The sequence below is a fragment of the Arthrobacter sp. 754 genome, from assembly GCF_040548695.1.
GTDB lineage: Bacteria > Actinomycetota > Actinomycetes > Actinomycetales > Micrococcaceae > Arthrobacter.
This window is the reverse complement of record NZ_JBEPSC010000007.1, coordinates 164,752-222,224: the sequence shown is the minus strand read 5'-3', so window position 1 is coordinate 222,224 and position 57,473 is coordinate 164,752. Positions and strand designations below refer to the sequence as shown.

The window sequence follows — 57,473 nt, the reverse complement described above, 5'->3', positions numbered from 1 at the left end:
AGACACAGCAAACTGAAATATTGCTCCAGATCTCCGGCGTCGCAGCTTCGAAGCTCCTCAAGGGCGCGCTCGCTACAAACCTGATGAACAAGGCATTGGTTCTGCTTAGCTAGCGACAGGTAACCTTTGCTCAAGTAGGGTAAACGTAGGGCAGCTGGAAGGAAGCCGTCCACCCACCGCCGTAGTACACGGACACACAGCGCGACGTTGGAGCCACCAGACGTAACCTGTTTAGATGCCTCGTTTTGCGCTTGATATTGAGTCCGTGCCCCGTCCCGTCCGCGCCCAGGAGCTGCTGGATGCGGTGAACCACCGGGTGGTCATTGCCGATGGGGCGATGGGTACCATGCTGCAGGGCCGTGAACTCTCGCTGGAGGACGACTTCCTGGGGCTGGAGGGCTGCAACGAGATCCTCAACGCCACACGGCCGGATGTCCTCGCGGACATCCATGACGCCTACTTCGCGGTGGGCATCGATGCTGTCGAGACCAACACCTTCGGCGCGAACTGGTCCAACCTTTCCGACTACGGCATCGACGACCGGATCGAAGAGCTCGCCCGGAAGGGTGCCGAGATCGCCCGCGACCGCGCCGAAGCGGCAGAAAAAACAGACGGGCGCATGCGCTGGGTCCTGGGCTCCATGGGGCCGGGCACCAAGCTCCCCAGCCTCGGGCACACCACCTACGACTACCTCAAGCAGACCTTCGCACTGCAGGCCGAGGGCCTCATCGACGGGGGAGCGGACGCCTTCCTCATCGAAACCAGCCAGGACCTGCTGCAGACCAAAGCCGCGGTCAACGGCTGCAAGCAGGCCATCATGTCCCGCGGCATCCGGCTCCCCATCTTCGTGGAGGTAACGGTCGAAACCACCGGAACCATGCTGATGGGATCCGAAATCGGCGCCGCGCTCACCGCGCTCGAGCCGCTCGGCGTCGACGCCATCGGCCTGAACTGCGCCACCGGGCCGGACGAGATGAGCGAGCACCTGCGCCACCTGGCCAAGCAGTCCTCCGTCGCCATCGCCTGCATGCCCAACGCCGGCCTGCCCATCCTTGGCCCCAACGGCGCACACTACCCGCTCACACCCACCGAACTCGCCACCGCGCACGAACAGTTCATCCGCGAATTCGGCCTGGGCCTGGTGGGCGGCTGCTGCGGTACGACGCCGGAGCACATGGCCGCCGTCGTCGAACGTCTTGCACCCTTCCGCACTGCCGACGCCGTCGCCACCGGCGGGCGGGGCGCCGACGGCTCCCGCGTCCCCACCGAGCGTGAAGCCGGCATCGCCTCCCTCTACCAGCACGTGAACTTCGACCAGGAATCCGCGTACCTCGCCATTGGCGAGCGCACCAACGCCAACGGTTCGAAGGCGTTCCGCCAGGCGATGCTCGAAGAGCGCTGGGACGACTGCGTGGACATCGCCCGCGGGCAGATCCGGGTCGGTGCGCACCTGCTCGACGTCTGCATTGACTACGTGGGGCGCGACGGCGTGGCCGACATGAAGGAGATCGTCTCCCGTTTCGCATCGGCCTCCACGCTCCCGCTCGTCATGGACTCCACCGAACCGCAGGTGCTGCAGGCTGGGCTCGAGCACATCGGCGGACGCCCGGTGATCAACTCCGTCAACTACGAGGACGGCGACGGCCCGGAGAGCCGCTTCGGGCGCATCATGCCGCTCGTGAAGGAACACGGCACCGCCGTGATCGCCCTGACCATCGACGAACACGGCCAGGCGCGCACCACCGAGGGCAAGGTGGCCATCGCCTCGCGCCTCATCGATTCCCTGGTGGCCGATTGGGGGATGCGCGTGGAGGACATCATCGTCGACGCCCTGACCTTCCCCATCGCCACCGGCCAGGAGGAAACCCGCCGGGACGGCATCGAAACCATCGAGGCCATCCGCCAGATCACCGCGAAGTACCCGGGCATCCACACCACCCTCGGCGTGTCCAACGTGTCCTTCGGCCTGAACCCGGCAGCGCGCATGGTCCTGAACTCGGTGTTCCTGCACGAGGCCGTGGAGGCCGGCCTGTCCAGCGGCATCATTGACGCCGCCAAGATCGTGCCGCTCGCTACCCTGCCGGAGGATCAGCGCAAGGTTGCCCTGGACCTCGTCTGGGACCGCCGCGAATACGACGCCGACGGCAACATCACCTACGACCCCCTGAACGTCATGCTGGACCTGTTCGCCGGCGTCGACACCGCAGCGCTGAAGGACCAGCGCGCGGCCGAACTTGCGGCGCTGCCCACCGGCGAACGCCTGGCGCGGCGCATCATCGACGGCGAAGGCAAGGGCCTTGAAGAGGACCTCGACCTGGCACGGTCCGAGGGCATGAAACCGCTCGGCATCATCAACGACTACCTGCTCGAGGGCATGAAGGTGGTGGGTGAGCGCTTCGGAGCCGGCGAGATGCAGCTGCCGTTCGTGCTGCAGTCCGCCGAGGTGATGAAGGCCGCCGTGGCCCTGCTCGAGCCGCACATGGAGAAATCGGACTCCTCGGGCAAGGGCACCATGATCATCGCCACCGTGCGCGGCGATGTGCACGACATCGGCAAGAACCTGGTGGACATCATCCTCACCAACAACGGCTACAAGGTGATCAACCTCGGCATCAAGCAGCCGATCGCCGACATCATCGCCGCAGCCGAGGAACACAACGCGGACGTGATCGGCATGTCCGGCCTGCTCGTGAAGTCCACCGTGGTGATGAAGGAGAACCTCGCTGAGCTCCAGTCCCGCGGCCTGGCTAAGAAGTGGCCGATCATCCTCGGCGGTGCAGCCCTGACCCGCGCCTACGTCGAAAGCGATCTCGCGGGACAGTTCGACGGCGAGGTGCGCTACGCGAAGGATGCCTTCGAGGGCCTGTCCCTTATGGAGCCGCTGGTGGCAGTGTCCCGCGGCGCCGACCCCGCAGAGGTGGGCCTGCCCGCGCTGAAGAAGCGGATCCACCGCAAGGGCTCATCCCTCACCCTGACCGAGCCGGAGGCAATGCCCGGGCGTTCCGACGTCGTATCCGACAACGTCGTGCCGTCGCCGCCGTTCTGGGGCACCCGCATCGTGCGCGGCGTGGCACTCCACGACTTCGCGGCGTTCCTCGACGAGCGCGCCACCTTCATGGGGCAGTGGGGGCTCAAGCCCGGCCGCGGCGAGGACGGCGCCTCCTATGAGGAACTGGTGGAACGCGAGGGCCGGCCGCGCCTGCGCTACTGGATGGACCGCATCCTCGGCGAGGGAATGCTGGACGCGTCGGTCGCGTACGGTTACTTCCCGGTGGTCTCCGAGGGTGAACAGGTGGTGGTGCTGCACCACGGTACGGATTCCGACGGCGTCCTCGGCACCCCGGGCCTGCTCGCCCCCGACGGTGGTTCAGACGGTCCGATCGGCACCGAGCGGCTGCGTTTCGACTTCCCGCGCCAGCGCCGCGACCGTCATCTGTGCCTCGCCGACTTCGTCCGCTCCCGTGAAGCGGGGCAGATCGACGTCCTGCCGGTGCAGCTGGTCACCGCCGGCGGCAACGTGGATGAAGTGACGGCCAAGCTCTTCGCCGGCAACCACTACCGCGACTACTACGAGCTCAACGGCCTGGTCATGCAGCTCACCGAGGCCCTCGCGGAGTTCTGGCATGCACGCATCCGCTCGGAGCTGGGTTTCGCGGCCGAGGAGCCGAAGGACAAAGCCGGCCTGTTCAAGCTCGAGTACCGCGGTGCACGGTTCTCGCTCGGCTACCCCGCGTGCCCGGACATGGAGGACCGCCGCAAGGTGGTGGAGCTGCTGAAGCCCGAAAGGATGGGCGTGGTCCTCAGCGATGAGCTGATGCTGCACCCCGAGCAGTCCACCGATGCGTTCGTGTTCCACCACCCGGAGGCGAAGTACTTCAAGGTGTGAGCTGGGGTCCGGAACGGCCTTAACGCGCCTCCCAGGACGCGGAAGGCTAGGGCCTCAGGGCGCGCGAAAACTGTGCGACGACTTGATCGATGCCGCGAGGTCCGAGTGGAAGAAGGCCAACACCTCCGCAGCACGAGCCGCGTTGTTGGAGGATGTCGCGACAGCACCCGCGAAGACCGTGCTGATCGCGCAGTCGGCCGGGAGAACGCCGAGGATGCACACGCCGGGTTGCCCCACCAGTTCGCTGAGCTGCTGCAGGCCGAGATCGGCCTCGCCCGTGGCGAGCAGGCTCGCCACGGGCACGCCTGGACGGGCCTGCACAAGCCGGTCGCCGACCTCATCGGTCATGCCCCAGCGGTCGATCATTCGCAACAGCTCGGTGCCGCTCGGTCCGGTGGAGTATCCGATGCGGGACGCCGCACGCAGGGCCGTGCGAAGCTCATCGGCATTCGCAAAGGCCGTGCCTTCGGAACACGTGGCTGGATCGGCGGTGCGTGCGGGCACGCCCACGGCGACCTCCGACAGTACGATCGGGGCGATGGATGCCGGATCCACGTGCCCCTCGGCAGCGAGGCGTTGGAGAGCGTCCTCGGCGAGGAACACAAGGTCGAACGGTTCGACGGCGGTCACCCGCTGGACGGCGTCCACTCCGCCGACGGATTCGAGCTGCAGAAGCGGTAGACCCGCCGCGGCGGCAGCTTCAGCGAGGTCGGCGAGAACATGGCGGGTGGCCATCGACGAGATCCCCCTCATGCGGCATCTTCGAAAGTCTCGGCGTCAACTTCGGCGGCCGCTGCTGGTGCATATCGCGCGCCAGAGATGGTGTCCGTGCCAATCAGCTGGCCGGCCCGCGCCAGCAGCGCGCCGTCGACAACGATGTCGGCCGCCGCCATGTTCTCCCGCAGGTGCGCGACTTTCGTTGTTCCAGGGATCGGCAGAACGTGATCGCCGCGGGAGAGCAGCCAGGCCAGTGCTAGCTGTGCTGGGGTGCAACCGGCCTCCGCAGCCAGCTCCCGCCAGGAGGCCAGCAACGCCGCATTGGCACCCCAGTGCTCGGGCTGGAAGCGCGGCATGCCGCGGCGGATGTCGTTCTGGGACAGCTCACCCGGGTCCTTGATTGCATCGGCGAGGAAGCCCCTTGCGACCGGCGAAAATGCAACAAGAGTCACGCCGTCCTCGCGGGTGGCGTCGAGCATGCCAAGCTCGGCATTGCGACTCCACAGTGAGTACTCGTTCTGCACGGCCGCGATAGGGGTGATTGCCTGCGCCTCTCGCAGCCGCGCGACCGACACCTCGGACAGGCCGATTGCGCCGATCTTGCCTGCGGCGACCATCTCGGCCAGCGCGCCGACGCTATCGCCGATCGGCACCTTCTTGTCCCACCGGTGAAGGTAGTACAGGTCGATGTAATCGACGCCAAGGCGGCTCAGCGAAGCATCGACCTGTGCGCGCAGCGTGTCGGGGCGTCCATCGATGACTTTCACGCCGTCGACGGACGCCATCCCGCACTTGCTCGCCAGGAAGACCTCGTCGCGGCGCCCCGCGATCGCGGCACCTACAAGCTCTTCGTTGCGGCCGCCGCCGTACAGTGTTGCCGTGTCGAGCATCCCGATGCCTTCATCGAGAGCTGCGCGCAGCATAGCCAGCCCCTCGTCACGCGACGGGGGGACGCCGTACGCGTGGCTCAGCGACATACAGCCCAGACCGGTGGTGGGTAGCCTCACGCCAGCTGCTTCTCAAGCGAGCCGAGCACGCGGTAGCAGTCGATCACCTGGCGAAGCGACGAGTTCGGCTCGCGTCCCTCGCGGATAGCCGAGATGAATTCACGGTCCTGCAGCTCGATACCGTTCATGCTGACGGCGACATGCGACACGTCTATCGGCTCCTCACGGCCGTTATAGAGATCGTCGTAACGCGCGATGTAGGTCTCGGTGTCACCGATATAGCGGAAGAACGTGCCGAACGGCCCGTTGTTGTTGAACGACAGCGACAGCGTACAGATCGCGCCCGACTCGCTCTTGAGCTGGATCGACATGTCCATCGCGATGCCGAGTTCGGGGTGGATCGGGCCCTGGACCGCGTTCGCCTGAACGATCTTGCCTGCCTGGTAGGCGAACAAGTCGACGGTGTGCGCGGCATGATGCCACAGCAGGTGGTCGGTCCAGGACCGGGCCTCGCCCTTCGCGTTCGTGTTGGTGCGGCGGAAGAAGTACGTCTGCACGTCCATTTGCTGCACGTTGAACTCGCCCGACGCGATCCGGTTATGTACCAACTGGTGCGAGGGGTTGAAGCGGCGGGTGTGACCGACCATTGCGACGCGATTGGATGATTCAGCCGCCTCGAGCGCTGCCTCGGCGTCCGCGACCGAATCGGCCAGCGGAATCTCGACCTGCACGTGCTTGCCGGCGGCGAGCACCGCCTGGGTCTGAGACGCGTGGAGCCCCGTGGGCGTCGCAAGGATCACCGCGTCGACGTCGTCGCGCTCGAGTACGGCGTCCAGGCCGACAACGGCGTTCTCGACGCCGTATTTTTCGGCAACTGCCTGGGTCGGTTCGGGCCGCGTGCCGCTGACGACGGTTACCTCGGCATCGGGGATGTTCATCAGGCCGTCGAGATGTTTCATGCCGAAGGCGCCTGCGGCGCCGACGACGGCCACACGGATCTTGTCAGTCATGGGGGCTCCTTAGTCGCGGATACGGTCAGTCGGTCGGGTTTGTGAGAACAAGGTGGCCGACGGCGGTGTTCGACGCAGGCACGTGGTAAAAGCGGTGGTTCACCTCGGGGCTCTCGCCTTCGAACTGATCATCCATCGCACCGCGCGCTATGAGCCAGTCGACCAGCTCGATGCCCTCGGAGCCGGCCTCGTCGACGTACTCCATGTGCTGCCATTCTGTCAGGCCTACGGGGTCGGCGATGAGGTGGTCCAGGAATGCGTTGTCCCACTCCTCGTTAATGAGGCCGGCTCGCGGGCCCTGCAGCTGGTGGCTCATGCCGCCGGTACCCCAGATTTGCACGTTGAGCGGCTCACCGTCCCACTTGTCCAGCGCACGGCGGAGCGCACGCCCGAGTTCGTAGCAGCGACGTCCGGACGGCACCGGGTACTGCACAACGTTTACGGCGAGGGGGATGACCCTGACGGGCCATTCCTCGACATCGCCATACACGAGTGATAGCGGCACCGTGAGGCCGTGGTCCACGACCATCTCGTTGACGAGGGTGAGGTCGAAGTCATCCTGGATCACGGACTGGGCGATGTGTGCGGCCAGCTCGGGATGGCCTTTGACGTCGGGCACAGGGCGGGGGCCATAGCCCTCGTCCGCGACCGGGTAGTCCGCGCCGGTGCCCAGCACGAAGGTGGGGATGATCGACGAGTCGAACGCGGTGGCGTGGTCGTTGTAGACCAGGATCACGACGTCGGGGGTGTTCTCCTTGGCCCACTTGCGGGTCCACTCGTAGCCGCTGAACACCTTCTTCCAGTAAGGCTCCTCGGTCTTGCCATGATCCATCGCAGCGCCGATCGCAGGCACGTGCGAGGTGAACAACGCAGACGTGTACTTTGCCGGCGCGTCGGGGCGCATGACCTCGGACTTCTCGGTCGGCGCGGGAGGGGCCCATCCGTCGAGATCCTTCAGCCGCACGCCCTCGGGGCGACGGCCACCGCCGATCATCATGTCGCGGTAGGCGGCCTCGCTCATGCCGGTCATCGAGCCAGCCATCTGCTGGAAGCTCAGGCCGTGCGTGGCGCCGATCTTGCTGAGGAAGTAGATGTTGCCGCCCTCGGCCATCATGGCGTTCAGGTCCATGTCGATCACCGCCTGGTGCTGGGCGGGGCTCAGCGGCCACTCGTCGAGATAGGCCTCGCGGTCGGCGAGGTAGCGCTCACGGTTCTCGGGCTTCATCAGCGACATCGAAAACTGGTTGAGGTGGTAACCCTTGCGGGCCATCTCGGCGTCGAAAATGATGGTGCCGGGTACGTCTTTGTACGGCTTGTCGAGTGTCATGTCATACTCCTTCGGGCCAGTAGAGGCGGGTGGGATTGTCTACGAGCAGCTTGTGCTGCAGTTCGGGGGTCGGTGCGATGTGCGGGATGAAGTCGACCAGGAGCCCGTCGTCGGGCATGTGATCCTTCAGGTTCGGGTGCGGCCAATCGGTGCCCCAGAGCACGCGATCGGGGAACTCCTCGACGACGCGACGCGCAAAGGGCACGACATCGGTGTACGCATTTTGCTCGCCGTCGAGCGCGCGCGGGCCGCTGCTCGAGAGTCGCTCGGGGCAGGAAACCTTGGTCCAGACGTTCGGGTTTTCCCGCATGAAGCGCAGGAACAGCTCGAACTCGGGACCGTCCGGGTCTTTGGTCACGTCGGGGCGACCCATGTGGTCGACGACGAGGTCGGTGGGGATCGCCGAGAAGAACTCGTACAGCTCGGGCAGATCCTCGGCCTCGAAGTAGATGACCACGTGCCAGCCGAGCGGGGCGATCTTCGCGACAATCTCGTCGAGCGAGTCGGTCGGCACCCGGTCCACCAGACGCTTTACGAAGTTGAAGCGCACGCCCCGGACGCCGGCGGCGTGCAACTCGGCGAGCTCCTCACCGGTCACGTCGCGGCGAACCGTGGCGACACCGCGGGCGCGACCCTCGCTGCGCTGCAGCGCGTCAACGAGGGCGCGGTTGTCGGCACCGTGGCAGGTGGCCTGCACGATCACGTTGCGTTCGAAGCCGAGGCGGTCGCGCAGCGCAAACAGCTGCTCAGCCGAGGCGTCGCACGGAGTGTACTTGCGCTCCGGCGCGTACGGGAACTGCTCACCCGGTCCGAAGACGTGGCAGTGCGCGTCGACCGCGCCTGCGGGCACGCGGAACGTCGGAGTCGAGGGCCCGTCGTACCAGTCGAGCCATCCGGGCGACTTCTCGAAGCCGCCGCTGGTGTCGCCGTGCGCCATGGTGCTCATGCCTCCACGTACTCGAGGCCGGCCTTGGCCAGCGGCTCGCGCATGTTGTAGATGTCGAGCCCCAGCACGCCCTCGCGGAACTGCTGACGCTTGGCCTCCTCGTTATCCTCGCGCTTCTGGCTCGCGTCTGCCACCGCTCCGACAAGCTCTCGCGGGACAACCACGACGCCGTCGACATCGGCCACGACCACGTCGCCAGGGTTCACCACGGCGTTCGCGACCACTACGGGGATGTTCACTGATCCGAGGGTCGCCTTGACGGTGCCTTTCGAGTTGATCGCGCGAGAGAAGACCGGGAAGCCCAGCTTCTCGAGGTCGGCGACGTCGCGCACGCCGCCGTCGATGACGAGGCCCTTGCAACCGCGTGCGGTAAGCGAGGTCGCGAGCAGCTCACCGAAGAAGCCGTCTTCACTCTCGGTGGTGCAGCCGGCGACGATCACATCGCCTTCCTGCACCTGCTCGGCGGCGACGTGGAACATCCAGTTGTCACCGGGCTGAAGCAGCACCGTTACGGCCGGGCCACAGAGCTTAGCGCCGGTGTAGGCCGGCCTGATGTAGGGGCGCAGGAGCCCGACCCGCCCCATCGCCTCGTGGATAGTGGCGACGCCGAACTGCGAAAGCCGTTTGACGTCCGTGGGATCCGGACGTTCGATGTTGGTGCGGACGATGCCGAGGTTGTTCAGTCGCATTTGATGGTCCTCTCAGAGTCCGCGCGCAGTAAGGGCGCGGCCAAGACGTGGGTAGACACGGCGGGCGTTGGCTTCGAACACCTGCGCGCGCTGCGCATCGTTCAGGTTCGTGGTGGCGTCGACGTACCGCTTGGTGTCGTCGAAGTAGTGTCCGCTGCGCGGGTCGACGTCGCGCACTGCGCCGATCATCTCGCTCGCGAAGAGGATGTTCTCGGTCGGGACGACCTTGGTGAGAAGGTCGATGCCCGGCTGGTGGTACACGCAGGTGTCGAAGAACACGTTGTTCAGCAGGTGCTCCTCGATTTCGGGCTTGCCCAGCGCCATTGCGAGCCCGCGGAAGCGCCCCCAGTGGTAGGGAACGGCGCCGCCGCCGTGAGGGATGACGAGCTTCAACTCGGGGAAGTCGCGGAACAGGTCGCCCTGAAGTAGTTGCATGAACGCGGTGGTGTCGGCGTTGAGGTAATGCGCTCCGGTCGTGTGGAAGGCCGGGTTGCAGGACGTGCTGACGTGCACCATCGCCGGGATCTCGTATTCGACGAGTTTCTCGTATATCGGGTACCACGAGCGATCGGTCAGCGGCGGGGACGTCCAGTTGCCGCCGGACGGGTCGGGGTTGAGGTTTACGGTGACGGCGCCGAGTTCCTCGACGGCGCGAGTAAGCTCGGCAACGCTCGTCGCGGGGTCCGCACCGGGGGACTGAGGGAGCATCGCCCCCACCAGGAAGCGGTCGGGGTAAAGTTCGCTGACGCGGGCGCACAGGTCGTTGCAGATCCGGGCCCAGGTCTCGCTAACAGCGAGGTCTCCGATGTGGTGCGCCATGAACGAGGCACGAGGGCTGAATACGGTGACGTCGCTGCCGCGCTCGTTCATGAGCTTGAGCTGGTTGGCCTCGATGGTCTCACGGATGTCGTCATCGCTGATGCGCAGGGTCGCAGGGTCAGGAGCGTCCGCGCGTCCTTCAGTGAATGCGATCTGCAGATCACGCCAGGCTCCGAGCTGTGTTGGAGCTGTGGTGTAGTGGCCGTGGATGTCGATAATCACGAGTGTCGTCCTTGTCACTGAGTGTAAGCGGGGCGAGGGCAGCTGCACTTCGTTGGATCAGTGCTTCCCCAAACTGACTTTAGGGGTGTTTACCACTGCGGTCCAATAGATATGCAAAGACAAAGACATAGATAGAATCTATGGCATGACGTTCACCGACCTCAACCAGCTTCGGACATTCGTCACGCTCTACGAGCTGCGCAGCGTCACGGGCGCCGCCAGGCGCCTACACGTGACACAGCCCACGGTCAGCTATTCCCTGAAGCGGCTCAGGGATCGGTTCGGCGACGAGCTGTTCCGTCGCGAAGGGAACGACATGGTGCCGACCGCGAAGGCGACGCAGCTTTTTGGGCCCCTACACAACGCCTTGGCACAGATAGACGCGACCGTCATGGGATCGGACGTGTTCGAACCGACCGGATTCAGCGGCGAACTCGTCCTCGGACTCACCTCGATCGGCGAGCAGACGTTCCTCCCACCGATCATGACCGCCCTCGGGCGGGTCGGCGCCGATCCGCGAATACAGGTAGAACGGCTCGATTCGGACGAGGTCGAGAGCGCGCTGATCCGCGGCACCATCGATCTGGCACTTACCGTGTCGCGGATCGCCACACCGCGGCTGTGGAGGACGCACGTGCGTTCGGTCGAATACGTGGCTCTGTCGTCCGGGTCGCATCCACTGCCCGCGACCGGGCCTGACATGTTCGAGGGGAGGCGCTTTGTGCGGGTCTCCGCCCGTGGCGGGCACGTCTATCCTGTGCAGGCGCTGACCGAACACGACTTGATGTCCCAGGTCGTGCTGACCATGGAGGAATACGGCACCGTGCCCGCCGTGCTCGAGGCGACGGATCTGGTCGTCCTGCTGCCTCGACATGTAGCGGGGGTGTTCTGCGGCTGGTTCCCCCGCCTTCGCATCGCCGAGCTGCCCTGGCCCGGGCAGAGCACACCGGTGGAGTTGTACACGCGGCGCGAGGCCAGCCTCTCGCAGGCGCAGCGATGGTTCCGCTCGCTGGTGCTTGACGCGGTTGCGGCGGATGAATACAAGTCGTAGTCATAAGCGTCTGCTCGCGTCTCAAAATCGGACAGGCCCAGACGGAGCGCTAGCGTTTCGTCCTGTTCCAGCTGGCCTTACCCGGAGTTAACGGGCTACGCACATGGATGGACCATGACGAGTGCGGGTGGATCGTCAGAATCGCGTGCTCCCACCAGGCGCGGGCTTCGTTTGAGAGCTTCGGTAGAACCGCATCCTTGTCGGCGTAGTCCTCCGGACGGGGACGGAGCGCCTTCCAGACCAGCTGCACCTCGGGCGCCCCGGTCGGAATGCCGTCGACGTCGATCACTGCACGATCCCACGGCAGTTGCAGCCGGGGATCTCGTCGATAAACCCAGACGCTATCCGTGCCGTCCTCGACGTCGATCTGCAGTACCCATGCGCCCGTTGCGTCATCATGGATGCGGATCGGCTGCAGATCGGCATCCATATCAGCCTCTGCCCAAGGTAGAACGCCGTCGCCCGACGGAGCCCACGCGCTAAACGGCGCTGGTAAGGCCTGCACCACTCGGGGCAGGTCGGCGATCGTCGTGCTGACATCGATATTGTGGTGCTCGCGAGTGCTAGTGCCGAGCCAGTGGTCGAGCGCCACGCCTCCGGACAACCACCAACGCGCCGATGACGGCCCGAGGAGCTCCGCCACGACTCGCAGGGGCAGGGGTTCCCAGCGCGTCGCGAGGGTGGGTGTGGATGAGGCCATGGCTCAAGGCTACCCGTCGGCGGCGGTGGTTTGTCGAAATGGCAGGGACATCGAAGAAACCTGCGGGAGCAAGCGATCCAACAACAATTTCAGGCTCCAGCGTCATCGGTATCGACAAGGCCCGGGCGCGTTTGAGCTGGTTCGTCAATTCGCTCGCCGAGCACTAGATTGCCCTAAGTTCCTCCAGACTAGTGGCTGTAATGGCTGCGGCGGCCGCGTGCCGGGCTGCTTTCCAGCCGAAGGTCATTCCGGAGGCGACCTGCACGCCTGCGCCGGGGTATTCCGAGCCCATGACGGATGCGGCGTCGTTTCCCGCGGCGTAGAGTCCGGGCACCGGTTTGCCTCCGGTATCAAGTGCCTGCCCGTTCCCGTCGGTGAGCACCCCGTAGGCGGTTGCCAGCGGTGTGGGCACCACGGCCATGGCATAAAACGGGGCCTTCAGCAGCGGCCCGATGTTCGGGTTCGGCCCATGGTCGGGGTCCCCGGCCACCTGGCCAAAGAGCAGCTCGCCCTTGTGGAAGTCCTCATCCACGCCGGTGGCGGCAAAGCCGTTGTAGCGCTGGACGGTCGCTTCCAAGCCCGCGGCGTCCACGCCGATTTGCGCCGCCAAGCCGGCAAGGGTGTCTGCCTGGTACAGGTAACCGTCCCTGATGTAGCGCTGCAGTGCGGCACGCGGCAGGTGGGGCATCGTGATCATGCCCAGCCCGTACTTTGCCAGGGTCCGCGAGTCCACCACCAGCCAGGCCGGCACCGCGCCGGCGTCCGGGGAGGCGAACATGGCCCGCACGAAACGGTGGTAAGAACAGGATTCGTCCACGAAGCGCAAGCCGTTGGAGTCCACGGCGATTACGCCGGGACGCGCACGGTCCCAGATGTGCGGGAAGACCACACGGGAGCCGTCGGCGCGCTTTCCGATGGAGCTGGGGAACCACAGTGCGTTTTCCCCGTTGTCCCGGCCCAGGGCGGCACCGGCCGCCGTGGCCAGGGACAGTGTGTCTCCGGCGGACCCTTCCGCGGCGCGCGAGTAGAGCGGGGTGGGGGAAGGCAGCAGCTTCTCGCGCATTTCGGGGCTTTGGGCGAAGCCGCCGGCGGCGAGCACCACGCCCTGGCGGGAATGGATGCGTAGGTGCTTGCCGTTGTGCAAGACCACGGCACCGATTACGCGGTCCGCTTCCTTGAGCAGTTCGGTGGTTTGCGCACCGAATAGAATTTTGGCGCCGCGCTTGCGCGATTCGTGGAACATCCGGGCCACCAGCCCGTTGCCCATCACCAGGCGCGTGCCTCGCGGACGAGTTAGCCGGTCAAGTGCCCAGCGCAGGCCGAGTCGTGCAGCCAGAGCCACGGCCTTGCCACGCTCAGCCAGAGAGCCGTTGTAGAGCTTGAGCAAGGCGGACACGTCCGCGCGGCGCAACATCAGAGAGCCGCCCATGAGGGCGAACTCGGGTACCGGCGGACGGACGCGGCGGAAGTCGGCCTTGCCCAGCAGGCGCCCGTCGAAGGGGTCCGGTTCCAAGGCGCGTCCGGTCTTGCCGGTCTCGGGCAGTTCGGAGTGGTAGTCAACCACGGCAGGGGAGCGACGGAACGTGACGCCGAGGTCGTGCATCGCGTCCAGCATTTTCGGCGCGGCGTCCAGGTAGGCGAGCCAGCCTTCACGCGGGGCCTTGCCGCCCACCACGGCATCCAGATAGCGTGCGGCACGGTCGTAATCGTCCAGGATTCCGTCTTCACGCTGGAATCGATTATTGGGCACCCAACAAGTGCCGGCCGAGTAAGCGGTGGTACCCCCGAGTAATTCGGTTTTTTCCAAGGCCAGGACTTGCGAGCCCTGGGCGGCTGCGGTCAACGTTGCTGAGAGCCCCGCTGCTCCGGTGCCGAGCACCAAGAGGTCAACTTCGTGATCCCACTGTTCTGCCGGGGACGTTTGCATGTTTCTCCTTCGCGCACAACATTGTGTGCGTCACTGGCTGTCTGTCCTCCTCATTATGGGCGTCAGACAATGTAGCGTCCATGACTAATTAGATTATTCATTATGTAGCAAACAAGCATAGTCGCTGCCTGGTGCAGAGCTCCGGCGCGCCGTTCAGGGAACGGGTACATTCAGAACCATGACTGAGATCCGCTGGCTGGAAGCGTTCGTTGCGGTGGCCGAAGAACTGCACTTCGGCCGCGCTGCGCAGCGCCTGCACACTTCACAGTCCCCACTGAGCCAAACCATTCGGAAGCTCGAGGCGGATCTGGGGAAGCAGCTCTTTGAACGCAACACCAGAAGTGTGGCGCTCACGCCGGCGGGCTATGCCCTGCTGCCGCGCGCGTACCGCGTACTTCAGGAGATGCGGCTGGCGCGCGAGGCGGCCCAGGCCGAGGTCGAGGGCGTCCGGGGCAGCATCAGAATCGGGTTCTCCGGAGCCGTGAACCACCTGACCCTCCCGCCCCTCACACGGGCGGTGCGACGGCGGTATCCCGACATCAAAATGGACCTCACCAGCAGGGTGCGCACGGCGGACGGACTGGCCAGTGTCGCAAACGGAACGCTTGACCTTGCCTTTGTGGGGCTTCCAGAATCCCCGGTCCCCTCGGTTAGGACCCGACTCGTGGCCAGCGAGGCAATCGGGGCAGTGCTCCCGCTGGATCATCCGCTGGCGAAGGAAAAGTCGATTCCACTGCGCGCAATGGCTGCCGATGACTTCATCTCCCCGCCCACGGACGGCTCCTCCTCGATGACTGAGGTGATGCTCGCATCCTGCATGGCAGCAGGATTCCGTCCACGCATTGTCCAGGAACTGTCGGACCCGTACATGGTGCTGACCTTTGTGGCCGCCGGTGTTGGCGTCACGCTGATGAGCAGCGGCATAGCAGGCATCATTCCCTCCGGGGCTACCTACGTGGCCCTTGATGACCCGCAGCACTATATGAACCACGCCATCGCCTGGTCCTCAGAGAACGATTCTGCCGTGCTGGCAGCTGTGCTGGCCGTCGTCGAGGAGATCTTTCCACCGCTCCCCAGATGACCGGACATATAGTCGAATAGCAGCATAGTGATAGATCATTTTAGTCGTGGACTAACAAAGTGATCACCCGCACACTGGATGGAGAAGCCGCGCATCGCGGCACACCAATTCGCAACCAGGCCCCACCTGCGGTGCCCTTGCGGTTGGACCCAGTCACATGAAGGGAACACCATGTCAGTGTCGACATCGGCGCCAGCACGACCCAGGAACAATGCGAAGATCGCAGCTGTTTCGGGGTTCGTCGGCAGCGCACTTGAGTACTACGACTTCTTTATCTTCGGCTCGGCGGCAGCGCTGATCTTCGGCAAGCTGTTCTTCGCCCCCGGCCCCTCGGCCATGCTGCTGTCCTTCGCGACCGTTGGCGTCGCCTACATCGCCCGTCCGCTCGGGGCAGTGATCTGCGGACACCTCGGTGATAAATTCGGCCGCAAGAAGGTCCTGCTGCTCACCCTGCTGCTGATGGGCGCCTCAACCTTCCTTATCGGCTGCCTGCCCACGTACAACGACATCGGTATGGCAGCACCGATCCTCATCGTGGCTCTCCGGCTCCTGCAGGGACTCTCCGCCGGCGGCGAATCGCCGGGGTCCAGCTCCCTCACGCTCGAGCACGCCCCCGAGAGTAAGCGCGCGTTCTACACCAGCTGGACAATGAGCGGCATCATGTTCGGCATCGTGCTCTCCACCCTTGTGTTCATTCCCGTGGCGTCGATGCCCGAAGACCAGCTGCTTGCGTGGGGCTGGCGCATACCGTTCCTCGCCAGCGCAGTGGTGACAGTCGTCGCCTTTGTGCTCCGCCGCCTCCTCGAAGAGCCCCCGGTGTTCGCCGAAGTCAAAGCACACGACGAAGTGGTTAAAGTCCCGCTCGTCACGCTGTTCCGGCACCACTGGGTCACCGTCATCCGCGTCACCGCAATGTCGCTGTTCACCATCATTAACACCATCATCAACGTCTTCGCACTCTCCTACGCCACGTCCGTCGTCGGCGTCGAAAAGGGACTGATGCTGACCGTGATCGCCGTCGCCAACCTCGCTGCAGTGGCCATGGGCCCGGTAGCAGGCATCCTGTCCGACCGGATCGGCCGCAAGCCGGTCTTCGTCTCCGGACTGGTGCTGCAGATGGGCATGATCTTCGTGTTCTTCTCGGCCCTGTCAGCCGCGAACGTTCCCCTGATCTTCCTCACCGGAATCCTGCTGATCGGTTTTGCCTACACAGCCACCAACTCGATCTACCCCGCCTACTTCCCGGAGCAGTTCCCGGTTAAGGTCCGCTACTCCGGTATGGCCATCAGCCTCATGTTCGGCCTCCTGCTGGCCGGCTTCGCCCCGGTGATCTCCGAACTCCTTATCGGCGGTAACAAGGCCAACTGGGTTCCTGTCGCAACGTTTGCCGCCCTGGCCTGCGGCATCTCCGCGATCGCAGCGCTGACCGCACCTGAGACGTTCAAGACTCCGACGGCCCTGCTGGGACTGAAGAAATCTGACCCAAGGCGCCACGCAGCTTCGTCCGCCACCCAGGAACCCGCACCGCGCCTATCCGGCATGGCCAGCGAAGCTTCCCGGACAGTTGCCGATAAGGCACAGGCATGAGCCAGCAAACCCTGGCGGGCACCTGGGCATTCCGGCCGCGTGAAGCTGATACCAGCCACCGGTTCGTGGTGGGCTTGCTCGGTTCCGGCATCGGCGGGTCCCTCACCCCGGGCCTGCACGAAGCCGAAGCCGACAGACTGGGCCTTGCCTATACGTACCGCGTCATTGACCTGGACGCCATCGGACAACCCGCGGAAAGCTCCGCGGCGCTGGTCCGGCACGCAGCCGATCTCGGATACGACGGCCTGAACGTCACGTACCCAAGCAAGCAACTGGTGCAGGACGGCCTGGACGAGCTTTCCCGCGAAGCCCGGATCCTCGGCGCCGTCAACACCATCACCTTTCACGACGGCAAGGCCGTGGGCCACAACACGGACCACACCGGCTTCACCGGCGGCCTCCGGGCCGGCCTCCCGTCCGCCGCCACCGACTCGGTGGTACTGATCGGTGCCGGAGGAGCAGGCGCGGCAGTGGCCTTCGGCCTACTCAGCACCGGAACCCGGCACCTGGTCATCGCCGACATCGAACCGGCGAAGGCCGAAGCCCTCGCCGCCCGGCTGGCCCCGCACTTTCCGGACAGCCAGCTGTCGGTAACCAGGACCGACGGCGTCGCCGCAAGCATCCGGGAGGCCGACGGGTTGGTGAACTCCACGCCCATCGGCATGGCAGGCCACCCCGGCATGCCCATGGATCCCAGTCTGCTCCATTCCGGGCTGTGGGTAGCGGACGTGATCTACCGGCCGCTCGAAACCGAACTGATCAAGGCAGCCCGCGGCAAGGGCTGCGCCGTCCTCGACGGCGGGCGCATGGTGGTGGGGCAGGCCGCCGCCGCATTCGAGCTCTTCACCGGCATCCCCGCCGATGCCGAGCGCATGCTGGCATCGTTCCGACAGGCGGTCAGCTAGCCATGGATTCCCAGGCACCGAGCACCATGGCCGAGTCCCGCTGCCTAGTCATCGGGGCAGCCAGTGGCATCGGACGTGCGACGGCGGCACGCCTCAGGGCGTCCGGCGCCGCGGTGACGGGTGCGGACCTGCCCTCGGCCACCTGGCCCGGTGGACCAGGCACCTCACTCGCCCTGGACGTCACCGACCCGGCATCGGTTGCGGCGGCAGTCTCCGCGGCGGCCCGGGAGATGGGCGGGCTCGACGCGGTGGTGAACTGCGCAGGCATCCTGGGTCCCGTGGCCCCGGCAGCCGCCACCTCGGTTGAGGACTTCGAACGCATCATGAAGATCAACCTGACAGGGGCGTTCATTGTCTCGCAGGCCGTCCTGCCGTTGATGGCCGAGGCAGGCTACGGCCGGCTGCTCCACATCTCCTCAACGGCAGGCAAGGAAGGCGTGGTCAACATGCCCGCCTACTCTGCCAGCAAGGCCGGGATCCTGGGCCTGGTGAAGTCTCTCGCCAAGGAGTTCGCCTTGTTCGGCGTCACCGTCAACGCCCTCGCCCCGGGCAATGTGGTGACCCCGCTTTTCGCGGAAGTGCCGAAAGAACAGCAGGCGGCCCAGGCCGCCAAGATCCCGATGGGCAGGTTCGGGACGCCCGCCGAAGCGGCCGCCCTCATCGAATTCATCGTTTCACCGGCGGCCTCCTACACCACCGGCTCCGTCTTCGACCTGTCCGGCGGCCGGGCCACCTACTAGCCCCGCACCAGCCTCTGCCGGACCGCATCACAATTTCCTACCAGCATCAGAAAGATGGCACCTGTTGATGATCACCCCATCACCTGTCACCGCCCGCCCCCTTCGCATCGGAATCGCAGGATGCGGGGCGATCTCCCGCAACCACCTCGAGGCGTTTCGCGCCCTGGACGACGCCGTCATCGTGGGCGTCTGCGACATCGACCTCCAGCGCGCCCAGGACACCGCAGAAGCCTGGGGAGTCCCTGCAGCTGTCAAGACGGTCCAGGAGCTCTTGGCGCTGGACCTGGACATCGTCTCGGTCTGTACCCCGCACCCCACCCATGAGGGTGTGGTGCTGCAGGCCGCCGCCGCACGTGTCCACGTGCTGTGCGAAAAGCCCATCGCCACTGACCTGGCGTCCGCAGAGCGCATGGTGATGGCCTGCGACGACGCGGGCGTGAAACTCGGTGTCCTCTTCCAACGCCGGTTCTGGCCGGCCGCCCAGCGCATCCGCGCAGCGATCGACGACGGCACGCTGGGCCGGCCCATCATGGGCCAGTGCTCGGTGATGCTGCACCGCGAACCGGAGTACTACTCCCGCGACGCCTGGCGCGGGACCTGGGCCAGCGACGGCGGCGGGGTGCTGATGACCCAGGCCATCCACTACATCGACCTGCTGCAGTGGTTCATGGGGGACGTGGCCGAGGTCTACGGGAAAATCATCACCTTCAAGCACGGCGAGCACATCGAAGTGGAAGACTCGGCGACCGCCGTCATCACCTTCACCTCCGGAGCCATGGCCACCCTCGAAGCCTCGACGGCGGTGTCCCCAAGTTTGGGCGTGCAGATCCGGATCACAGGGGAGACCGGCGCCTCCGCCTCCCTGACCGAATTCCCGGAAGGCAGCGACGGACGCGTGGACCTGTGGGCCGAGGCCGGGACGATCAGCACGGAGCCTGTCTACCCCGAGGGAGCTGACCCGAACGTCAGCCTCGCCACGATCAACGGCCAGCTCATTCCGCACCACACGGCGCAGGTCCGCGATTTTGTCCGCTCCCTCAGGAACGGCGGGGAGCCAGCCGTCACCGGCCAGGACGCGACCAAAGCCTTGAGGATACTTCTGGCGGTTTACGAATCGTCCCGGTCCGGCAGTCCGGTCCGCTTCGCCCCGCTGACAGCAAGCACACGACCCCTCACAAAGATTGCCGGCACCATCGCGCACAACGAACTGAGCCTGAACGGAGCACAGTCATGACCGGAAACGCGCAGAGGTTAGTCGGCCTGGCCCAGCTGTGCCTGTTGAACACCGCCCCGCCTGAACTGGTGGGGATAGCTGCCCAGACAGGCTTTGATTTCATCGGCGTCCGGGTGCGCCCGGTGACGCCGACGGAACGGCCTTACGACCTCCAGCCAGGATCTCCAATGCTCCGGGAAACCCTGTCCCGGATGCGGGACACCGGCATCACGGTGCGGGACATCGAGTTCCTGCTGCTGGACGGCAGCGACCAGCGCGACGCATGGCTGCGCATGATGGAAGCAGGCCATGCACTCGGTGCAAGCACCGTCACCGTGGCCGGTGCCGATCCGGACACTGCGCGGCTGGTTCACACGTTGGCCCGGATGACCGAGGACGGCCGAGGTTTCGGGATCACCCCCACCCTCGAAGCCATTTCGTACCAGCCCGTCGCGTCGATCGCCCAGGCTTCGGAAATTGCCCGCCAGGCAGGCTGCCGGATCGTGGTGGACACCCTGCACTTCAACCGGTACAACGGTCCGGGTGCCGCCCGCCAGTTGGAGGAACTGCGCGTCAACACAGACCTGGTGCCGCTCCTGCAGCTGTGCGACGGGCCCGAAGCACGGCCCGGCAGCCGCGAGGAGTTGGTCACCGAATCGCGCTCGGAGCGGGACGTTCCGGGCGAGGGAGACTTCGGCCTCGCGGCAGCGGTTGCTGCATTTCCGGTCAGTCTTCCGGTCAGTGCGGAGGCGCCCTCGGACCGGCGTGTGGCGGAACTGGGCGAGCTCGGCTGGGCGCGCCTGCTTAAATCAGGGGTGGACGCAGTGCTGGCCCAGGCAGGCAGCTTGCAGCTGACCGGCACTGTTGACGCGGCGGCCGCAAAATGAGCGGAACCACTGCAGAGATAACGACGGCGGAGCTTACGCCGGGAGTGCACATCCCGCTCATCGGCCTGGGAACCTGGCCGCTGACGGGTGAGGCTGCTTCTACCGCAGTGGCTCAGGCCATCGGCAACGGCTACCGGCACATCGATACCGCCGAGAACTACGTCAACGAGGCCGCCGTGGGGGAGGGCATCCGCCGCAGCGGCATCGACCGCGGGGACCTGTTTCTCACCACCAAGTTCAACACCCAGTGGCACAGCCGGAGCGGAGTTCGCGATGCCTTCGGCCAGGCGGTGAAGCGGCTAGGTACCGACTATCTGGACCTGTTCCTGGTTCACTGGCCCAACCCAGCCCAGGGGAGATTCATTGAAGCCTGTGAAGGGCTGCAGGACCTCGTTGATAACGGCTTCATCAGGGCCTGGGGTGTCTCGAACTTCAAACCTGCCCACCTGCAGCTCGTCAAGGACGCCGGCCTGGCCGTCCCGCTGAACCAGGTGCAGGTTGATCCCGAGCATGGCCAACCGACCCAACTGGCGTACCACCGCGAGCACGGAATAGTCACCGCCGCCTACAGCCCGCTGGGGCGCAACGGTTCATTCTTCAGCCACCCAGCCGTCACCGGACCAGCCGAAGACTTCGGCAAGACCCCGGCCCAGATCGTCCTGCGCTGGCACGTTCAGCATGGCCGCGTGGCCGTCCCGAAGTCCGCGGACAACCAGCGCCAGCGCGAAAACCTGGATGTCTTCAGTTTCGCCCTGACCCAGCAGCAAATGGGTGCGATTGATGCACTCGAAACAGGCGCACCGCCGCGCCTGGACTCCGACACTTACTTCCACTGAGAAAGCACTGAAATGACTGCACCAGTAACTCCTTCACCTGCCCTTCCGAGCCTGGAGTGCGATGTCCTGGTGGTCGGCTCCGGCGCCGGTGGCCTGTCCGCCGCCGTTACGGCCGCCTACCACGGACTGAAAGTTGTTGTCGTGGAAAAAGCCGACGTGTGCGGCGGCGCCACGTCCTGGTCCGGCGGCTGGGCGTGGACCCCCGGCAACCCGCTGGCCAAAGCCGACGGCGTCAACGAGGACCGCGAACTGTTCCGCACCTACCTGCGCCACCGGCTCGGCAGGACCTACCAGGAAGACAGGGTGGAGGCATTCCTTGAGGCGGTGCCTCACATGGTGGGCTTCTTCCAGGACAAGACCAGCCTCCAGTTTGTCCCGGGAAGCAAGATCAAGGACATCTACGGCAGCACACCCGGCGCAGGCACCGGGCACCGCTCGGTGGGGCCCAAACCGATGAACGCACGCAAAATCAAGCCCGAACTCCGCGCCAAGATGCGCCACCAGCTCTACGAGACCTCGTTCCTGGGCATGGGCATCATGGCAGGCCCGGACCTGACCAAATTCCTCTCCGCTTCCCAAGGCAACATCAAGGGCATCTTCCACGCCGGCTGGCGGGTGGCTTTTCATGTCCTGGACCTCGTCACGCACCGGCGCAATATGCAGCTGGTCAACGGGACCGCACTCACCGGCCGGCTGCTGAAGTCCGCCGATGACCTCGGGGTGGAGATCCATGTGTCCACCCCCGCCAAGCGCCTGCTGACCGACGCGTCCGGCAAAGCGACGGGCGCCGTCGTGAGTTCCACGGAAGGCGATCTGCAGATCAACGCCTCCCGCGGCGTCGTCCTGGCCGCCGGCGGCTTCCCCAACGACGTCTCCCGCCGCAAGCAGCTGTTCCCCAAGACGCCCACGGGCCGGGAACACTGGACACTTGCGCCGAAGGAAACCACCGGTGACGGCATCACCATGGCCCAGGCCGTGGGCGCCCGCTTTGAGACCGATGTGGAGTCCCCGGCCGCCTGGTGCCCTGTCTCGCTGGTCCCGTACCGCAACGGACGCACCGGTACCTTCCCGCACATCATGGACCGGGCCAAGCCTGGAAGCATCGGCGTCCGCCGGGACGGCAAGCGGTTCGTCAACGAGGCCAATGGCTATTACGACTACGTCGAAGGCCTGTTCAAAGCCACCCCTGAGGGTGAACCGGTGGAGGCCTGGCAGATCGCCGATGCGGCGTTCGTGCGCAAGTTCCCCCTGGGCATGGCCAAGCCACTTCCGGTGCCGCTGTTTCCCTACCTGCGGTCCGGGTACCTAAAAAAGGGCAACACCATTGAAGAACTGGCCGCAGCCTGCGGCATCGATCCGCAAGGACTTGCCGCGACCGTCGCGGAATTCAATGAGAACGCCAACAGGGGCATTGACCCCGACTTTGACCGCGGCGCCAGCGAATTCAACCGCTACGGCGGGGACCCCAAGAACACCCCGAACCCCTCGTTGCGTGCCTTGGAAAAGGGGCCGTTCTACGCCGTCAGGATTGTCCCGGGATCCTTCGGCACCTTCGCTGGACTTGCCGCCGATTCACGGGCACGGGTTCTGAACACTGATGGCCACCCTATCGTCGGCCTCTACGTGGCGGGCAACGACCAGGCCTCAGTCATGGGCGGGCACTACCCGGCCGGCGGTATCAACCTCGGCCCCGCCCTCACGTTCGGGTACATCGCCGGACGCGATCTCGCAAACGCAACCCACTACGAAGACGACGGCACGCCAGAAGTACACCAGGTCCCAGCGGCCCCCACCTCATCGAGCCCCACAGGCGTCTGATCGAGAGGGACCATGACCCGAAGGGAAAGGCGCACTCATTCCTCATGGTCCCTCTTCAGCACACTCGAGCGTGCGCGCCCTTGTCTTGCCCGTAATCGAAGAAATTGGCTGAGGAAACCCCCGCTAATGCCCGACAGTAAATCGAAATCCATCCTTCCGCCCTGCGGAGCAACCCAACATGTTGAGATTGCCCGTGGCACCCGAAGTCACGGGCAACGAGGGTTTTTGGAACACCGGCGCCGGCGCGCTGAACGAGCTCGTCTGCCTTTCACGAGCGGGTGTCGAGGTAGTGCCGAATCGCCCGTGACGTTTCCTCTGGAGCGCTGACGTGGGGGCAGTGCCCTGTGGCATGAAGCTGCACCAGGGTGCTGTGTTCCAGATTCTTGGACAGGTAGGCGCCCACTTCCGGCGGGGCAAGCCGATCGTCGGAGCACTGCAGAATCAGGCAGCTGGTGCGCAACTTTTTCAGTTCAGGGCGGGTATCGGAGAAAAACGTTACCCCGGCGAAGTGCCGGGCGATGGTCGGATTTGTCCGGCAGAAGCTGACACGCAGGTCCTCCGCTAATTCCGGCTCCTGCGGGTTGCCCATAACCATGGGCGCCAAGGCCGCGGCCCACGCGAAATAGTTGCTGTCCAGAGATGCCAGCAGGCCCTCGATGTCTTCCCGCGAAAACCCGCCCACGTAGCCGTCGTACGGGTCATCCGTATGGCGAGGTGAAGGGGCAAGCAGGACCAGGTGGGAGAAACGGTTGGGTTCCTGCACCGCGGCGATCACGGCGATCATCGTGCTGACACTGTGGCCCACCAGGATGACGTCCTCAAGTTCAAGGGCGGCACAAATCTCCAGCAGGTCCGAAGCGTACCCATTTAGGGACCCGTACTTCTCCCAGTCATAGGCGCTGATGTCGGAGTTTCCTGCACCAACATGATCAAAAAGCACCAGCCGGTAATCATCAACGAAATAGGGCAGCAGCTTCCGCCACATCGCCTGATCGCAGCCAAAACCGTGGGCAAACATCATCACAGGTCCATGGGCCCGGCCGGATATGGTGACGTTGTTCCGGCCGATTACGGCAGCAACTGCTTCGATCACGTTCTCACTGACCCTCCGTTGGGTGGCGTCCTGTCCCAGACTATCCACGGGAAATCGGGAATCCTAGGGATCCTCCCACTATGGACTTCAAGGTGACGCCGATCCAGCCCACTACATGCGACGCGGCTAACGCGACTCCTCCGACAGGGACCATGATGTGGGGTGTCGGGTGTCCTCAAACCCCGATTTGAAGCCGGGTCTTGTCCTGTGCGGGGTGATCCTGCGAGCCCTGCCCGCCCGTGCTGGAGACCGGCTTCACCCGCCGAAGGGCGGCGAGGATGGCCCGCCCCACCACAGCGATTCCGATGATGGTCGTGACAGCGCGCAGGGTGTCCCAGCCCGCCGTCGACGTCACCAGCGAATAGAGCAGGAAGCTGCTGAGGTTGGTGCCCAGCGGTGCGCCGGGCACGTACGAGATGCCGGTGCCGGCGCCCACCGCGAAGGGCCAGAACCACAGGTTGGTCAGCAGGCCGAACAGGTAGGACGCCACGATGCCGTAGCCGGCAAGCATCCACAGCTCGGCTTTGCCGCGCACCCGCCGGGGCAGCAGGCCGGCCCCGGCACCCACCCACGCACAGGCGAAGATCTGGAACGGCGTCCACGGCCCGATGCCGCCCCACACTGCGCTCGAAAGCGCGATCGTGGCGGCGCCGAGGAGCATGCCGAAGCGCGCACCGAAGGCCCGGCCGGCCAGGATCAGCAGGATAAACACTGCTTCAACGCCCCCGACGCCGGTACTCGCCACCCGCACCGCGGAACCTACGGCGGCCAGGACGCCGAGCAGCGCCACGGTGTGTGCGGAGCGCACCGAACCATCGAGGGACACGACGACGGCGACGGCGGCGAGCGGAGCGATGGCCAGCGCCGCGTAGGGAAGCGCCGCGGCGGCATCCTGCGGGAGGGCCGCTGCGAGCAGCGGCCAGCAGAACGTTGCGAGGGCCACAAGGTTTGCAGCGGCAAGAACTGCGAGCTCGACGCCGCGCGGCATCCGGAGGCGGTGCTGCCTTGCGGGGCTATGGGCGTCTGTTTCTTCGATGAGCCGTGGCCTCGGTCCGGCATGTGTGTGCCGGGCAGGAGCAAGAGATTCAGGTGCATCAGCCGGCGCCGAAGAGGGCGCGACGCCGTCACGCATCGGGAGGATGCGGGCGCCGAGGCCGTGGGCAAAGTCCAGGTCGTGCGTGGCGATCAGGACCGCCGCGCCGGAGTCAGCGGCTGCCCGCAGCGCCGCCGAGACTGCCGTGCGCGCGGCGGGATCCAGGCCGCGGGTGGGTTCATCGATCAGGAGTACTGGTGGCTGGTCCATGGTCTGCAGTGCGATGGCAAGGATCCTGCGCTCGCCGGCCGAGAGGTCCCGGGGATGTTCGTGCCCAATGGGAATCCTGACGTCACCCCGCAGCCGGGCCAGGTGTGAAGCGGCGGAGAGTGGGGGAAGCTGGTCACTGCTACCGTCTGCGCGATGCCGGGCGCGCGCCTGGCGCCGCTCGGCAGTGCGGAGCTCTCCCGCGACGGTATCCCTGGTGAAGAGGTCGTCCGAGGCGTCCGGCACGAGGGCGACCCGGCCGCCGTCGATAGTGCCGCCGTCGGCCGTTCCTTCGCCCAGCGCGAGAGCCACCAGGAGGGACGACTTCCCGGCCCCGTTCGGCCCCACCAGGGCCACCACTTCACCGCGGTGCAGGGTGAGGGACGCCTCGCGCACCAGCGGCTTGCCCTTGCGGTGCACCGCGAGGTTTGCCGCGCTCAGCACGGGCGCCTCGTCCGCTGTCGCCGCCGGCGTTGGACGGACCTCAAGAGGCGCAGAAGGGGACGGCGCGGCACCCGGCACGAGGGCGCCGTCGTCGATGGTCCACCACGCATCGGCAACGGGGGCGAACTGCGCCGCCCGGTGCTCCGCCACGATGACGCAGACACCGTCATGGTGTGCGAAATCGTTGAGGACGGCGATGACGTGCCCGCGGGCTGCGGTGTCGAGGTCGGCCAGGGGCTCGTCAACCAGGAGCAGGTCCGGTTGCTCCACCACCGCGGCGGCGATGGCCACGAGCGTTGCCTCGCCCGCCGAGAGAGTGCTGATATTCCGGTCCAGCAGTGTCGAGACTCCGATACGCTCCGCCACCTCCTGAACACGGGCCTTGGCGGTCGCCGATGCCACGCCGCGCAGCTCAAGGGCGAGGGAGATTTCGTCCCGGACCCGGGTGCTGGCGAACGCTGCACGGGGATTCTGCAGGACGACGCCGACGAGGCGGGCCGTGTCGCGCGGCGGCGTGGCGGTGCGGTCCGCTCCGGCGACGCGTACTGTGCCGGAGATTTCTCCGCCGTCAACATGGGAGAGGAGGCCGGCGATGCCCCGCAGGATGGTGGATTTGCCGGAGCCTGTCGGCCCGGTGATGACCGTGACGGACCCGCTAGACGGCGTGAATCCGGCGGCGCGGACCTGCGCGTCGCCGATGCGGAACTGGGCGTCCCGCACCAGGAGCGGGCCGCCGTCGTCGCGCACTGGGTGGTGTACTGCCCGGCTCCCGAAGCCGCGGAGCTCCAGGGCCGCGGCAACCCGGCTCGCGTGCTCAAGGGTGCGCTCGAGCACGGGCACCAAGGCGCGGGGGCCGAAGCGTTCGCCCCGCAACCGGAAGGCCAGGCGGACGGAGGTCACGGCGTCGGCGAGTGCCGGAAGCGCCGCCCACGCCACGACGAGCGTCCGGGCCAGGCCCTGCATGGGGCCGCGGCGGGCCAGGTGCACGAAGCCGCGCGCCACGTCCACAAAAGCGTTGAGCAGGCCGAAAGCGAGGAACATCCCGGCAATGGGCAGGGCGGAAAGGACAGCCGCCCACAGGCCGGGCGCCGTGACCGGGCCGAGGAAAACCACGTGGGCGTACGGGGCAGGCAGCCGGATTCCCGGCAGGTCGAGCAGGAGCGGTTCACCAATGCCCGCGCCGTTGAAAAGGACGCGGTAGATGACCCGCGCCGCGATGAACACGACGGCGAGGACTGCCGCCGCGCGTAACGGCGCGGGTCGGAAGGTCATGCCGCGGGGGCGGCCGGTTCGCCGTCGACCGTGAAGAGCAGTTCCAGGCTCTCACCCGGGCTGACCTGCAGGGTGGCGAGTCCCTCTTGCGCGTAGGCCCAGTCGCCGGTGGCGGGCTTGACCCAGAGCGACCAGTAGGCAAAGGCGGCGGGCATGCCGCCGCATTCTTCCTTGTACGTGCCGGCCTTGTGGGTGATGGTCAGGTCTGCCGCGGGCACGCCGTTCACACGGCATACGAGTTCGGTGGGGTACTGCGTGGTGCCCACGGTCTTCACTTTTGCCTCTTCGAGCACCTTGGAAGCGGGAGTCGCCGCGTCAACGGGCACGCAGACGGACATATCAGCTGCATCCTGCTTCAGGGAGCCCGAATCGACGATGACCTTCACTCCGGCGCAGGGCCCGGAGTCACTGGATGCAGCCGTTGCGCTCGACGCCGGTGCGGAGGTGGTGGGCTGGGAGGCGACCGGTGCGGAGCAGGCGGCGAGGGAAATCAGGAGACCGGCGGCGGCGAGGGAAGTCGCGGCGGCGGTGCGCATCTTAGTCAAAGTCACCTGTCAAGGGTAGGGCGTTGCCTGCCCTGAGCGGGATGCCGTCGCGTTGTGTGACGTAAGGGTCTCCAATAATTCCGACGTTGCTCCTGGACTGACAAGCCGGTATTTCACGGTTAGTGTCGAGACATGCAACCAGCGGTGCAAAAGCTGGCCCCTGCTGATGAGGCGAACCTGGCGCTCGACCACGTCGGGCAGGTCAACGTGTTCCTCGTCGCCTGCGTCCTCGGGCCCGGCGGTTTCCTTGCGCCGGACGGCACACCGGACATGGAAAGGCTGCAGTCGACTCTCCGCGCGCGGATTGCGGACTTGCCGGCGCTTCGCAGAAAAGTAACTCAAGTGGGCCGTCGTCATTACTGGGTGGAATCCGTGCCCGACGTCGAACATCACATCCGCCTCGTAGAGCCCGTGGACGGTCTTGCGGGACTTCAGGACAAGTGTGCCGAGCTGATGAGCCAGCCGCTGGCATGGGACCGCCCGTTGTGGGAGATCCTGGTAATACCGGGCGTCACCGCGACGGGACTCGCCGCCGTGCTGCGCATCCATCACGCCCTGGCCGACGGGATGACAGCGGCGGTGATCGTGCAGCAGCTCTTTGATCCCGCGGAACCGGGGGAGAAGCCGGCGAGCGAACCGCCTACGCACGAGCTGACGGAGGTACCGCGACACCAACCGAGGAACGATCCCCGCCGCATTCTGCGTCGGCTGACGACCGGCCTGGTCCGCATCCGCAAGACCGTTTGGGGCAACGGCGTGGGTGGCACGGTGCTGCTCGGTGAGCGCAGCGCACATCGCGGTGTCGCTTTTCTGCAGACAGAAATCGAAGCCCTGAAGACTGCGGTGCGTCCGCGGGGTGCCACGGTCAATGACGCGCTCCTCGCCGCGTCGGCGTCCGGCTTCCGGGCTGTCTTGATGGCCGCCGGGGAGCCGATCCCCGCCTGGCTGCCGGTCTCAGAGCCGGTGGCGCTTCGCCGCCTCGGGGCTGCAGGGAACCAGGTGGGAGTTATGAGTGTGCAGCTGCCGCTCGGCGAGCCCGACCCCGACATGCGCTTGACGCTCATCGCCGCGCAGACCCGTGAGGAGAAGGTGCAGGCAAGGGACCAGGGCACCCTGGAGTTCATGCGCGGGCCGGTCGGTGCCCGCATCCTGGACCGCCTCGCCCGGAGGCAGCATCTCGTTGCCGGGTTCGTCAGCAACGTGCCTGGTCCGAAAGGGACTTTCCGCCTCGCAGGAGCCCCGGTTATGGCCCTCTGGCCCGTAGGGGTTCTCGCCGCCAACGTGCGGCTCGGAGTCGCGGCTGTCTCCTACGCGGGCAACCTGTGCTGCGGCATCCATTTCGACGCGTTGAATGTGCGGGGAGACGCCTTTGCAGAGGCCATGGGACAGGAGATGGCGCGTCTCGGCAAGTGAGGAAAGCTCAGATCAAGCGGGCGACGGCGGGAACCTCCCGCCGTCGCCCGCTTTCTTGCGCCGTAGTGCTTAGAAGCCGTAGTGCTTAGAAGGGCCCAACACTGATCTGCTGGGTGACGATGGCCAGGGCGACCACGGTGGCGAGCAGTATCAGGGTCAGCGGCCTTTCCGGTGAGTTACTGAGCTTCCGACGCGGCCACCAGTGAATCCTTTGGGGCTTCGTGCTGCGCTGTCTCGTGCGAAGCGGGGCCCGATGACGGATGTGCTGCGACTGCCGCGGCGTGCTCGGCCAGCACCCCGGTCTGGTGGCGGATCTTCAGGCGGTAGAGCAGGGTCCCGCCAACGATCACGGCGGCCACGAACATTACGCCGCCCCACTGCAGATACCACTCGAACGGCGGCACCGAGTTATAGATCTCCGGCCGGGGCCAGACCAGGTTGACCGTCATGGCCGCGCCCCAGAGGACCGCCAGGATGTTCACCGGCAGTCCCCACTTGCCCATGCAAAAGCCGGGCTCGGAGCCGTCTGCGGCGAGTGGCCACTTTTTCAGGAACCGGTTGCGCAGTAGGGGAACTGTCACCAAGAGGTAGGACAGGTAGATCAGGACGATGCTGATGCTGGACATGATGGTGAAGATGGCCGGCTGCATGACGTTGATGAGCAAAGGCATGACGGCCAGGACACCGATCACGATCGCTGCGATCTTGGGGGTCCTGCGGACCGGATCCACCTTGCTGAGCTGCCGGCTGAACGGCAGGTTGTTGTCCCGGGCCATGGCGAACATCATGCGGATGGCGGCGGCGTGCACTGCCAGGGTGCAGACCACCACGGCTACCACGATGCAGGCCAGGAAGGCCTTGCCGAACGGTCCGCCCAGGACGGAGAGCACGATGTACTGCAGCCCGCCGTCGGCAGCTCCCACCTTGGGATCTGCCAGGTCAGGTGCGGCCAGGATGCCAAACAGCAGGATCAGGCCGCCCAGCACGAACGAGGCCGTGATGGCCCGCAGGATGGCCTTGGGTGCGGTGCGCTTGGGGTCCTTCGTTTCCTCGCCGAGGGAGCTGGCGGTATCGAAGCCGTACATGACGTAGCCGGACGCCATGGCACCGATGAGGAACACGCCGAAGAAGCCGAGATCGTGCCCTTCGCCGTAGCCGGCGGTGTCGAAGAAGACCTCGGGCCCCCGCACCACGTGCCAGCCCAGCGCGAGGATCAGCAGCACAGCCGCGGTGAGCTCCACGAAGACGCCGACGCTGTTGATCCTGGTCATGAGTTTCACGCCGAAGGCGTTGATGAGGGTGGAGATGGTGATCATGATGGTGGCCAGCACCACGCCGTTCATGGCGAAGTCGTAGGGGCCGGTGCCGTCACCCACGAACTGGAAACCGGACCACAGTTGCGGCAGGGTGAGCTGCAGTGCCAGTGCCACGGAGCCGAGCGCCATGATGGAGGACAGCATCAGCAGCCAGCCGGCCAGCCAGGACGAGGTCCCGGACGAGAGCCGTTTGGCCCAGTTGTAGACCGATCCCGCCACGGGGTAGCGGCCGGCCAGTTCGGCGAAACAGAGTGCCACCATCAGCTGGCCGACGAACACGATGGGCCAGGACCAGGCGTACGCCGGGCCGGCCATGGAAAAACCGAAGTAGAACAGTTGGAAGACGCCGGTCAGGATGGAAATGTAACTGACGCCTGCCGCGAAGCTGGCAAACTTGCCGATGCTCCGGTCCAGGGTCTGGGTGTAGCCAAATTCGTCCATGCCGCTTGAATCAATACTCTTGCTGGGTTCCAAAACGTGAACTCCTATGTCAGAAAAGTACGCACGATGCACCCCGCGGCCGCCATTGGACGCGGGTGAAATCAAAAGCCTCCGGAACTTGCCCCTCAGGCGAAGGACGGGCTGAGCTCAACCTCTTCCTTTGCAGCGCCGCCGGCGGTATGGCCGGCGCGGATGAGATCGGCGCAGCGCTCGCCGATCATCATGACGGTGATGTTGGGGTTGACCGTGACGTGTTCAGGCATCACGGAAGCATCCGCCACGCGCAGGCCGGTGACGCCCTTGACCCGCAGCTCGGGATCCAGCGGTGACATATCGTCGTCGGCCGGGCCCATCCGGACGGTGCCCACGGGGTGATACACGGTGTTGTGGGTCTTGCGGATGTACTCCCGCAGTTCCTCGTCCGTCTGCGCTTCGACACCGGGCGACAGCTCACGGCCGGTCCATTCGGCCATGGCGGGCTGCGCGGCGATTTCGCGGGCCTTGCGGATGCCGGCCACCATGACGCGCATGTCGTGGCCGTCCGGATCCGTGAAGTAGCGCGGATCCACCATGGGCTTGTCGCGGAAGTCGCGGCTTCGCAACCGAATCGTGCCGCGGGAGCGGGCGTGGGTGACGTTCGGGGTGAGGGAAAACCCGTTCTCCGTGGTGGGGTAGCCGTGCCGCAGGGTGTTCATGTCGAACGGGACCGAGCCGTAGTGCATCATCAGGTCCGGCCGGTCCAGTCCTTCCTCGGTGGGGGTGAAGATCCCGATTTCCCACCACTGGGTGGAGGTCTGCACCATGGGCTGCCGGGCTTCGAACTGGACCACGCCTTCGGGGTGGTCCTGCAGGTTTTCGCCCACGCCGGGGGAGTCCACCAGCACCTCGATGCCGTGCTGGGCCAGGTGCGCTGCGGGGCCGATGCCGGAGAGCATCAGCAGCTTGGGCGAGTCGATGGCGCCGGTGGAGAGAATGACTTCACGGTGCGCGGTGAGCCGGTGGCTCCGGCCGAAGGCCGAGTCCACCACGTCTACGCCGGTGCAGCGCTTGTCCGCGTCGAACGCCAGCTGGCGGGCGCGGAGGCCTGTGAGCAGGGTGAAGTTGTCACGGTCGACGATCGGGTGGATGTAGGAGACCGAACTGGAGGCCCGGGTGCCGTCCGCGCGGCGGTTGATCTGGAAGAAGTTGGCGCCGTTGATCACCGTGGCGCCGGTGTTGAACTTCGCTCGCGGAATGCCAGTCTGTTCGCAGGCGTCCAGGAGCGCGACGCCGGCGGGATCCACCGGGGGGACGTTCATCAGGTGCACGGGTCCTGAGTCCCCGTGGTGGGGTGCGTCCGGCCCGGCGTCCTCATTGGTTTCCAGCCGCTTGTAGAGGGGCCAGACGGTGTTGGCGTTCCAGCCGGTGGCACCGTACCTGGACTCCCACTCGTCCAGGTCTTCCCGGGGCGCCCAGAAGGCGATGCAGGAGTTGTGGCTCGAGCAGCCGCCCATCACCTTGGCACGGGCGTGGCGCATAAATGAATTCCCGTTTTCCTGCGGTTCCACCGGGTAGTCCCAGTCGTAGCCGGATTCGAGCAGCTCCATCCAGCGGTCCAGCTGCAGGATTTCGGGCAGGTTGCGGTCATCCGGTCCGGCCTCCACGAGGGCCACGGTCACGTCCGGGTCCTCGCTCAGCCGGGCGGCGACGGCGGCACCGGCGGATCCGCCGCCGATGACGACGTAGTCGAACCCGCGCTCGGTGACGTCGTCGATGTTGTCGTAGTGCATCTAGTTCTCCTTGCTGTGGTCAGCAAACCAGCCGGTGACCTGCGGGCTGGTGTTCTGGTAGATGTGTTTGGCTTCCTGGTATTCGGCCAGTCCCGTGGGCCCCAGTTCGCGGCCGACGCCGGACTGGCCGAAGCCGCCCCACTCGGCCTGGGGGAGGTAGGGGTGGTAGTCGTTGATCCAGACGGTGCCGTGCCGCAGCCGGGATGCCACGCGCTGCGCCTTGCCGGCGTCCTGGGTCCAGACCGCGCCGGCCAGCCCGTAGACGGTGTCGTTGGCGGTGGCCACTGCTTCGTCCTCGGTGCGGAACGTCTCCACCGTGACCACCGGGCCGAACGCCTCGTCGATGACCACTGACATTCCCCGCTCGACGCGGTCCAGGACCGTGGGCTGGTAGTAGAACCCGCCGTCGTACTTCTCCCCGACAGGTGCCGCGCCGCCGGTCCGCAGCCGGGCACCCTCCTGGATGCCGCGCTGGACATAGGCGTTGACCTTGTCGCGGTGGTCCGCGGAAATCAGCGGCCCGGTTTCGGCGTCGTCGTCAAAGGGGCCGCCCAGCCGGATGTCCCGGGCGCGGCGGACCAGCTCGTCCACGAAGCGTTCGGCGATGGATTCCTCCACCACCAGCCGCGCCCCGGCCGAGCAGACCTGGCCGGAGTGGACGAACGCGCCGTTCAGGGCGTTGTCGACGGCGGCGTCGAAGTCCGCGTCCGCGAACACCACGTTGGGGTTTTTCCCGCCGAGCTCCAGCGCCACTTTCTTGACGGTGCCGGCGGCCGCCGCCGCGATCCGCTTGCCGGTTTCCAGCCCGCCGGTGAAGGAGACGAGATCGACGGCGGGGTGTTCCGAGAGGGGGGCGCCCGCCTCCGCACCGGCGCCGGTCACGAGGTTGGCCACGCCGTCCGGGAGGCCGAGGTCCTGCAGCAGCTGCATGGCGAGGATGGCGGTGGAAGGGGTCAGCTCGGAGGGCTTGAGGACGAAGGTGCAGCCGGCGGACAGTGCGGGTGCAATCTTCCATGCGGCCTGGAGCAAGGGGTAGTTCCAGGGTGTGATCAGGCCGCAGACGCCCACGGGTTCGTAGACGATTTTGCTGACGACGGCGGCGTTCCCGGCGTCGACGATGCGGCCCGCCTGCTGCCCGGCGATCCTGCCGAAGTACTCGAAGCAGGCGGCAATATCGTCCATGTCGATCCGGCTCTCGACCAGGCGCTTGCCGGTGTCCAGCGACTCGGCGCGGGCGAAGCTCTCCCGGCGTTCCCGCAGTCCGGCGGCAACCTTGAGCAGGAAGGTGCCGCGCTCCGGGGCCGGAACGGAGGACCAGATTCCGGAATCGAAGGCTGCCCGGGCTGCGGCGATGGCGCGTTCCGCGTCCTCCCGGCCGGCCTCGGACACCGTGGCCACCGGTTCGCCGTCGGCAGGGTTGCGGATTTCGCGGACAGCGCCGGAGGCGGCCGGCTCCCAGGCGCCGTTGATGAACAGGGTGGATGCTGTGTCAGTTATTGCGGTTTGGGGGACGTCCCGAAGGGGTGTGGCGTAGGTCATACGAAGGACAGTAGCCGAGATTGAACGACTGTTCAATACTTTTTTGAACAGTCGTTCAATGCTACGTGGCGGGCCTACTCCGGAAGCGGTGCGAAGGCGATCTGCTCCGTACGGGCGATGCTGCGCTGGATGGAGGCCTCATCAACGCCGAGAAGAGTGGTCAGCCACATGCCGTTCTGGATGACGACAATGTCAGCCGCCCGTTCCCTGCACGCTTCCCAGGAAAGGCCGGGCAGAGCGCTGGAAACGAGGGCAGCGAGGCCGTCAAGATAGCGGTCAAAGGCCTCGGCGTTGATCTGTGCATAGCCCTCGTCCGCCTGGGCGAGGGCCCACAGGTGGAGGCGCAGGGACAGGTAGCGGGTGGTCAGCAGGTCGGCGGCCGCCACCCGCCGCAGGGCCTTCCGCAGTTGTTCCTCCGGGCCTGACGACGGGTCAGGCGCCACAAGCAGAAGGTCGTGTTCGTCCACCCGGCGCAGGGCTGCCCGTATCAGGCTCGTCTTGTCATCAAAGTAGTAGTTCACCAGGCCGAGCGCCACACCGGCCTCGCGGGCCACGGCCCGCATGCTCACGCCCGAAATCCCATGGCGGGACAGCAGATCCAGCGCCGCCTCGAGGATGCGCGACTGCCTGTCCATCTGTTCGCCGGCGTTCACGGCTTTGGTCCCCATCTGGCCAGACTATTGCCTAAGCCGTGACGAGCGCACTTTCAGGGGCCGACGACGGCGGGGCCCGCCGTCGTTGTTTCCCGTCGTCCGCTCACCGCGGCGGTGCTTCAGGATGCCGTGCGGGTGTCGAACGCGGCGGCCGATTCCCGCAGCAGGCGTGCGACGGTGTCCACCGGGGTGGTGGTTGACTGCCGCCGGTCGAACCGCCGGAGGACAATACGCCTCGTTCCGAGGCCCGGGACGTCCAGGACATCCACCCCGTCGTGGGCGACGCCGCTTAACGCCAACGTAGGCAGGATCGCAATACCTTCTCCCGCCGCGACGAGGGCGAGGGCGGTGAGCGTCTCCTGGTACTGATGAACCGTTTCCATCTGGGTGCCCGTGGACTGGCGGAGGCGGCCGAGCACCGAGGCGTTCGCGGCTGTGGGCTCGACGCCGATCCACGGTAGCGGCAGCCGGGCAAGATCGATATTCTCCGTGGTGAGGAGGGCCCCGGCGGGAACCACCAGCTTCCATGGCTCGTCCAGCAGGGGCTCCTCGGTCAGTCCGGCGGGAAGTGAACGCTGCTCGGCCGTGGTCGAATCGAGCTCCACCACGACGGCGTCGAGTTGGCGTTGGCGGAGAAGCCGCATCATGGCAGGCAGATCGTCCTCGACAATCCGGATCTGCAGCTGCGGGTACCGGGCGCGCCATTCAGGAAGGCGGGGGATCAGCACCGTCCGGATAAAGCTGGTGAATCCGCCCACGCGGACCACTCCAGCGATCCTGGCGCCGCCTTCGATGCGTGCGCGGGCGACGTTGAGTGCGCGTTCAATCTCCTCACCGGCCTCCGCCACGGCAAGGCCTGCGGGTGTCAGCACTGAACCCTTGGGCGTGCGCACCACCAAGGCGTGCCCCGTCTCATCCTCCAGTTTGGTGAGCTGCTGCGAGACGGCGGACGGGCTGATTCCCAGTTCATCAGCCGCGGCGAGCACCCCGCCGGTGCGGGCAATCGCAAGGAGGACGCGGAGTCTGCGCGGATCGATATCCATATTAAGCAGTTCTAAACCACATCTTCAGTGGAATGCAATTGCTCTAAAGGTGGGCCGTATTCATAATTGCTGTTAAACCACATCACCTCTGAAAGGACATCATGGAACTGCTGTGGGAAATTGCAGGCTGGTCAGGGGCGGTGCTGATCCTGTCTGCCTACCTGTCAGTCTCCATGGGCTGGCTGAAGGCCGGCAAGCGCTTCCAGGTGGCCAACCTCATCGGTGCATGTGCATTCATCATCAATGGTGCAGTCCACGAAGCCTGGCCTTCAGTGGTCACGAACATCGCCTGGTGCCTGATCTCGGCCATCGCGATCCTCCGCATGCGCGCCACGAACGAGGCGCCCGCAGCTGCAGCCGAATCTCCGCAGGTGCAGTTTCCCGGCGTCCCTGACACCACCGGCCAGATCGCTGTTGTCGAGGCCATTACGTCCGCCGTCCACGGCGATGTCGCCGGGCGGGCGGCTGAATGCCAGGCCGGCCTGCGTGAGGGGCGGGCCAGGGATTCGGCGGTCCTCAGCGCGCACCACTAGATGAGCGGGCACGTCCTTGACGAGCTTGCCTAGAACCGGGTGGTGTAGCGCAGCTTGCGGGGGCGGCCGTCCGGGTCCACCAGCAGGCGGTTGACAGGATCAGCCCAGAGCCGCTGAAGGCGTGTTACCGGTTCTGTGGTGTGGTGGCGGACATGGCCCGCGGGGCGTAGCGGGCGGTTGGCGGTGGTGTGCCAGTTGTCCAGGGCATTGGCGGTGGCGTTCCACAGTTTGAGCCCGTCCGTCGGGGAATGGAGCCGGGGATCATCCTCGTCCAGGCCCAGGTGTTCGGCCCACAGTTGGCGCCGGAGGTTGTGGGCCAACGGGCTGGGAGCCGCTTCACCGGCTGTGGTGTCGATGACCGCGCAGGTCAGCTCGCTGTCCGTGGTCCAGGACCGGCGGTTGAAGTTGTCCGAGCCGGTTGTGAACCAGGTGTCGTCGATGATGCAGACCTTGGCATGGACATAGATCGGGGTCCCGGCCCTGTTTTCCAGATTGAACACGCCGAACCTCTCGGGTGCAACGCGGCGGATCCTCTCGATGGCCCGCAGTTGCCCGAGCCGCTTGGGTGGCCCCCCGATCGGACCGTCGGAGTCCGGGTAGCGCGGCACCACGGCGATCACGTTCAGCCCGGGGTTCTGCTCCAGGGCGGCTGCGATTCCGTCGGCGACCTCTGCCGACCACAGGTACTGGTCCTCGATGTAAATGAGGGAGCGGGCCAGGCCGAAAGCTTTGGTGTAGGCCCGGGCAACGCTCCGCTCGCCGCGGGGCGCGAAGGGGAACGGCGGATGCTTCACGCCGTAGGTGCGCAGCAGCTGCACGGCGTGGGGGCCGGCCGGTGGCGGCGGCGGCGCGGTCTCCGGCAGCGGCTCGGGGTGCCGGGGCATATCCGCCAGGCGCTGCAGCAGCATCCGGTACGGCGTGCGCCGGTCCAGCGGATGGGGGTCATTCCATCTCTCCGCGAACAGCTCCAGCACATCCGCCACCACCGGGCCACGGAGTTCGAGCGCGGCATCGTGCCACGGCGGTTGTTTCCCGTACCGCGGATCCATGGCCACCGCCTGCGGGTCTCCCGCGTGATCGGCGTCGTCCCGGCGGCTGTGCGAGAGGTCGATCCCGCCCACGAACGCCACGTCCTGCGAAGGGTCATCACGGCGGCGGATGACGAACAGCTTCTGGTGATGGCAGCCGAAAAGCCGCACCCGCTGATCCAGCAGCACCTCGCCGCCGGCGTCGTTAATCTGGCGGCTGAGGAGTTCGTTGGACCGCCAACTCATCGGGGCAGACACGCGCTCGCCGTGGGATCTCCAGATCAGGCCGCGCACTTCCACTCCGGCCCGGGCCAGACTCGCCAGCAAGTCACCGATCGCCGGACCGTCCGCCGTCAGCCGCTCGTCGGCGTCGCCACGCCAGTCGGTGAACCACACACGGTCTCCCGCCTGCAGGGCGGACAGCTCCTCATGCAGCCGGGCAAAGTAGGTGGCCCCGTGAACCAGGGGCCGCACGAGGTTGCCCTCCGACCACGACGCCGAGCCCGCACCTTCCGCGTGCACGTCGGTGGCTGTGTTCCCCCTCTCGCTGCCGCTTAAGAACCACGTACCAGGATTGCTGTCCACTCGATGTTCCCTTCGGGAGCCGAAGCCGGTCAGGAGACGTCCGGCCTATTCAGTAGCCTACGTCCTGGGGATTCCGAAGGTCTGGACACAGGTGGCCGCCGGACTTATCGTGCAGAGGTGGCGGCTGCCTGACTGGCAGGATGGCACGTGCTGCCGGTCCGTCGTTGCGGCCGTCCGTCATGACAGGAGGAAGCAGATGGAACATGTTGAAGAGACCGTTGAAGTCGCAGTTCCGGTGCGGACCGCGTACAACCAGTGGACCCAGTTCGAATCCTTTCCGCAGTTCATGTCCGGGGTGGAATCCGTAACCCAGCTGACCGACACCACCAACCACTGGGTCACCAAGGTGGGTGGGGTCCAGCGGGAGTTCGATACGGAAATAGTCGACCAGGAGCCTGACGACCGGATCGCCTGGCGCAGCACCGACGGCAAGTCCCACGCCGGCATCATCAGGTTCACGCCGTTGGATGCCAATCACACGAAGGTCAAAGTCCATTTCGAATGGGCGCCGGAAACCGTCACTGAAAAGGCAGGCGCCGCGCTGAAGATCGACGAGATGCAGGTCAAGGCCGACATGCGGAAGTTCAAGGACTTCATTGAATCGCGGGGGACCGAAACCGGCGCCTGGCGTGGCGATGTCAAGGACAGCAGACCCACCGGGCAGCTCTAGAAGCGGGGCGCTGCCGTGTCCCAACAGACAGAAAGCGGACGACGGCGGGAAACCTCCCGCCGTCGTCCGCTCCTATCCGAAGCCTCAGGCGCTACCGCTGGTAACTGACCAGTTTCTGCTCCTGCCTGCCGAGCTTCTCGATGGAGATTTCCATGGAGTCCCCTTCGCGCAGGTAGGGGAACTTGCCGGACAGCGCCACACCCTGGGGTGTTCCGGTGTTGATGATGTCGCCCGGATCCAGGACCAGGTACTGGGAAAGATGCCAGACGATGTGCGCCACGGAGAAGATCATGTCTGCCGTGGTGGAATCCTGCCTGGTCTCACCGTTGACGGCTGAGCGCAGGCGCAGCTGCTGCGGATCGCCCACTTCCTCTGCCGGGACCAGCGCGGGGCCCAGGGGGTTGAACGTGGCGCAGCATTTGCCCTTTGACCACTGGCCGCCCGAGTGCTCCACCTGGTAAGCGCGTTCGGAAACGTCATTGCTGACGGCATAGCCGGCAACATAGTCCAGCGCCTCCTCCGGCGAAGCGAGGTAGGAGGCCCGTTTGCCGATGACCACCGCGAGTTCAACCTCCCAGTCCACTTCTCTGCCCCCGGCGGGATGACCACATGGTCAAAAGCGCCCACCACGGTGTTGGGGTGCTTGAAGAACAGGATAGGGACCGACGGCGGCGCGTCACCCGATTCCGCGGCATGCGCGGCGTAGTTCTGGCCGATGCACAGCACGGCACCGGGCCTGGCGACCGGAGCACCGACGCGCAGCGACGCCGCACCGTCGAGTTCGGGGAGGCCGGATGCGACGGCGGCCCGGGCTTTGGCGATGCCGCCCCCGCCGAGGAATTCGCCGTCTATGTCCGCGGTGATGGAGCGCAGGTCGAAGTATTTTCCGTCCTGCGTGGCTACCGGGATTTCCTTGCCGGGTTCGCCAATGCGCATGAGTTCCATTGAGAGTGTTCCTGTTCGTGTTCTTGGTGGTGATCTGCGGGCGTGACGGGTCAGTGCGTGTACGGCCGCAGCTTCTCCAGCGCGGGATTCAGCTCGACGCCGAAGCCCGGCGTCTCCGGGACCTTGAGCTTGCCGTTCACCGGCACCGGCTCGCCGAGCAGCATGGGCGAGAACATGGGCACCACTTCCTCAGCTGTTGGATGCATCATAAGGAACTCGGCGAACGGGCTGTTGGTCCGGGTGACAACGAAATGGTACGAGTACACGGACGAACCGTGCGGGATCACCAGGGCACCGGCTGCGTCGGCCATCGCCGAGATCTTGGTCAGCTCGGTGATGCCGCCGCACCATCCGACGTCGGGCTGAAGGATGTCCGCGCACTCCATGTCCAGCAGCAGCTTGAAACCCCAGCGGGTGGCCTCGTGCTCGCCGGTGGTTACCAACATCTTGGGCGGGACCTGCTTCTTGAGCTTGGCGTAGCCCCAGTAGTCATCCGGAGGGAGTGCCTCTTCGATCCATTTGAGGTTGTACTCCGCCGCGCCGTGCGCCAGCCGGGTGGCGTATTCGAGGTCAAGGGACATCCAGCAGTCCAGCATGAGCCGGATTCGTCACCCACCTTCTCGCGCATGTCCCGGATCATCTCCAGGTTCTTGCGCAGCCCCTCCTCACCCTCGGCCGGCCCATGGTGCAGGGGCATCTTTCCGCCGATGAAGCCGAGCTTCTTGGCGACGTCGGGCCGGGCGCCTGTTGCGTACATGGTCAGCTCGTCCCTGACCGGGCCGCCCAGCAGGGCGTAGACGGGCTCCTGCCGGATCTTTCCGAGGAGGTCGTAGAGCGCCAGGTCCACTGCGCTGATGGCGTTGAGCACCACGCCCTTGCGGCCATAGAACAGGGTGGACTTGTACATCTGGTCCCAGATTTTTTCGATGTCCGTGACGCGGGCACCCTCGACAAACCTGGCAAGGTGCTTCTCCACGATGAAGGCGCCGAGTTCGCCTGCCGTGGTGACGGCGAAGCCCACGGTGCCGTCGTCGGCCTCGATCTCCACGACGAGCGTGCCCAGGACGTTCAGCCCGAAGCTCTGGCGGGACTGCCGGTATTCCGGATAGACGGACATGGGCGTGGCGATGTGATCATCGATCCAGTGCCCGGCATCCTGGTCGTGGTAGTCGGCTCCGCCGCCGCGCAGGGTGTAGGCGCGGACGTGGCGGATGCGGTTTTCGATGCTCATTGGCCATTCCTTGCTGAATCGAGGCGGATCAGTACTTTGCCGGCCGTGCCGTCGGCTGCCGCGAGCCCGGCGAACGCGGCGTCGGCGTCCTCCATGGAGACTTCACGGCTGATCAGTTCCGCCAGCACCGGGGAGCCCTGGTCCACCCAGACGGCTGCATCGCGGAAGTCCTTGTTGTTGTAGCAGAAGCTGCCGACTATCTCCCGTTCCTCCGTTGACACACGGTAGGCACTGAAGGCCAGCTCGGGCGAGCCCATGCCGACCAGCGAGACGACGCCGCCGAACTTGGTGGCGTCGAGGGCGCTGGCCATCGTGGGTTTGATGCCGACGGCGTCCACGGTGGTATCTGCGAGCCGGCCAAAGTGGGTCCTGACCTGCTCATCCAGCTGGCCCGCCGCGGGGTCGAGGGCTGTGGCGCCCAGGCGCTCGCAGAGCGCCCGCCGGGCGGGGTCCATTTCGGATACGAGGACCTGGGCCGCGCCTTCCTGGAGTGCCGCGAGGATGACGGACTGGCCGATCGGGCCGCCGCCGATCACCAGGACCTTGTGCCCCGGCTGGATCCGGGCGCGGCGGACAGCGTGGAAGGCGACTGCCAGGGGCTCAATCAGGGCCCCGTAAACGATCGGTGTTGCGGCGGAGAGGGCCACGACGTTCTCCGCGGGAACCGCAAGCTGTTCGGCAAAGGCGGACACGATCGCGGGGTTCACGCCGATGACGGTGCGCTCCGGGCAGTGCTGCTGCTGGCCGGCGTCGCACGCTTCGCAGGAGTTGCAGCTGATGAGCGGGTTGAAGGTCACCGGCTGCCCGACGGTGAAGCCGAAGCTGTCCGTGCCGGTTCCCAGGGAGGCAATGCGGCCCACTGTTTCGTGGCCCATGACCTGTCCCGGGACGCGGCGTCCGTTTTCCCCCGTGTATCCGTGGATGTCCGATCCGCAGATGCCGGTGGCGACGACGTCGATGAGTACTTCGCCCGGGCCGGCGGCCGGTTCGTTGCGGTCCGCCACCACGAGCTGCCGGAAGTCTTTCAGTTCAAGTACTCGCATTAGTGCACCTTCTCGGAAATGGGCTGGGCCAGCGGATTCGTGTCAACGATTTTGCTGATCCGGTGGCTGTTGAACAGCAGGACTGCTCCCAGGAGTGCCGTGAAGGCCAGGAGGAAAAGCCCTGCGTTGGGGCCGAAGGAGGCTTCCGCCCAGGTCTTGGCGATGGGTGCGACAAACCCGCCCAGGCTTCCGATCGAGTTGATGAGCGCGATTCCGCCGGCTGCGGCGGCGCCCACGAGCATGCCGGTGGGAAGCGTCCAGAACACCGGCTGCACGGAGATGAAGCCGGCTGCTCCAAGGGAGAGCGCTGCCAGTCCCATGACAGGGTTGTCCGTCAGTGCGGAGCCAAGAATGCCGAGCGCTGCCGCCGCCAGTGATGCTGTGGCCACGAGCCGGCGCTTGCCGGTTTTGTCCGCGAGGCGGCTCAGCAGGAACGTGGCGAGCATCGCGATTCCCCACGGAACAGCCGTCATCAGCCCGACGCCGAGGCCCACCTTCGCGCCCACCAGTTTGGCGATCTGGGTGGGCAGGTAGAACGTGACGCCGTAGACGCTCATCTGGATGGTGAAGTAAATGACGCAGAAGTAGAGGACTTTCGGGTTCGCCAAGGCGCGAAGGGCACCCTTCGGGGAGTGGTCTGCCTTGACCTGGTCCTCCGCGTCGAGTGCTGCAGTCAGGGTGGCGCGCTCGTCTTCGTTCAGCCACTTGGCGTCGGCCGGGCCGTTGTCGAGGTAGGAGAAGGCCCAGATTCCGACGGCCACGGTCAGTGCGCCGGTGACGATGAACATGAGCTGCCACCCCTGCAGGCCACCCAGGCCGTCAAGGTCAAGAAGCATGCCTGAGAGCGGGCCGCCGAAGATGAACGCGAGCGGTGCTCCGAAGTAGAACAGGCCGTTGACGCGGCCCCGGAACTGGGTGGGGATCCAGTAGGTCAGGTAGAGGATGACGCCGGGGAAGAATCCGGCTTCGGTGATCCCGAGGAGCACCCGGAGAATGTAGAAGGCCCACTCGGTCTGCGCAAACATCATCAGTGCCGAGACGATGCCCCAGCTGATCATGATCCGGGCCAGCCAGATCTTGGCGCCGAGCTTGCGCATGAGGATGTTGCTGGGAACCTCCAAGGCCGCGTAGCCAAGGAAGAAGATGCCCGCCCCGAGTGCATAGGCTGCATCGGAGAGGCCGGTATCCGCCTGGAAGGCGGCCTTGGCGAATCCCAGGTTGGCGCGGTCCAGGAACGCCAGGATGTACATCAGCAGGAGTACGGGAATCAGCCTGCGAGTAACACGCCTGACGATCGGTGCCAGCGCTTCGCTGGTGGGAGCTGTCCTTGGAAGTGACACGCTAAACTCCTCATCGAGTTCATGATTATGAATTGCTGTTCACGGATGTGAACGAGATTGAGTATGGCACAGCTCACAGGAGGGTGCAAGCATGAATTCGAGTGCTACGCAGTCCGCTTCGAACTGTCCCGCTCGGCGGCATTAGAACTGTCCGTGGGGATCACCAGGTCCGGCTCCCTGACCCCCAGGAGGGCGCGGATTTCCTGGGAGGCGGCCACCAGTGGCCTCAGGATGCTGCCGGGCCAATCGGCGTCGGTCCTGGCGGTTGGCATGGTGACGGAGAGGGCGGCGTACATCCCGCCGCCGGACTTACTGGTCAGGGGAACTGCAACGCAGCGGCAGCCCGCCAGGTATTCCTCATCGTCAAGGGCAAAACCGTTCGTCTTTGCTGCCGCGACAAGCGCCGTGAGGTCCTCGACGTCAGTCACGGTCTTGTCGGTGAGCCTCGGAAGTGCCACCGATTCGAGGCGTTTCCGGGACTCCCCGGGATCAAGCATGCTGAGCAGGGCTTTGCCGATGCCAGTGGCGTGGGCCAGCAGCCGCATGCCCACAGAGGAGCCCAGGCGCATGCCTCCGGGTGCCTGGCTGATGGCGATGTAGACGTTTTCGACGCCGTCCAGGAGGGCAAGCTGAACGGTCTCGCCGAGGGAGGCGGAGAGGCGGTCCATAACAGGTTTGGCCACGTTGGCCAGAGTCTGATGCCCGGTATAAAGCTGCCCCACCTGCCATGCCCGAAGCCCCAGCGAGTACTGCTTGTTCGCGCTGTTGTGGTCCAGCCAGCCCGCCGCGCAGAGCGTATTTAGGAGGCCGTGGACGCTTGACCGCGGAAGGCCCAGTCCTTCGAGGATTTCCGTGAAGCTGGCGGATCCCCGGCCGGCGACAAATTCAACCACGGTCAGGGCCCGGTCCGCTGATTTGACTGTGGGGTTGCCGCGGTCGTCCGTCATGTTTGCTCTTCCGTAGTGGTATGCATGAGTGTTGCCTGATATGTGCAGCCTGTTCACATACTTGAATTATAAGCGGCTCGGCGGGAGCTAAAGAGGACTGAGATGGACCTGGCATTCGGCATTGCATTTTTGGGCGTCATCGCCGCCGTCGTGACAGGCATGGTGGTGACCTCGTCCCGCCAGCGCCGCAAGCGGGCCTCGCAGCCGGCCCGCCACGTGGGGGAACGGCAGTCCCAGCGCGGCCGGGTCTACAAGAACGGGACGAACCACTCCCACACCCCGGACTCCTGGTAAGCACCGCGCGCTTGCCATGAGTTAGCCGAGTCCGGGGACGACGGCGGGAAACCTCCCGTCGTCGTCCGCTTCCGCTTGCGGCCTCACTGGAGTAGCCTCGCCGCGTGAGCAGCCTGGAAAGGACCTATACGTGACACCCGAGCAGAAGCTTGCCGCGGCCGGGTTGACCTTGCCGCCACCGCACCCGCTGGTGGGAACCTTTAACCTCGTCGCTCAGCACGGGGAAATCCTCCATGTTTCCGGGCACGGGGCGTTCGCGGACGGAGCGCCGATCCATTGCGGCAAGCTGGGTGCGGACCTGACGACGGCGGAAGGAAAGGAAGCGGCGCGGGCCGTCATGCTTTCCCTGCTCAGTACTGTGCGCGGCCACCTCGGCGGACTGGACCGGGTGGCCCGCGTCCTGAAGGCCCTCATCTTTGTGAACAGCACACCCGAGTTCACCGAGCACCATCTTGTTGCCAACGGTGCCACCGAAGTGCTGGCCATAGCGTTCGGCGCGGAGCAGCTGCCGGCCCGATCAGCTATCGGGGTCAGTTCCCTTCCGCTGGGCTTCGCGGTGGAAGTAGAGGCAATCGTCGAAATCGCCGCAGCCGCCCCTCGAGCGGGCTCGGGCCGCCGAGCTTGAGCACAAGCGTGAAGGCTTAGGGTTCGGCCGCCGCCCGCCCAATCTGGAGGTAACATCATCAGCAGGCCACCCGCGGCGGCAATCACTCGCTGCCGGCCGTGGCCCCGGAACGTTTTGGAAGGGGAGCATTGCGCGCAACGGTCAAGGATGTTGCCCGCCGTGCCGGTGTTTCACCCAAAACTGTCTCGAACGTGATGAACGGGATCGTTCCGGTGAGCGGGGCCACCCGGTCCAAGGTGGAGCAGGCCATCCTTGAACTGGATTACGTGCCCAACCTTTCCGCCCGCGGGCTCCGGAACGGGAGGTCCGGGGTGATTGCGCTGGCACTGCCTGACCTTGGCACGCCGTACTCGGCAGAAATTGCCCACCATATTGTTGAAGTGGCGCACGAGCAGGGCTGGATCGTCCAGCTCGAGGAAACCGGCTCAGATCCCCACCGCGAGCACGAACTCATGGTGCGCGCCCGCTCCAATCTCATCGACGGGCTGATCCTGAACCCCGTGGTGCTGGACGAGAGCGCCGTCCAGGTGGGCGTTGCCCTGCCGCCCGTGGTCCTGCTCGGCGAGGTCACGCAAAAGCTCGCCGACCGCGTGCACGTTGACAGCGTCGGGGCCGCGCGGGACATGACACTGGCCCTGGCCAAATCCGGGCGCCGCCGGATCGCCGTCCTGGGAACCGCCCAGGGCAGGGGGTCGGCCGCGGCGATCCAGAGAACGCAAGGCTATGAAGAAGCACTGGGGATCCTCGGCATCGACCGGGACGACTCGCTGCTGATTCCCTGCGAAAAATGGACGCCGCAGACCGCTGCGGATGCACTCACCGACTACCTGGACTCGCATCCCGTTCCGGAGGCGTTGTTCTGCTTCACGGACTCCATGGCCATCGGCGCCCTGAGCGTGCTCTGGAAGAGGGGCCTGCGGATACCGGACGACCTTGCGGTGGCCGGCTTCGATGACATCGCCGACGGCCGCTACGCCGTGCCCTCTTTGACCACCGTCTCCTTTGACAAGCGGAAGATTGCCAGCGAAGCCCTGCGCCTGCTGACGGAGCGGATGGCTGACAGGGGACGGGAGCAGCGTGTGGTCTCCATTGACTACACGGTTGTGGAGCGGGACAGCAGCCGCGGCTGAAACGAGAGCAGCCCACCAAATTGTTTGCGCTAACAATTTTTCCTTGCGGGAGTCATTACATCGATGTAACGTGAGACCTGCGTCACCTCGCCCGAGGCTATTGCCGGGAGCGGAGCGCGCCGGAACCGAGTTTTTGATCCACAGAAGCAACCCTTTCAGCGGACCCATCCAAAGGAGTGATTGGTGAAGCAGTTTGAATTTTTGCCCGGGAAGCAGTTGTCCCGGCGGCAGTTATTAACGGGAACGGCCGCCCTGGGCAGCGTCCTGGCAGCAGGAGCACTGACTGGCTGCGGCGGAAATGCCCAGGCCGCCGGGGTGCGGGACATCGGGTTCTGGCATTTGCTGTCCGGTGGCGACGGCATCAAGATGCAGGCGATGATCAACGGTGCCAACCAGGCCAATCCGGACTTCAAGGTGCACCCCACCGTGCTGGCCTGGGGGCCGCCGTACTACACCAAACTGGCCATGGCCTCGGCAGGCGGACGGCCGCCGGAGCTCGCGATCATGCACGCCAGCCGGGTGCCGGGGTACGCTCCCGGCGGCCTGATCGACCCCTGGGACCTCTCGCTCCTGGCAGAGCACGGCGTGACTGACGCAAACTTCGCACCGCGGATCTGGGAGAAGAGCCAGCAGAACGGCAAGGTGTTCTCCATCGCCCTGGATTCACATCCGTTCGTCATGTTCTACAACACGGACATCGCCCGCAAGGCCGGCGTCCTTGCCGGCAACGGGCAACTGCAGGAGGTGGCTTCCCCGCAGGAATTCGTGGCCATGGCCAAGGAAATGCAGAAGGTCACCCAGGCCCACGGATTGTCCTTTGGCTACCTTGGCAGTGGTTCCCAGATGTGGCGGCTTTTCTACACGCTCTACAAGCAGCACGGTGCGGACATCACCCTGACGCCGGGCCAGCCGATGAAGGTTGACCGGGACGCAGCCATTGAGTCACTGGAATTCATGGCATCGCTTTTCGATGACACCATCGCGGCCAAGAGCGGCGACATCAGCACCGGCATCGCCGAATTCGCCCGCGGCGGCTCGGGCATGCTGTTCAGCGGCGTCTGGGAACTGCCCACGATGAAGAAAGCGGGCATCCCGGTGGACGCGGCCACCATTCCCACGCTCTACGGCACCCCGGCTGCATACGCAGACTCGCATTCCTTCGTCCTTCCACGGCAGCTGAACGTGGACGAAACGAAGCGCCGGGACGTCTACAAGTTCGTCAGCGACGTCCTCAAGGGATCACTGTCCTGGGCAGAAGCGGGCCACATTCCCGCCTACCAGCCCGTGGTTCAATCCCAGGCCTACAAGGACCTCAGGCCGCAGGCGCACTACGCCAATGCAGCCGACGTCATCGCCTACGATCCCGAATCCTGGTTCAGCGGCTCGGGCTCCGACTGGCAGACCTACTTCGCGGAGAACGTACAGAACGTCTTCCTTGGCCGCGACAAGGCAGCCGCAGGCTGGGCCGCCTTCGAAGAGCGCACCAACCACCTTCTTTCCCGGCCCAACCCCGTCTAACCGCACCGAGCGACAAAGGAGTCCTTCATGAGTTCTTCACTAACAGCCCGGCGGAGCCCCGGGAGCCTCACCAGGAGCAACCTCAGCGGTTGGGGGTTCGCCGCGCCCTTCCTGGTTTTCTTCCTCGTTTTCCTTGTATGGCCCCTTCTTTACGGCGTCTACATGAGCCTCACCGGCAAGTCCCTCACCGGAGCCAATGACAGCCTGATCGGCTTCGCCAACTACGCCGAAGCCCTGGCCGACGCCGGCATGTGGCGCTCACTCGGCAACACCCTGTACTTCACGGTGATCAGCACAGTCCCGCTTGTACTGGTGGCCCTGGTGATGGCGGCACTGCTCAACGTCGGGTTGCCGGCCCAATGGCTGTGGCGGCTCTCCTACTTTGCTCCGTACCTGCTGGCGTCCACCGTGGTCTCGCTGTTCTTCACCTGGATGTACAACCCGCAGCTTGGCCTCATCAACGATTCCCTGTCCAAGATCGGAATCCCCAAGGTCGCCTGGCTGAACGACCCGAACGTGGCCATGTGGGCAATCGTCATCGCCACGCTCTGGTGGACGGTGGGGTTCAACTTCCTGCTGTACCTGGCCGCGATGCAGAACATCCCGCAGCAGCACTATGAGGCAGCATCCCTCGACGGCGCCGGAGCCTGGCGCCAATTGTTCTCCATCACCCTGCCGCAACTGACACCCACCACCGTGATGATCGTGCTCCTCCAGATCCTGGCTTCGCTCAAGATCTTCGATCAGGTGTACCAGATGACCGCCGGCGGCCCCGGCGGAGCAACCCGCCCCGTGGTGCAGTACATCTTTGAAACCGGGTTCACCGGCTACCGGCTGGGGTATTCTGCAGCCATCTCCTACATCTTCTTCGGACTGATTGTGCTCGTCTCGGTCATGCAGTTCGTCATCACCCGCCGCAGGAGTGCATAACCATGGCAATTCAGACCCTCGACCGCGCCGAGTCAAGCACCAGCACCAGCCAGGAACTGCGCCAACCCCGGAAGAAGATGACGGCAGGCAAGATCGCCGCCGTCGTAGTCGCCGCGCTGATCGCAGTCCTCTGGCTGATCCCCTTCGCCTGGGCAACCGCCACCGCTTTCAAGACCGAGACGGATGCCGCGGCTCCCAAGGTCAGCTGGGTGCCGCCGTCGGGCTTTACCCCCGAAGCGTTTGTGAAGGTTTTCCAGGACGGCAACATCCCCCTCTGGACGTGGAACTCGCTCTACACCTCGGCGGCCATCACGGCCATCACGTTGGTGATCTCCGCACTGGTGGCGTACGCCCTGTCCCGGATCGACTTCAGGGGCAAGAAGGTGCTGATGACGGTGATCATCGCCTCCATCATCATCCCTCCGCCGGTCCTGATCATCCCGCTCTTCTACCAGATGCTCGCCCTGCACATGATCGACACCTCGTGGGCCATCATCCTGCCGCAGGTCATCCACCCGGCCATGGTGTTCGTGCTCAAGAAGTTCTTCGACCAGATTCCCCGCGAACTGGAAGAAGCCGCGGTGATGGACGGGGCCAGCCGCATGCGGATCTTCACCCAGATCATCCTGCCGCTGTCCCGGCCCATCCTCGCCGCCGTCGCCATCTTCGTGTTCATCGGCGCCTGGAACAACTTCCTGTGGCCCTTCATTGCCACCAACGACGGCGCGCTCCTCACCCTTCCGGTGGGCCTGCAGACCATCAAGAGCGCCTACGGCATCCAGTACGCGCAGAACATGGCGTCCGCCCTGCTCGCGGCGCTGCCGCTCATCCTCGTTTTCCTCTTCTTCCAGCGCCAGATCATCAAGGGCGTTGCGACGACAGGCCTCGCCGGAACCTGAGCCGGCACCTTCCGCCCACCAGCCAACGCTGCGAACAGACCTGAAAAACAACCAAGGAGTGCTGAACATGTCCCGCGCACGCATCACCCTCGACCGCGACTTCACCATCGGCGAAGTACCCCGCCGCCTCTTTGGCTCCTTCGTGGAGCACATGGGCCGCTGCGTCTACACCGGCATCTACGAGCCGGGCCACCCCGAGGCGGATGAGAACGGCTTCCGCCGCGACGTCCTCAAACTCGTCAAGGAGCTCGGAGCCACCGTCATCCGCTATCCCGGCGGCAACTTCGTCTCGGGCTACAACTGGGAGGACGGCATCGGCCCGCGTGAGGACCGTCCCCGCAGGCTGGACGGCGCCTGGCACACCGTGGAGACCAACGCTTTCGGTCTGCACGAATTCGTTGACTGGTCCCGCCTGGCCGGCACGGAAATCATGGAAGCCATCAACCTGGGCACCAGGGGAGTGGACGCGGCCCGCGAGATCGTCGAATACGCCAACCACCCCGGCGGCAGCTACTGGTCCGACCTCCGCGCCAAGAACGGCCACAAGGATCCGTTCAACATCAAGCTCTGGTGCCTGGGCAACGAGATGGACGGACCGTGGCAGATCGGCCACAAGACCGCCGAGGAATACGGCCGCCTGGCGCTGGAAGCCGCCAAGGCCATGCGCTTCGTGGACCCGGACATCGAACTGGTGGCCTGCGGAAGTTCCAACTCGGGCATGCCGACCTTCGGCGCCTGGGAGCAGACTGTCCTGACCCACGCTTACGACGAGGTGGACTACGTCTCCCTCCACGCCTACTACCAGGAACACGACGGCGACGCCGGCAGCTTCCTGGCCAGCGCAGTGGATACGGACTACTTCATCGAGTCAGTCATCGCGACTGCCGACGCCGTCCGGGCGAAGGGAAAGCACAAGAAGCACATCAACCTTTCCTTCGACGAGTGGAACGTGTGGTACCAGCGCGGCCGGGACACGGAGGACCAGCTGCGCAACGTCGCCAAGGCCGGTTGGCGCGAGCACCCCAAGCTCATCGAGGACAAGTACAACGTGACGGACGCCGTGGTGGTGGGAACCCTGCTGAACTCGCTGCTCCGCCACGGCGACCGGGTCAAGATCGCCAACCAGGCGCAGCTGGTCAATGTCATCGCGCCGATCCTCAGCGAGGAAAACGGCCCTGCATGGCGCCAGACCATCTTCCACCCGTTCGCCCGCATGGCTGAGCTGGCCAAGGGCCAGATCCTGCGCCTGTCCGTTGACTCGGACAAGTATGAGAACGCCCGCTTCGGTGGCACCGACCTCGTGGATGTCAGTGCCACGTGGAATGAGGAAACGGGGAGCGTGGCCCTCTTCCTGGCAAACCGCGGCCTCGAGGAAGCGGCGGACATCGAAGTCTCACTGCGCGGGTTTGATGCCCGCCAGGTGCTCCGCGCGGAGGTCCTGGAGATTCCCGACGGCGGGGACCGTTTCACCGTCAACACCCAAAGCAGTCCGGGCCAGGTGGGGCTCAAGCCCCTGGAAGGGGCGAAGGCGACCGGCTCCGAGCTGCGGGCAACGCTCCCGGCACTGTCCTGGGCAGTGATTGAGCTGGACGTCGCAAAGAACTGACCGGAGCGGCGTCAAAACGGGAGCGGACGACGGCGGGACCTCCCGCCGTCGTCCGCTCTCCTCATGCCCCGCTAGAGAACTTTGCTGAGAAACCCCTGGGTTCTGGCATTCCGCGGCGAGGAAAAGATGTCCTCGGGCGAGCCTTCCTCGACGATCAGCCCCTGGTCCATAAAGAGCACCCGGTCGGCCACTTCGCGGGCGAAGCCCATTTCGTGGGTGACCACCACCATGGTCATGCCTTCGTTGGCCAGGTCCTTCATGACCGTCAGCACCTCACCCACGATTTCGGGGTCCAGGGCCGAGGTGGGCTCGTCAAAGAGCATGATTTTGGGCCCCATGGCAAGCGCCCGCGCTATGGCGACGCGCTGCATCTGGCCGCCGGACAGGCTCCCCGGGAAGGCGTCCATCTTTTCCGCAAGACCGACCTTTGCCAGCAGCATCTCGGCTTTGGCACGGGCTTCGTCCTTGTTGACCTTGGCCACCTTCAACGGGGCCAGCATGACGTTGTCGATGACCTTCAGGTGCGGAAACAGGTTGAAATGCTGGAAGACCATGCCCGCTTCCTGCCGTACCAGGTTGATGTTCGTTTTGGAGTCATCCAACCTGTGCTTGTTGATCACGATGCTGCCGGATGTGATCGACTCCAGGCCGTTCATGCACCTCAGGAACGTGCTCTTGCCCGAACCCGACGGGCCGATGACGCACACGACCTCGCGCTCACGGATGTGGCAGTCAACGCCCCTGAGTACGTGGTTGGGCCCGAACTTCTTATTCAAATTCTCAACAAAAATCACAGTCATATTCCGATCTAGAGTGCCGCGGGCTCGGGAAGTTTGAGGGGGTCAATCTGGATGCCGGTCCGCTTCTCGTACAGGCGTCCCAGCAGGGAGATGCTGTAGCAAATAACGAAGTACATGGCCGCGACAGTCAGGAATGTCAGGATGGGATCGCCGGTGAGGTTGGTGACGATGTTTCCCGCATGCGTCAGTTCAACCAGCCCGGTCACCGTGACCAGTGACGAGTCCTTGACGAGCCCGATCAGGAAGCCGATGCCCGGGGGAACCATGATCTTCCTGGCCTGAGGCATGATCACATACCGGAGTTTCTCCCAATAATTGAGGCCGAGGGCGGCTGCCGCTTCACTCTGCCCCCTGGGGACCGCTTCGATGCTGCCCCGGACGATCTCGGCCACGTAGGCGGCGGCGAAGCAGGTCAGCGCGATGACGGCTGAGGCGAATTTCTCCAGTTCCAGGCCGGGGAAGAGCAGGGGGATTCCGAAGAAGATGAAGAAGATGATGACCAGGATGGGTACCCCGCGCACGCAGCTGATGTAAACGGTGCTGATCCACCGGGCGATCCTGCTGGGGGAGGTTCTGGCAATGCCAAGGATCAGTCCGAAGATGATTCCAAGGATGCCGGACATTGCACAGAGCTGAATGGTCAGCCAGGCACCCTTCGCCAGCGGAAGGAGGTCCTGCCAGTCAAAGGCCCTAAACACGTGCACCCACCGCCCACCGGAACAGCGTTGTTTCGGCCCGTTTGGAGGCCAGGGACAGGAGGGCGGAGACGCCCAGGTAAAGCAGCCCGCCCGCGGCGAGCACCTCAACGGTCCGGTACGTGGTGTTGCTGACGCTCATGATCGCGTTGGTCAGTTCAGGAAGCGAGATGATGGATCCAATCGACGAAGCCAGGAACAGCAGAATCAGCTGGTTGGTCAGTGCGGGGAAAACGTTGCGGGTGGCAGGCAGCAGGACGATGTACCGCACGATCTGCGCGGGCTTCATGCCCAGCGCCTTGCCGGCCTCACGCAGCCCGTGGGGCACCGATTCGAACCCGGCCCGGTAGATTTCCGCCGTGTAGGCCGCGTTGTTCAGGGTCAGGCCGATGACCGCCGCCCAGGTGGGCTCAAGGTTGATGCCCAGCGCGGGAAGGGCAAAGTAGATCAGGTACAGCTGCACCAGCAGGGGAGTGTTGCGGATGGCCTCGATGTAGCAGGTGCAGAAGATGCTGAGTGGTTTTCCCGGCCCGGCCTTCCCCAGGTACAGGAAGACGCCCAGGGCGCTTCCCGCCACCATGGCCACGAGCGTGATGTACAGGGCCGTCCAGAGCCCCTCAAGCAATAGAGAGCTGTACGGGAGTAGGTCTCCGAAATATAAAGCCATGAGCAGGGGGTCCTATCGGTGAACGGCGGCGTGGGTGGACGACTGCATGTCCTCCACCCACACCGGAGAGTGCGTCCGAATGCTGTTAGTGGGCGAGGAAGGGGGGAAGCTTCAGCCCGAACCACTTCTGCAGGGAGGCTTCGTTCTGTCCGGAGATGTTGTAGTTCCGGATGAAGTTGTTGAGGTAGTTAAGCCACGTCTGGTCGCCCTGCTTGACGCCGATGGAGAACAGCGCCGGCTTGATCGGGTCGCCCTTGACCACCTGGTACGCGGACGGTTCATTTTTCACGAGCCCGCCGACGATGGCGTTGTTCTCAATCAGCGCGTCAACCTTGCCGCTTTTGAGGGCCTGGATGGAGTCTGCAGTTGTGTTGAAGCCGGCTATTTTGGCGTTCGGGAAGGTGGATTTGAGGATCTGCTCGCCCACGCTGCCGCGGGAGGTAGCCACGGATTTCCCGTCCAGGTCCGCGTAGCTTGAGACCGGGCTTCCCGCAGGCACCATGAAGACCGTGGAGCTGGCGGCGTAGGGCTCGGACATGTCCACCACCTGGGCGCGGGCGTCGGATGCCGTGAACGTGGCGATGACGGCGTCTGCCTTGTCAGTCTGCAGCAGCGGGATGCGGCTTTCGTTCGTGGCGGTGACGAACTCAATCTTTGCGCCCAGCGAGGCGCCGAGGGCATTGGCGACGTCAATGTCGAAACCCTCGTGCTCGCCCGATGAGGTCATGACGCCATATCCGGGGGAATCGGCACTGACGGCGATCTTGATCGTCTTCGACTTGAGTATCTGGGCGAGGTGGCTGTCTGCCACGGCTCCTGTTGTGCTGGTGCCGCCGGCGGAGGTGCCCCCTGAGGAGCAGCCGCCCAGCGTGAGCGCCAACGCGATAGCCGGAACAAGAAGCAACTTCGGTGTTGCTCTGAACATGGGTAGTCTCCTGGAAATTATGGTGCGGATCGGATGCGGGAGGGGTGGCGGAGTCCGGGGCCCGGTTGCTCGCCGTGGTGAATCATATAGGAATAGTAACTATCATATAGGGGATGTGACGCAGGTCAAGGCTTTTCTCGGCGCCTCAGCTTCTACGTGGCGGGGCGCAGCCGCACCGCCTGCATGCCGCCGTCGACCGCCAGTTCAGTGCCCGTGGTTGAGCCCGCCAACGGACTGGCCAGGTAGGCAATCGCTGCTGCGACCTCGGCGGGAGTCACCAGCCGGCCGTGCGGCTGGCGGGCCTCCAGCGCTGCGCGTTCCGCCACCGGGTCCTCCGCCTGGCTCAGGAGCCGGTTGATCCACGGAGTGTCTGCGGTGCCGGGGTTGACGCAGTTGACCCGGATGCCCTCCCGGACATGGTCCGCCGCCATACTGAGCGTCAGCGACCGGATGGCACCCTTGGTTGCTGCGTAGAGTGCCCGCGCGGGCAGCCCCGCCGTTGCCGCGACGGAGGAGGTGTTGACGATCGCGGCGGCGCCGGACTGCCGGAGATAAGGCAGCGCAGCCCGGCTCACGCGCACCGCACCAATGACGTTCACGTCCAGGACGCGCTGCCACTCGGCGTCGTCGTTGTCCGCCACGGTGCCCTGGGCACCGATTCCGGCGTTGTTGACCACGACGTCGATCCCGCCGAATTCCCGGGCGACGCGTTCGACGGCGGCGCGCACCGAGGCGTCATCGGCCACGTCGCACTGGATTGACAGGGCCATTTCGCTGGCCGGATCAGGCGTCAGATCCAGCACCGCAACCTTCGCTCCACGCCGCGTGAGATGTGACGCTGTGGCGGCCCCGATGCCGGAGGCCCCGCCCGTGATGATGACACGAATGCCATCAAACTCCATCGCTGGGTCTGCGATCATGCTGTGAACTCATGGCGCTGGCGTCCCAGGCCTTCAATCTCGATTTCAACGACGTCGCCGGGCTGAAGATACGGGAAGCGCCCGGACAGCCCGACACCTTCGGGAGTGCCCGTGCAGATGAGGTCGCCGGGCTCAAGCACCATGTACTGGCTCAGGTTCCACACGATCGTGTCCACATCGAAAATCATGTCCCCCGTGGATGAATCCTGCCGCACCTCGCCGTTGACCCAGCTGCGCAGCCGGAGATTGCCGGCGTCCACCTCGTCGGGTGTGACCAGGTACGGGCCAGTGGGGCAGAACCCCGCTGAGCTCTTGCCCTTGGACCACTGGCCGCCGGAAACGGTCAGCTGGAAATCGCGCTCGGACAGATCATCGACCACCACGAAGCCGCCGATGTGGCCGCGGGCGGCTTCGGGGGAGTCCAGGTAGGAGGCCCGTTTCCCGATGATGATCCCGAGCTCCACTTCCCAGTCGGTTTTGGTGGACCCCCGCGGGATGCTTACGGAATCGTCCGGTCCGCCCACGGTGTTGGGCGTTTTGAGGAAAATGACCGGATGTTCAGGCGGCTGGGCACCGGATTCCGCCGCGTGGGCAGCGTAGTTCAATCCGACGCAGACGACGGCGGAGGGGCGCGCCATGGGGGCGCCGTACCGGACGTCGTCCGAACTGGCCACCGGCAGGGTGCCTGCAGCCAGTGCAGCGGCGGCAGCGGCAGGGCCGCCGTTGGAGAGGAAGTCACCGTCGATTGCCGATGTGAGGCTGCGGAGCGAGTAATGGGTGTCCTCGTGGATCAGGACGGGCTGTTCGGCGCCCGGGGCGCCGGTCTGGGCGAACTTCATGAGGCATATTCCTTACTGCTTGCTTCGGGACTTTTTGCTGCGGGACTGCTTGCTTCGGGGAACCGGCGCTGATCATGCAGATAGTCGAACAATTGCCGCAGGCCAAACGTCCATTCCGGCAGCTCCTCTGCGGCCCCCACCACATTGACGAGGGCGCCGAGGTGGCGGCTGCGGATGGTCACTGTGTCTCCCGGATGGTGGGTGAAACCCTGGCCCGGCTGGTCACGGTCCTGTGTGGGGGCGAACAGCGTGCCGGTGAACAGGGCAAATCCGTCCGGGTACTGGTGGTGCTTTCCACGCGTGGACGCAACGAGTTCCTCGAACGGCCGGCTGATCCGGGAAACGGAGTTGCGGCCTTCCAGCGAGTAGCCGTCCTGGCCTTCCACGCGCAGCAGGATCTCCTCCTGGCGCAGGGTCTCCAGCGTGAAGCCGTCATCGAACAGCCGGATCAGGGGACCCAGGGCGCTGGACGCGTTGTTGTCCTTGGCCTTCCCGAGCAGCAGGGCGCTCCGGCCCTCCACATCGCGGAGGTTCACGTCATTGCCCAGCGTGGCGCCCACAACCGTGCCGTCCGAGGTGGCAATGAGCACCAGTTCCGGCTCCGGGTTGTTCCAGGAGGAAAAGGCAGGAATCCCGACCCCCGCGCCCAGTCCCACGGAGGAAAGCACCGGGGCCTTGGTGAACACCTCGGGGTCCGGGCCGATGCCGACCTCAAGGTACTGTGACCAGAGCCCTTCGGCGATCAGCACCTTCTTGGCTTCGGCTGCCTCGGCGGAGCCGGGCCGGATCGAGCCGAGGCTGCCGCCGAGGGCGCGGCCCACCAGTTCCCGCATCCCGGCCGCCCGGGTGGCGTCTCCGGCGCAGCGCTCCTCGATGACCCGTTCGATCATGCTGTCCACGAACGTCACGCCGCAGGCCTTGATGACCTGAAGGTCCACGGGAGCCAGGAAATGCGGGCGGGCCGTATCCTGCGTCATGGAGGCGTGAACGACCTCGCTGGTCTTCCACCGGGGACGCGACAGGGCGGCGCGGACGTCCGCCACGAGGCCGGGCCGTTCCAGGAGCTCGGAAACGGTGCCGGCCAGGTGCTGGAGGTCGAAGACGTCCTCCTCCCCGACGGCCACCACCCGTGGTCCGCCGGTTTCGACATCCCACACGCGGCCGATC

Annotated in this window: 51 protein-coding genes and 1 pseudogene (2 of these 52 only partly in view); 21 read left to right on the top strand and 31 right to left on the bottom strand. The window is 65.4% G+C overall.

The window, feature by feature from the left end:
- Both ABIA70_RS19590 and metH read left to right on the top strand, forming a co-directional pair.
- A protein-coding gene (locus tag ABIA70_RS19590) for a hypothetical protein (RefSeq protein WP_354149243.1) crosses the window boundary here: on the top strand, positions 1-113 show its 3' end. 1,099 nt of this gene lie to the left of the window's left edge; 113 of the gene's 1,212 nt are visible here — the last part of the coding sequence; its start codon lies beyond the left edge, outside the window; the stop codon is at positions 111-113.
- Between the two features lie 122 nt (positions 114-235).
- On the top strand, positions 236-3,886 hold the full coding sequence (metH, locus tag ABIA70_RS19585) for a methionine synthase (protein ID WP_354149242.1): 3,651 nt from the start codon (positions 236-238) through the stop codon (positions 3,884-3,886).
- Between the two features lie 54 nt (positions 3,887-3,940).
- Here the strand turns inward: metH and ABIA70_RS19580 are convergent, their stop codons facing one another.
- From ABIA70_RS19580 to ABIA70_RS19550, 7 genes are read right to left on the bottom strand one after another with little or no spacing between them, the layout of a single operon-like run.
- The gene (locus ABIA70_RS19580) at positions 3,941-4,639 is read right to left on the bottom strand and encodes a substrate-binding domain-containing protein (RefSeq protein ID WP_354149241.1); all 699 of its coding nucleotides are present in this window, start codon (positions 4,637-4,639) and stop codon (positions 3,941-3,943) included.
- On the bottom strand, positions 4,636-5,580 hold the full coding sequence (locus ABIA70_RS19575) for an aldo/keto reductase (RefSeq protein WP_354149240.1): 945 nt from the start codon (positions 5,578-5,580) through the stop codon (positions 4,636-4,638). The genes ABIA70_RS19580 and ABIA70_RS19575 overlap by 4 nt, the downstream gene beginning before the upstream one ends.
- 26 nt (positions 5,581-5,606) lie before the next feature.
- Positions 5,607-6,560 (bottom strand): Gfo/Idh/MocA family oxidoreductase, encoded by a 954-nt coding sequence (locus ABIA70_RS19570; RefSeq protein ID WP_354149239.1) that lies wholly within the window; start codon positions 6,558-6,560, stop codon positions 5,607-5,609.
- 25 nt (positions 6,561-6,585) lie between these two features.
- A complete protein-coding gene (locus ABIA70_RS19565) occupies positions 6,586-7,887 on the bottom strand; it encodes a protocatechuate 4,5-dioxygenase subunit alpha/beta (RefSeq protein WP_354149238.1) in 1,302 nt (433 codons plus the stop codon).
- 1 nt (position 7,888) lies between these two features.
- Positions 7,889-8,833: an amidohydrolase family protein gene (locus ABIA70_RS19560; RefSeq protein WP_354149237.1), complete on the bottom strand. Its 945-nt coding sequence runs from the start codon at positions 8,831-8,833 to the stop codon at positions 7,889-7,891.
- Positions 8,830-9,522 carry a 4-carboxy-4-hydroxy-2-oxoadipate aldolase/oxaloacetate decarboxylase gene (gene ligK, locus ABIA70_RS19555; protein WP_354149236.1) on the bottom strand — a complete coding sequence of 231 codons (693 nt, stop codon included), beginning with the start codon at positions 9,520-9,522 and terminating at the stop codon, positions 8,830-8,832. Before ligK ends, ABIA70_RS19560 begins: the two co-directional genes overlap by 4 nt.
- 12 nt (positions 9,523-9,534) lie before the next feature.
- Positions 9,535-10,563, bottom strand: coding sequence for an amidohydrolase family protein (locus ABIA70_RS19550; protein ID WP_354149283.1), 1,029 nt, complete (start codon positions 10,561-10,563; stop codon positions 9,535-9,537).
- A gap of 145 nt (positions 10,564-10,708) precedes the next feature.
- Here ABIA70_RS19550 and ABIA70_RS19545 point away from each other — a divergent pair, with 145 nt between their 5' ends.
- Positions 10,709-11,614: a LysR family transcriptional regulator gene (locus ABIA70_RS19545; RefSeq protein ID WP_354149235.1), complete on the top strand. Its 906-nt coding sequence runs from the start codon at positions 10,709-10,711 to the stop codon at positions 11,612-11,614.
- A gap of 49 nt (positions 11,615-11,663) precedes the next feature.
- Here the strand turns inward: ABIA70_RS19545 and ABIA70_RS19540 are convergent, their stop codons facing one another.
- On the bottom strand, positions 11,664-12,314 hold the full coding sequence (locus tag ABIA70_RS19540; RefSeq protein ID WP_354149234.1) for a nucleotidyltransferase domain-containing protein: 651 nt from the start codon (positions 12,312-12,314) through the stop codon (positions 11,664-11,666).
- Between the two features lie 163 nt (positions 12,315-12,477).
- The gene (locus tag ABIA70_RS19535) at positions 12,478-14,241 is read right to left on the bottom strand and encodes an FAD-binding protein (protein WP_354149233.1); all 1,764 of its coding nucleotides are present in this window, start codon (positions 14,239-14,241) and stop codon (positions 12,478-12,480) included.
- 178 nt (positions 14,242-14,419) lie between these two features.
- On the opposite strand from ABIA70_RS19535, the gene ABIA70_RS19530 reads away from it, so the two are divergent.
- The 8 genes from ABIA70_RS19530 to ABIA70_RS19495 all read left to right on the top strand — a co-directional run bounded on the left by ABIA70_RS19530 (position 14,420) and on the right by ABIA70_RS19495 (position 23,308).
- Complete coding sequence (locus tag ABIA70_RS19530; protein WP_354149232.1) at positions 14,420-15,322, top strand: LysR family transcriptional regulator; 903 nt, start codon at positions 14,420-14,422, stop codon at positions 15,320-15,322.
- Between the two features lie 171 nt (positions 15,323-15,493).
- Positions 15,494-16,909, top strand: a complete 1,416-nt coding sequence (locus ABIA70_RS19525; protein WP_354149231.1) for an MFS transporter — start codon at positions 15,494-15,496, stop codon at positions 16,907-16,909.
- Positions 16,906-17,814, top strand: coding sequence for a shikimate dehydrogenase (locus ABIA70_RS19520; RefSeq protein ID WP_354149230.1), 909 nt, complete (start codon positions 16,906-16,908; stop codon positions 17,812-17,814). The genes ABIA70_RS19525 and ABIA70_RS19520 overlap by 4 nt, the downstream gene beginning before the upstream one ends.
- A gap of 2 nt (positions 17,815-17,816) precedes the next feature.
- Positions 17,817-18,554: an SDR family NAD(P)-dependent oxidoreductase gene (locus ABIA70_RS19515; protein ID WP_354149229.1), complete on the top strand. Its 738-nt coding sequence runs from the start codon at positions 17,817-17,819 to the stop codon at positions 18,552-18,554.
- A 67-nt stretch (positions 18,555-18,621) separates the two neighbouring features.
- Positions 18,622-19,788: a Gfo/Idh/MocA family protein gene (locus ABIA70_RS19510; RefSeq protein WP_354149228.1), complete on the top strand. Its 1,167-nt coding sequence runs from the start codon at positions 18,622-18,624 to the stop codon at positions 19,786-19,788.
- Positions 19,785-20,654 (top strand): sugar phosphate isomerase/epimerase family protein, encoded by an 870-nt coding sequence (locus tag ABIA70_RS19505; RefSeq protein WP_354149227.1) that lies wholly within the window; start codon positions 19,785-19,787, stop codon positions 20,652-20,654. The genes ABIA70_RS19510 and ABIA70_RS19505 overlap by 4 nt, the downstream gene beginning before the upstream one ends.
- Entirely contained in the window at positions 20,651-21,490 is an 840-nt protein-coding gene (locus ABIA70_RS19500; RefSeq protein WP_354149226.1) for an aldo/keto reductase, read from the top strand. The genes ABIA70_RS19505 and ABIA70_RS19500 overlap by 4 nt, the downstream gene beginning before the upstream one ends.
- A 12-nt stretch (positions 21,491-21,502) precedes the next feature.
- Positions 21,503-23,308 carry an FAD-dependent oxidoreductase gene (locus ABIA70_RS19495; RefSeq protein ID WP_354149225.1) on the top strand — a complete coding sequence of 602 codons (1,806 nt, stop codon included), beginning with the start codon at positions 21,503-21,505 and terminating at the stop codon, positions 23,306-23,308.
- A 268-nt stretch (positions 23,309-23,576) separates the two neighbouring features.
- Here the strand turns inward: ABIA70_RS19495 and ABIA70_RS19490 are convergent, their stop codons facing one another.
- The 3 genes from ABIA70_RS19490 to ABIA70_RS19480 form a co-directional block, all read right to left on the bottom strand.
- Positions 23,577-24,401, bottom strand: coding sequence for an alpha/beta fold hydrolase (locus tag ABIA70_RS19490; protein WP_354149282.1), 825 nt, complete (start codon positions 24,399-24,401; stop codon positions 23,577-23,579).
- A 175-nt stretch (positions 24,402-24,576) separates the two neighbouring features.
- On the bottom strand, positions 24,577-27,417 hold the full coding sequence (locus ABIA70_RS19485) for an ATP-binding cassette domain-containing protein (RefSeq protein WP_354149224.1): 2,841 nt from the start codon (positions 27,415-27,417) through the stop codon (positions 24,577-24,579).
- On the bottom strand, positions 27,414-27,968 hold the full coding sequence (locus tag ABIA70_RS19480) for a hypothetical protein (RefSeq protein WP_354149223.1): 555 nt from the start codon (positions 27,966-27,968) through the stop codon (positions 27,414-27,416). The genes ABIA70_RS19485 and ABIA70_RS19480 overlap by 4 nt, the downstream gene beginning before the upstream one ends.
- Positions 27,969-28,094: 126 nt before the next feature.
- Between ABIA70_RS19480 and ABIA70_RS19475 the strand changes: the two genes are divergently transcribed.
- The gene (locus ABIA70_RS19475) at positions 28,095-29,375 is read left to right on the top strand and encodes a wax ester/triacylglycerol synthase domain-containing protein (protein ID WP_354149222.1); all 1,281 of its coding nucleotides are present in this window, start codon (positions 28,095-28,097) and stop codon (positions 29,373-29,375) included.
- 176 nt (positions 29,376-29,551) lie between these two features.
- Here the strand turns inward: ABIA70_RS19475 and ABIA70_RS19470 are convergent, their stop codons facing one another.
- The 5 genes from ABIA70_RS19470 to ABIA70_RS19450 form a co-directional block, all read right to left on the bottom strand.
- Positions 29,552-31,132, bottom strand: coding sequence for an APC family permease (locus ABIA70_RS19470; protein WP_354149221.1), 1,581 nt, complete (start codon positions 31,130-31,132; stop codon positions 29,552-29,554).
- A 125-nt stretch (positions 31,133-31,257) separates the two neighbouring features.
- Positions 31,258-32,901 carry a GMC family oxidoreductase gene (locus ABIA70_RS19465; RefSeq protein WP_354149220.1) on the bottom strand — a complete coding sequence of 548 codons (1,644 nt, stop codon included), beginning with the start codon at positions 32,899-32,901 and terminating at the stop codon, positions 31,258-31,260.
- A complete protein-coding gene (locus tag ABIA70_RS19460; RefSeq protein ID WP_354149219.1) occupies positions 32,902-34,440 on the bottom strand; it encodes an aldehyde dehydrogenase family protein in 1,539 nt (512 codons plus the stop codon).
- Positions 34,441-34,514: 74 nt separating this feature from the next.
- Entirely contained in the window at positions 34,515-35,108 is a 594-nt protein-coding gene (locus tag ABIA70_RS19455; protein WP_354149218.1) for a TetR/AcrR family transcriptional regulator, read from the bottom strand.
- A gap of 104 nt (positions 35,109-35,212) precedes the next feature.
- Positions 35,213-36,136 carry a LysR family transcriptional regulator gene (locus ABIA70_RS19450; protein WP_354149217.1) on the bottom strand — a complete coding sequence of 308 codons (924 nt, stop codon included), beginning with the start codon at positions 36,134-36,136 and terminating at the stop codon, positions 35,213-35,215.
- A 101-nt stretch (positions 36,137-36,237) separates the two neighbouring features.
- Between ABIA70_RS19450 and ABIA70_RS19445 the strand changes: the two genes are divergently transcribed.
- Positions 36,238-36,669: a CBU_0592 family membrane protein gene (locus ABIA70_RS19445; protein ID WP_354149216.1), complete on the top strand. Its 432-nt coding sequence runs from the start codon at positions 36,238-36,240 to the stop codon at positions 36,667-36,669.
- A gap of 29 nt (positions 36,670-36,698) precedes the next feature.
- Here ABIA70_RS19445 and ABIA70_RS19440 read toward each other — a convergent pair whose 3' ends face one another.
- A complete protein-coding gene (locus ABIA70_RS19440; RefSeq protein ID WP_354149215.1) occupies positions 36,699-38,282 on the bottom strand; it encodes a phospholipase D family protein in 1,584 nt (527 codons plus the stop codon).
- A gap of 196 nt (positions 38,283-38,478) precedes the next feature.
- On the opposite strand from ABIA70_RS19440, the gene ABIA70_RS19435 reads away from it, so the two are divergent.
- A complete protein-coding gene (locus tag ABIA70_RS19435) occupies positions 38,479-38,952 on the top strand; it encodes an SRPBCC family protein (protein WP_354149214.1) in 474 nt (157 codons plus the stop codon).
- Positions 38,953-39,043: 91 nt separating this feature from the next.
- On the opposite strand, the pseudogene ABIA70_RS19430 reads toward ABIA70_RS19435, so the two are convergent.
- The 6 genes and pseudogenes from ABIA70_RS19430 to ABIA70_RS19405 all read right to left on the bottom strand — a co-directional run bounded on the left by ABIA70_RS19430 (position 39,044) and on the right by ABIA70_RS19405 (position 44,458).
- A pseudogene (locus ABIA70_RS19430) lies at positions 39,044-39,897 on the bottom strand (fumarylacetoacetate hydrolase family protein).
- Positions 39,898-39,947: 50 nt separating this feature from the next.
- Positions 39,948-40,448: an enolase C-terminal domain-like protein gene (locus ABIA70_RS19425; protein WP_354149281.1), complete on the bottom strand. Its 501-nt coding sequence runs from the start codon at positions 40,446-40,448 to the stop codon at positions 39,948-39,950.
- Positions 40,334-41,128, bottom strand: a complete 795-nt coding sequence (gene rhmD, locus ABIA70_RS19420; RefSeq protein WP_354149213.1) for an L-rhamnonate dehydratase — start codon at positions 41,126-41,128, stop codon at positions 40,334-40,336. The genes ABIA70_RS19425 and rhmD overlap by 115 nt, the downstream gene beginning before the upstream one ends.
- A complete protein-coding gene (locus ABIA70_RS19415) occupies positions 41,125-42,171 on the bottom strand; it encodes a zinc-dependent alcohol dehydrogenase (RefSeq protein WP_354149212.1) in 1,047 nt (348 codons plus the stop codon). The genes rhmD and ABIA70_RS19415 overlap by 4 nt, the downstream gene beginning before the upstream one ends.
- Positions 42,171-43,511 carry an MFS transporter gene (locus tag ABIA70_RS19410; protein WP_354149211.1) on the bottom strand — a complete coding sequence of 447 codons (1,341 nt, stop codon included), beginning with the start codon at positions 43,509-43,511 and terminating at the stop codon, positions 42,171-42,173. Before ABIA70_RS19410 ends, ABIA70_RS19415 begins: the two co-directional genes overlap by 1 nt.
- Positions 43,512-43,615: 104 nt before the next feature.
- On the bottom strand, positions 43,616-44,458 hold the full coding sequence (locus tag ABIA70_RS19405) for an IclR family transcriptional regulator (RefSeq protein WP_354149210.1): 843 nt from the start codon (positions 44,456-44,458) through the stop codon (positions 43,616-43,618).
- Positions 44,459-44,560: 102 nt separating this feature from the next.
- On the opposite strand from ABIA70_RS19405, the gene ABIA70_RS19400 reads away from it, so the two are divergent.
- The 7 genes from ABIA70_RS19400 to arfA all read left to right on the top strand — a co-directional run bounded on the left by ABIA70_RS19400 (position 44,561) and on the right by arfA (position 51,460).
- Complete coding sequence (locus ABIA70_RS19400) at positions 44,561-44,752, top strand: hypothetical protein (protein WP_354149209.1); 192 nt, start codon at positions 44,561-44,563, stop codon at positions 44,750-44,752.
- Between the two features lie 130 nt (positions 44,753-44,882).
- Positions 44,883-45,377: a RidA family protein gene (locus ABIA70_RS19395; RefSeq protein WP_354149208.1), complete on the top strand. Its 495-nt coding sequence runs from the start codon at positions 44,883-44,885 to the stop codon at positions 45,375-45,377.
- Positions 45,378-45,505: 128 nt separating this feature from the next.
- On the top strand, positions 45,506-46,507 hold the full coding sequence (locus ABIA70_RS19390; RefSeq protein ID WP_354149207.1) for a LacI family DNA-binding transcriptional regulator: 1,002 nt from the start codon (positions 45,506-45,508) through the stop codon (positions 46,505-46,507).
- 183 nt (positions 46,508-46,690) lie between these two features.
- A complete protein-coding gene (locus tag ABIA70_RS19385; protein WP_354149206.1) occupies positions 46,691-48,025 on the top strand; it encodes an extracellular solute-binding protein in 1,335 nt (444 codons plus the stop codon).
- 27 nt (positions 48,026-48,052) lie between these two features.
- On the top strand, positions 48,053-48,955 hold the full coding sequence (locus ABIA70_RS19380) for a carbohydrate ABC transporter permease (RefSeq protein WP_354149205.1): 903 nt from the start codon (positions 48,053-48,055) through the stop codon (positions 48,953-48,955).
- 2 nt (positions 48,956-48,957) lie between these two features.
- Positions 48,958-49,854 carry a carbohydrate ABC transporter permease gene (locus tag ABIA70_RS19375; protein ID WP_354149204.1) on the top strand — a complete coding sequence of 299 codons (897 nt, stop codon included), beginning with the start codon at positions 48,958-48,960 and terminating at the stop codon, positions 49,852-49,854.
- 67 nt (positions 49,855-49,921) lie between these two features.
- Positions 49,922-51,460: an arabinosylfuranosidase ArfA gene (gene arfA, locus ABIA70_RS19370; RefSeq protein WP_354149203.1), complete on the top strand. Its 1,539-nt coding sequence runs from the start codon at positions 49,922-49,924 to the stop codon at positions 51,458-51,460.
- 71 nt (positions 51,461-51,531) lie between these two features.
- On the opposite strand, the gene ABIA70_RS19365 is transcribed toward arfA, so the two are convergent.
- The 7 genes from ABIA70_RS19365 to ABIA70_RS19335 all read right to left on the bottom strand — a co-directional run.
- Positions 51,532-52,260 carry an amino acid ABC transporter ATP-binding protein gene (locus tag ABIA70_RS19365; RefSeq protein ID WP_354149202.1) on the bottom strand — a complete coding sequence of 243 codons (729 nt, stop codon included), beginning with the start codon at positions 52,258-52,260 and terminating at the stop codon, positions 51,532-51,534.
- 8 nt (positions 52,261-52,268) lie between these two features.
- Positions 52,269-52,958 (bottom strand): amino acid ABC transporter permease, encoded by a 690-nt coding sequence (locus ABIA70_RS19360; RefSeq protein ID WP_354149201.1) that lies wholly within the window; start codon positions 52,956-52,958, stop codon positions 52,269-52,271.
- A complete protein-coding gene (locus ABIA70_RS19355; RefSeq protein ID WP_354149200.1) occupies positions 52,951-53,622 on the bottom strand; it encodes an amino acid ABC transporter permease in 672 nt (223 codons plus the stop codon). Before ABIA70_RS19355 ends, ABIA70_RS19360 begins: the two co-directional genes overlap by 8 nt.
- Before the next feature lie 85 nt (positions 53,623-53,707).
- Positions 53,708-54,547, bottom strand: a complete 840-nt coding sequence (locus ABIA70_RS19350; RefSeq protein WP_354149199.1) for a transporter substrate-binding domain-containing protein — start codon at positions 54,545-54,547, stop codon at positions 53,708-53,710.
- Between the two features lie 152 nt (positions 54,548-54,699).
- Positions 54,700-55,449, bottom strand: a complete 750-nt coding sequence (locus tag ABIA70_RS19345) for an SDR family NAD(P)-dependent oxidoreductase (RefSeq protein ID WP_354149280.1) — start codon at positions 55,447-55,449, stop codon at positions 54,700-54,702.
- Between the two features lie 14 nt (positions 55,450-55,463).
- Positions 55,464-56,306, bottom strand: coding sequence for a fumarylacetoacetate hydrolase family protein (locus tag ABIA70_RS19340; RefSeq protein ID WP_354149198.1), 843 nt, complete (start codon positions 56,304-56,306; stop codon positions 55,464-55,466).
- Positions 56,303-57,473: the 3' portion of a fumarylacetoacetate hydrolase family protein gene (locus tag ABIA70_RS19335; protein ID WP_354149197.1), read on the bottom strand. It continues 65 nt past the right edge of the window; the window shows 1,171 of its 1,236 coding nt (coding positions 66-1,236); its start codon lies off the right edge, out of view; the stop codon is at positions 56,303-56,305. Before ABIA70_RS19335 ends, ABIA70_RS19340 begins: the two co-directional genes overlap by 4 nt.

Coding starts and splice junctions, on each gene's coding strand:
- metH (WP_354149242.1), top strand. CDS start 236: ATGCCTCGTTTTGCGCTTGATATTGAGTCCGTGCCCCGTCCCGTCCGC.
- ABIA70_RS19580 (WP_354149241.1), bottom strand. CDS start 4,639: ATGAGGGGGATCTCGTCGATGGCCACCCGCCATGTTCTCGCCGACCTC.
- ABIA70_RS19575 (WP_354149240.1), bottom strand. CDS start 5,580: ATGTCGCTGAGCCACGCGTACGGCGTCCCCCCGTCGCGTGACGAGGGG.
- ABIA70_RS19570 (WP_354149239.1), bottom strand. CDS start 6,560: ATGACTGACAAGATCCGTGTGGCCGTCGTCGGCGCCGCAGGCGCCTTC.
- ABIA70_RS19565 (WP_354149238.1), bottom strand. CDS start 7,887: ATGACACTCGACAAGCCGTACAAAGACGTACCCGGCACCATCATTTTC.
- ABIA70_RS19560 (WP_354149237.1), bottom strand. CDS start 8,833: ATGAGCACCATGGCGCACGGCGACACCAGCGGCGGCTTCGAGAAGTCG.
- ligK (WP_354149236.1), bottom strand. CDS start 9,522: ATGCGACTGAACAACCTCGGCATCGTCCGCACCAACATCGAACGTCCG.
- ABIA70_RS19545 (WP_354149235.1), top strand. CDS start 10,709: ATGACGTTCACCGACCTCAACCAGCTTCGGACATTCGTCACGCTCTAC.
- ABIA70_RS19540 (WP_354149234.1), bottom strand. CDS start 12,314: ATGGCCTCATCCACACCCACCCTCGCGACGCGCTGGGAACCCCTGCCC.
- ABIA70_RS19535 (WP_354149233.1), bottom strand. CDS start 14,241: ATGCAAACGTCCCCGGCAGAACAGTGGGATCACGAAGTTGACCTCTTG.
- ABIA70_RS19530 (WP_354149232.1), top strand. CDS start 14,420: ATGACTGAGATCCGCTGGCTGGAAGCGTTCGTTGCGGTGGCCGAAGAA.
- ABIA70_RS19525 (WP_354149231.1), top strand. CDS start 15,494: ATGTCAGTGTCGACATCGGCGCCAGCACGACCCAGGAACAATGCGAAG.
- ABIA70_RS19520 (WP_354149230.1), top strand. CDS start 16,906: ATGAGCCAGCAAACCCTGGCGGGCACCTGGGCATTCCGGCCGCGTGAA.
- ABIA70_RS19515 (WP_354149229.1), top strand. CDS start 17,817: ATGGATTCCCAGGCACCGAGCACCATGGCCGAGTCCCGCTGCCTAGTC.
- ABIA70_RS19510 (WP_354149228.1), top strand. CDS start 18,622: ATGATCACCCCATCACCTGTCACCGCCCGCCCCCTTCGCATCGGAATC.
- ABIA70_RS19505 (WP_354149227.1), top strand. CDS start 19,785: ATGACCGGAAACGCGCAGAGGTTAGTCGGCCTGGCCCAGCTGTGCCTG.
- ABIA70_RS19500 (WP_354149226.1), top strand. CDS start 20,651: ATGAGCGGAACCACTGCAGAGATAACGACGGCGGAGCTTACGCCGGGA.
- ABIA70_RS19495 (WP_354149225.1), top strand. CDS start 21,503: ATGACTGCACCAGTAACTCCTTCACCTGCCCTTCCGAGCCTGGAGTGC.
- ABIA70_RS19485 (WP_354149224.1), bottom strand. CDS start 27,417: ATGACCTTCCGACCCGCGCCGTTACGCGCGGCGGCAGTCCTCGCCGTC.
- ABIA70_RS19475 (WP_354149222.1), top strand. CDS start 28,095: ATGCAACCAGCGGTGCAAAAGCTGGCCCCTGCTGATGAGGCGAACCTG.
- ABIA70_RS19470 (WP_354149221.1), bottom strand. CDS start 31,132: ATGGACGAATTTGGCTACACCCAGACCCTGGACCGGAGCATCGGCAAG.
- ABIA70_RS19465 (WP_354149220.1), bottom strand. CDS start 32,901: ATGCACTACGACAACATCGACGACGTCACCGAGCGCGGGTTCGACTAC.
- ABIA70_RS19460 (WP_354149219.1), bottom strand. CDS start 34,440: ATGACCTACGCCACACCCCTTCGGGACGTCCCCCAAACCGCAATAACT.
- ABIA70_RS19455 (WP_354149218.1), bottom strand. CDS start 35,108: ATGGGGACCAAAGCCGTGAACGCCGGCGAACAGATGGACAGGCAGTCG.
- ABIA70_RS19450 (WP_354149217.1), bottom strand. CDS start 36,136: ATGGATATCGATCCGCGCAGACTCCGCGTCCTCCTTGCGATTGCCCGC.
- ABIA70_RS19445 (WP_354149216.1), top strand. CDS start 36,238: ATGGAACTGCTGTGGGAAATTGCAGGCTGGTCAGGGGCGGTGCTGATC.
- ABIA70_RS19435 (WP_354149214.1), top strand. CDS start 38,479: ATGGAACATGTTGAAGAGACCGTTGAAGTCGCAGTTCCGGTGCGGACC.
- rhmD (WP_354149213.1), bottom strand. CDS start 41,128: ATGAGCATCGAAAACCGCATCCGCCACGTCCGCGCCTACACCCTGCGC.
- ABIA70_RS19415 (WP_354149212.1), bottom strand. CDS start 42,171: ATGCGAGTACTTGAACTGAAAGACTTCCGGCAGCTCGTGGTGGCGGAC.
- ABIA70_RS19405 (WP_354149210.1), bottom strand. CDS start 44,458: ATGACGGACGACCGCGGCAACCCCACAGTCAAATCAGCGGACCGGGCC.
- ABIA70_RS19400 (WP_354149209.1), top strand. CDS start 44,561: ATGGACCTGGCATTCGGCATTGCATTTTTGGGCGTCATCGCCGCCGTC.
- ABIA70_RS19380 (WP_354149205.1), top strand. CDS start 48,053: ATGAGTTCTTCACTAACAGCCCGGCGGAGCCCCGGGAGCCTCACCAGG.
- ABIA70_RS19375 (WP_354149204.1), top strand. CDS start 48,958: ATGGCAATTCAGACCCTCGACCGCGCCGAGTCAAGCACCAGCACCAGC.
- arfA (WP_354149203.1), top strand. CDS start 49,922: ATGTCCCGCGCACGCATCACCCTCGACCGCGACTTCACCATCGGCGAA.
- ABIA70_RS19365 (WP_354149202.1), bottom strand. CDS start 52,260: ATGACTGTGATTTTTGTTGAGAATTTGAATAAGAAGTTCGGGCCCAAC.
- ABIA70_RS19355 (WP_354149200.1), bottom strand. CDS start 53,622: ATGGCTTTATATTTCGGAGACCTACTCCCGTACAGCTCTCTATTGCTT.
- ABIA70_RS19350 (WP_354149199.1), bottom strand. CDS start 54,547: ATGTTCAGAGCAACACCGAAGTTGCTTCTTGTTCCGGCTATCGCGTTG.
- ABIA70_RS19345 (WP_354149280.1), bottom strand. CDS start 55,449: ATGGAGTTTGATGGCATTCGTGTCATCATCACGGGCGGGGCCTCCGGC.
- ABIA70_RS19340 (WP_354149198.1), bottom strand. CDS start 56,306: ATGAAGTTCGCCCAGACCGGCGCCCCGGGCGCCGAACAGCCCGTCCTG.